Consider the following 57,671-nt stretch of genomic DNA (forward strand, 5'->3'; position numbering starts at 1 on the left):
TGCTTTTTTAAATTCTATTCGGGTTTTTTCACTGAGAAATGGATTCATGCAGAATTTAATACTCTAGAAACAATTCAAATGCAAGAAAAAAACAGATTTTTATAAAAATAAATGCTTTTTACTATACCACCTGACAATTGTCCTGTTTTTTTCATCAGATTAAAAAAAGTGTAAAAGAATGTCATCGTGCTAAAAAAGCTGCTCACCACCACTATACTACTATTTATTATCGCAGCCTTCGTGTTATTTGTAGCGAAATCACTTCAAAAAACGAGCGGATTCAGACTTATGGGAGGTAGGAGCAAAAGTAGTATAACGATAACAAAGGAAGAAATATATTTATGGGAAAATTATAAAAATGGCAAACTCTCCGGTGTAATTGGGAAAGCGCATCACGGGGAAAAAATTGTGTTTATCAATAGAATGGAAAAGGCGGCTTTTGTAAAAACCGCAAAAGGGCAGGTAGGCTGGGTGTATACACGCAATATTAAAGAGTCCCCTAATAGCGGTATCTTTACAATCTCCACAAAATAATCCAACCAGCATAAAAACATCTTTCCGGTCTATCATTGTGGTGGACATTCTCCCATAAGTGCAAGATAATAAATACACCTTTATTAATAGGAATTTTAAAAATTCCTCGTTAGGAAGAGGGACAAGGGGAATGATTCGTTGATTCATTTTTACATACTCCTTAACCATTTAACCACGTAACAAATATGTTGCAATATTATTTTAAACGGTAAATAAGAAATCCTCCTGGAACGGCAATGTCCTTTACCTGAGCCGTCATGTTGTAAAACGGTTGCTGTATAAAATGTGCCAGATAATCTTTGTCTGTGTTATAAAAAACAAAAAGGGCGGTTTTGGGCATTTGCCCTTTGTAGGTTATCTGCCCGTATAGCTTTTCTTTCTCCGGGGTATTTCCTCCGCCTCCCAATATGACGGGCCAAAGCAGTTTTATCCTGTGTCTTTGATCTTCCGGAGTTAAATAGTAGAAGGTAAATACGTTAATATTGGAAATAAAAATGTATTCTGCATCTGACTGAAGCAGTGCTTCTGTGATCTGGCGGTGATCGTAATAATCCCATGTATTGTCGGTTTTACCGCCCACATAAATAGAAGGTTCTATTACGCCGTTTGAACGGCTGTTTGGAATATAATAATTTGTAGCCAACAATATCAAATTTATTAAAATCACAATACCTCCCAAAACACGCCACATCCCTCTATTAGCGTTTGTCTTGCAAAACCCTAAGAAAACAGGTAATACCCATGCGATAATCAGCCATATGCGCGAACCGACAGAACCGAATGGCGTAATTTGCCATATACCGGCAAAGTTAATGGCAATAAAGGTAATGATACCCCAAAACATCTTCTTTTCTGTTTTATCATGTTTTGAAATAAGGAATATTGTTGCGAAGATCGCTAATATTGCCGGGATTCCCCATACGAAGGGAAGGATGCTCCCCCCTGAAAACCGCGCGTAAAGTCCGTCTCCCGATAGGGTATAGAGAAGATTTAAGAGAGCGGTTTTCAATGAAGCCGGCGGAATGGAAGGTTTTTGGGGAAATAAGTCCATTCCCAGCGCAAGCATTGAAACAAACCGTGGTATCAGCCCAATTGAAAACCCGATAAGGCAAAACATACCATGGATTAAAAAACACCGCAGTCCGGGCCACATGAATAGTGCATAGCAAATGACGAGAGAAACTGCGCTTGGGAGAAAAATTACGTGATTCCAGATTCCAAACGACAGAACAAAACCGGCGAGTATCCATCCTGTTATCCGGACGTATTTTTTTGCGTTATTACAGAGTTTTACGTATATCCAAATTGTTCCGAAAAAGAAAAAGGGATTAAGCACAAAGACTTCTCCGCAAAGCCGTGAAAGCATGACAACGGGCGGGAAGGTGAGAAGAAGTCCGGCTGTCCATCGCGCCCGGTTAATGCAATGTTGCCGTGTAATATCAAAAATTGCAATAATGGTTATGAGGGTAAAGACGGGACCCAGACACCGCAGACTCCATACAGAATTCCCAAAAAACCATACGCAAACAGCAAGCATGTATGAATGTACCGGAGATGTATAATTGTTGAAAATACCGGTGAGAGGCCGCACTCCTTCAAGAATCATTTCCGCTAAGAGGCCAAATATCGCTTCGTCTCTGTGGATACCGACAATGTCATCCAGTCCCCAGAACAGGATGGCGATTCCTCCAAAAAAGCCAATAAAATACCAATATATTTTTTTAGCAATCAAGGCTATTTGTATGCAGGTGTAAAATAGTTAAACGGTTCAATTATTGTAACTTCTCAACTTATTGATAGTACCTTATCTGTAATTTCTTTGCATTTTTTTGCAAAATATTTAATGGTGAAATCCGAAATGCTAAATACGAAACAAACTCTAATGACAAAGCATAAAATTCAAAACAAATCCCAAAATACCCAACAATACGAAGCACGAAATACGAAAGATGCGCTTGTTTAGCATTTCAAATCATTTTGTCATTAGAATTTGTTTCGGATTTCGTGCTTCGTACTTGTTTAGTTCTGGCTATGCCAGCTTAGGTGTGAACATGAGCATTCATCTGCTTATGTAATGAATGTGGGGATCACGCGAGGCCGTTAAGAATTTTTATGCCCTTTTCGATGGTTTCTTCTGTAGCGGCGTAAGAAATGCGGAAATGTGTGTGGCGTTCAGAAAATACGCTGCCCGGAATGATTAACAGATTGTTCTTGATGGCGGCCATAACAAATTCTTCATCGGTCCCCCAGGGAACCTGCGGGAAGAAGTAAAAAGCCCCTTCGGGTTTTATGATCCGGAACTTGTCTTTCAGCCCTTCGTACATCATGTCCCTCTTCTTCCTGTAATCCGCGATATATTTGCTCAGATCAAATCCCCATGACCGGAACACTGCGTATTGTGAAAAGGAAGGGGCGCACACAAAGGTGTATTGCTGAAGTTTTATCATTTCCTTTATGATCGTTTCCGGGCCTGCTGCGTAACCCAAACGCCAACCGGTCATGGCAAAGGATTTGGAGAATCCGTCAAGTATAAGCGTTTTATTATAATACTTTCCTATACTCTCAAATTCGTTGTTATAGTCGTAGTCATGATATATCTCGTCGGAAATTACCAGCAGGTCATGTTTTTTTGCCAGTTCTGCAATATCTTTTAGCTCCTGCGGCGTATTCATCACCCCCGTGGGATTAGCAGGACTGTTTATGACGATTATTTTGGTTTTTCTTGTGATATGCGGCTCAATACGTTCCGCTGATAATTTGAAGTCGGGATATGTATCGACAAACACTGATTTTCCGCTGCAAAAATTCACCATGTGTTTGTAAATAACAAAAGCGGGGTCAGGAATTATTACCTCGTCTTCCTGATCTACCAGCGTCATAATCGCTAAGGTTAATGCACCCGAAACGCCTGAAGTGACCATAATATCTTCCGTAGTCACCTCTCGGTCTTTTTTAAGGCGGTCCATCAGCACATTGCGAAGTTCTGGTATACCTTGCGTCAATGTGTATTTGTTTGCGCCTTCATTTATCGACTTAATCGCTACTTCTTTGATCTCTCCGGGAACATCAAAGTCCGGCTGGCCTATGCTGAGGTTTACCGGACTTTTCATTTTTTGCGCAAGGTCAAAGACCTTTCTGATGCCGGAGGAGTCTATATTAGACATCCTGCTGGCAATCATTTTTTCGCCTTTCCTGCCTTTCCTGCTTTTCCTGTTTCTTCCGGTTCAACTTTCTTTGGGGCCTTGCCTTTTCGCTTTAGTTTTTCCACTTTTACCTTAGGGAGACCAAAAACAGAGGTATCCTGATCCCAGCGATTCTCTGCCTTAAGTATTGCGATACGTTCCACCTTTCTATACACATTTCTTGGCCTCGAAAGTTTACCTTTTGGTTTTAAACTCTTATCAATGCTCATATTTCTCCTCCTTATTTTATCTCATACGTACGGGATAACATCCCGAAAACTGTTTTTTATTTTGATATTCGAAATTGCCGACGTCCCTTTGGGTTTTCGTTAAGTCCGCGCTGTTCAAATCGTCAAATTCTCCCACGCAAACAAAAAGCTCTTTTCCCGTGTTGACAACAAAAGAGCTATAACCTAATGATTCCTGCAACATACCTGCTATTTCTTTGGCGCGTTGCACATTTGCCTTTGAATTTTTATAGGAAATTACGCGTATCGTCCACCGATCCTTTATTATCGCATTATCCTGGATAACAAGTTTCGCATCGCTGCCTGAGTTCTTTTCAACTTTCGAAGCAGTATCCTTTGTCGTCTTCTCTTTCGGCGCGTCAATGGGCTTTAACTGTCCAATGCCTCCATGTTGAGTTTTCTTCGGCTCTATTGTTTCCAGCCACTCTTCCGCCTGGTTGGTTATTCCCTTATTGTACCCCGCTTTGTGTCCTACAAAGAAACAGGCAACGGAGAGAAAAGTAGCCGCAATGGCGCCAATGATGAGCGTTTCCTGCCGCAGTACCACCTCGTCTTTACGTAGCACTACTTCATCTCTCAAAGGAGCAGGCGGCGTAGCAATTGTTTGCTTTGAAGGAATGGGTTCTGGCGTAATCTGACCAGGCGTTGTATACCTTTTCTCCGTCTTTTTTTCAATCGAAAGCGTTTCCGTACTTGTGTTTTTAATCCATTGTAAAGGGTCAGATTGTCCTGATTTTCCCCTCATTTCTGAGGAAGCGGATGCAGGTGGTGGATTCGTGGGTAAGTCTTTAGACTCCGGCTTTTCATTCTTCGTAACCAGCGTTCCAACTTCTTGCGGCGGTGTTGTTCCTGCAGTCTCTGCACTTGGTTGCAATTCTTCTTTTTGAACACCGTCTTTTTCCTGAGGTTTTTTTAACAACTCAAAGAAAACTTTAGAATCACTTCCTTTAACCATAATTCATCACCCCTTTATGCGGGATCTATAAAAAAATATGTGGTTAATTACCACATCATTAAAATGAAAAAGTGATTCAATTATGCAGGTTTTCCCCGAACGGCCATCAACACAGCAAATAATTAAACGCTGCAAATCCTGACTTCCTTTATGAAAAACAACAGACATTTTTCAGCGGTAGCAATTCAGTTTTTTGAAAAATTCCAATATTAGTTACATACGTAACGCTAAAAACAAGCTTTTGCGAGTTTATAAAAAATGCAGAACAAAGTCAAGTGATTCTGCCATTATAACAGAATACGTTGACTCTTATATAAAGTTTGTTATACTGGCAGCTTAAAAATCCTTTCATCCTGAAAATTACATCAGGGAGAACCTGGTTTTCCATAAATTTTTCTCTAAATGGTTAAGACAAAAAAGTGTCGTCAACGGTAAAAGAAAAAATAGAACAACTCCGCTGCATTATACGGTATCACGACTATAAGTATTATGTGGAAAATAATCCTGAGATTTCTGATTATGAATATGATCAACTACTCAGGGAGTTACAGAACCTTGAGAGCGCACATCCTGAATTAATAACGCCGGATTCCCCCACCCAAAGAGTCGCAGACCAACCAATCAGTCAGTTTCCCACCGTGGAACATAAGAAACCAATGTTGAGCATAGATAACACCTATTCAAATGAGGAGTTGAAGGAGTTTGATCAAAGAATAAAACGCATGGCCGGCATCGATGCCAATACAGATATTGAATATGTCGTTGAATTAAAAATTGACGGAATAGCTATTACACTCTGGTATGAGAACGGATTGTTTGTACGGGGTGCCACCCGCGGTGATGGTTTCCGGGGGGACGACGTCACTGCAAACCTTAAAACAATCCGGCAAATCCCATTAAAACTTTCCGTATCGGGCGCACACTATAAAATACCGCCGGTTGTGGAAATAAGAGGAGAAATTTATTTGCCAAATAAAGAGTTCCAGCGGATAAATGAAGAAAGGGAAGAAAAAGGAGAGATTCAGTTCGCAAATCCCAGAAATGCGGCGGCAGGGTCATTAAAGCTTTTAGACCCCCGTATTACCGCGAAAAGGCGACTCAAAATGTTTGCCTATGTTATAGGATATGTTGAAGGAATGGAATTGGAGTCGCATGTACAGTGCCTTGATTTTATCAAGGCGATAGGGCTTCCGGTAAACTCGTACGCGCAATTATGCAAAAATATCGATGAGGTGGTACGGTATTGTAACGAATGGGATAAACGACGCGGAATCCTTGACTATATGGTGGACGGGATGGTCATAAAGGTGAATTCCCTTGCACTTCAGGAGCAATTGGGGGCGACAAGTAAGGCTCCCCGCTGGATGATATCATTTAAATTTCAGCCTGAGCAGGCAATAACAAGGATTGAGGAAATTGTTGTTCAGGTAGGGAAAACAGGCACGCTCACGCCTGTAGCCAATCTTGCGCCGGTATTGCTCGCGGGTACGACGGTAAGCCGCGCTTCACTTCATAATTTTGACGAAGTAAAGAGAAAAGACGTCAGGGTGGGGGATTATGTTGTTGTACAAAAAGCGGGAGAAATTATTCCGCAAGTCGTAAAAGTACTGGAAGAAAAGCGAAGCGGACGGGAAAAGGTTTTTGTTGAACCTGCCTGCTGTCCTGTATGCAAAGGCCCTGTACACCGGGATAACAGTGAAGTATATTTGCGCTGCCACAACCCGTTGTGCAAGGCGCAGACGAAAAGGCGCATCCAATACTTTGCGGGCAGAGACGCAATGGATATCGAAGGGCTTGGCCCCGCCATTATCGAACAATTGGTGGATAAAGGCCTCGTGGATGATTATTCGGACATTTTTTCCCTACAGTATGATGACCTTGTTAATCTTGAGCGCATGGGGAAAAAATCCTCATCCAATCTTATAAGTGCGATTGAAAATAGCCGTGGACGTGACCTTGACCGTCTGATTTGCGCTTTGGGTATACACAACGTTGGTTTGCACACCGCAGAAGTGTTATCGGAGCATTTTGATTCTCTCGGGAAACTGTTAAATGCAACCGCAGATGAACTGAAAAAGATACATGAGATAGGGCCCGTTGTAGCACAAAGCATTGTTGAATTTTTCCAAAACAAACATACACGGGAAATTATAAAAAAGCTTGTTGCAAAAGGAGTAAATACCGAAAAACTGACGTCAGATATACCACGGAAAAGCAGTAAAGTAGCGGGAAAATCTTTTGTAATAACCGGCAAACTACAAAAATATTCCCGCAGCGATGCGGAAAAACTTATCAAGCGCCTCGGGGGGAGGGTTTCGTCTGCCGTGAGCGGGAAGACAAATTATCTCATTGCCGGAGAAGACCCAGGCTCAAAGCTGGGCAAGGCGAAAGAGCTTGGCGTGGTTATTCTTGACGAAGAGGCATTTGATCTGTTGGTAGGGTAATTTGGCAGCCGGCAATCGGCAGTCGGCAGATTGAGGACGGAGGACTGAACAAATGGTTCAATGGTAATAAGGATTTGATAATCTTAATTTTAAAAGGGATAACCTAAATGGAAAAAATGATAAAAAACGCATTAAAACTGGCAAAAGCGGACTACGCTGAGGTTCGTGTCCATGAAGGGGTCAGTACGGGTATCACTTATGTGGGAAAAGAGCTTGAAGGTATCGGTGAAAAAAGCTCTTTTGGCGGATGCGTAAGGGCGTTGGTAAACGGCGGCTGGGGTTTTGTCGCCTTTAACGATATAGAACATCTTCCTAAATACATTGAAATGGCTTGTGAACAGGCAAAATTCGTTGGAAAGAATAAAAGCCAGCTTGCCCCCACACCCATAATAAACGATCATACAAAAACGACAGTTGTCAATGACCCGGCGGAAATATCCTTGAAAGAAAAACAGTCGCTTTGCGACAAATACAACACGATCATTCTTTCTTCAAAACAAATACAGACGTCCAATGTCCGGTATCTGGATTCACACGGCACAGTGTTTTTCGCCAATACCGAAGGGAGCTTTATAGTGCAGGAAACGATTTTTTGCGGCATCTCTCTGCTCGCTATGGCAAGGGACGGCATGAACGTCCAGCAGGCATATCATTCCGTAGGAGACTTGCGCGGGTATAATAATGTATTAAAGATGGAACAGGAATGTGAGAAGGTTGCAAAACGCGCGGTTGACCAGCTTTCGGCAAAACCGGTGAATGGCGGCAAATATACGGTCATCATCGATCCCAAGCTGTGCGGCGTATTTGTCCATGAAGCATTTGGACACCTCAGTGAGGCGGATTTTATTTATGAAAACGCTCAATTGCGGGAGATCATGGTTCTTGGGAAGCGTTTTGGCTCCGATGCCCTGTCGATTGTTGATGACGGTACATTAGTAGGTGAAGCCGGATACAACAAGTATGACAGCGAGGGGACTCCAACGCAAAAGACGTATCTTATTAAAAATGGTATCTTAGCCAACAGGCTTCATTCGCGGGAAACGGCAGCAAAGATGAATGAAAAGCCTACGGGCAATGCACGCGCCATCAGTTATGGCAATGAACCCATCGTCCGTATGACGAATACCTTTATGGAGCCGCGTAATGATACCTTCGAAAAAATGTTATCGGAAGTTGATGATGGTATTTACGCAATCGGCGCCTTAGGGGGACAAACCAACACGGAGATGTTTACCTTTAGTGCGGAAGAGGCGTACATTATACGCAACGGACAGTTGAAAGAAAGAGTACGCGATGTAGTTCTTACCGGAAACGTATTTGAGACACTCATGAATATTGATGCAATTGGAAACGATCTTGAAATTTATGGGGGTATGGGAGGGTGTGGCAAGGGCGGTCAATCGCCTTTACGCGTCAGCGACGGCGGGCCTCATGTGCGAATACGAAATGTCGTTATTGGAGGACGATAAATGGATATAATGGAACTCCTCGCTTTTGCAACTAAAGAAAGCGCGTCGGATGTGCATATAAGTTCCGGCGAACCACCCATGATCCGTATCCATGGTGATATGAGAAAAATTGACATGCCGCCATTGATGAGGGAAGATGTGCATACGGTTTTGTATAATATTCTTAATGACCAGCAACGCAAGGCATATGAGGAACACTATGAATTGGATTTTGCCATTGCAATAACCGGCGTCGGACGTTTCAGGGTGAACGCCTTTCTGCAGAACAGGGGCGAGTCTATTGTGTTCAGAACCATTCCGGAAAAAATCCCGCTTCTGGAACAACTTAATATGCCACCTATTGTGGCGGAATTGACGAAAAAGGAGAAGGGACTCATCCTCTTAACAGGGCCTACCGGCAGCGGAAAATCCACCACGCTGGCGGCTATGTTAGACCTCATTAACCGGGAATATAAATGTCATATCCTTACCATTGAAGACCCCATAGAATTTGTCCATAAGTCCAAAAACAGCCTCGTTAATCAAAGGGAACTGTGGTCAAATACCCATAGTTTCGCTAACGCCCTGAGATCGGCGCTTCGCGAAGACCCTGATGTTATTCTGGTGGGAGAAATGAGAGACCTTGAGACCATATCGCTGGCGCTCACCGCCGCAGAAACCGGTCATCTCGTACTTGCCACGTTGCATACTTCCAGTGCGCCGAAAACGGTTGACAGAATAATCGACGTATTTCCCGCGGAACAACAACAGCAAATCCGCACCATGCTGTCCGAATCGCTTCAGGCGGTAATTGCCCAGCAACTGATCAAGAGAAAGGAAGGGCTTGGGCGTATCGCAGCGTTAGAAATTATGATCGGCACCCCAGCCGTAAGAAATCTGATCAGGGAGAATAAGATTGCCCAAATTCCTTCGGCATTGCAAACCGGACGCCAGCATGGCATGCAGACAATGGATCAGGCGCTGTTGGATTTGTGCAGGAACAGTCTTGTTTCCAAAGAATCAATCAGGAATTTTGTGAGCACCCCCTCTGCCCTGGACGGCATAAAGTAAATTCTCAGGGAGATTTTCCATGGAAATTAAAGATTTATTACAAGAAATGGTGCGTTTGGATGCTTCTGATATTTACATTACCGTTGGGTTGCCCCCTGTGTTCAGGAAGGAAGGGAACAACATTCCCGCCGGTCAGGAAATAGTAACGGGCGATGACACCCGCACCCTTGCCGAATCAATAATGAGCGAAAAACAAAGGGCAGATTTTTACGAACAAATGGAAATGAATTTAGCCCTGTATTATCCGGAGCTTGGACGTTTCAGGGTAAACATTTTTTTTCAGCAAAGGAATGTCGGCCTTGTCGTCAGGCAGATAAAGATAAACATTCAGTCTATTGACGATTTACGGCTACCCCAGGTATTCAAAGACATTGCCATGGCAAAACGAGGGCTTGTGCTGGTAGTTGGCGCAACCGGTTCAGGGAAATCAACCACACTGGCGGCGATGATTGATCACCGGAATGAGAATAATTCAGGCCACATAATTACGGTAGAAGATCCCATTGAGTTTGTGCACAGACATAAAAAATCTGTTATCACACAAAGAGAAATCGGACTGGACAGCTTGTCGTATCACAATGCACTGAAAAATACCTTGCGCCAGGCGCCGGACGTCATCCTGGTGGGAGAAATCCGCGATACCGAAACAATGGAGTCGGCCATCACCTTTGCGGAAACGGGCCATCTTTGTTTGGGAACGCTCCACGCAAACAACGCAAACCAGGCGATTGAAAGGATTATAAACTTCTTCCCTCCGGAACGGCACGAACAAATATACATGCTACTCTCGCTGAATCTGCGGGCAATAATCTCGCAAAGATTAATCCCCGCAAAAGAGGGAAAGCGGGCAGGCGCCTTTGAAGTATTGCTGGACACCCCAAGGATAAAGGATCTTATCTTGAAAAAGGAAATAGGGTTATTGAAGGAAACAATGGCAAAAGGGAATCAGGAAGGGATGATGACCATGGACCAGTCCTTATTTCATCTTTTAAAAAAGGGGGAAATAACTTACGAAAACGCTATTGCCTACGCCGATAGCGCGAATGATCTGCGTCTGCGTATAAAGGTGGAAGGGATTGAAGGTGAGAAAGAAGAAGGGCAGGCAGCACGTTTTAAATTAAAGTAAAAAAAATTTACAACTTAATCGAGGTATATGCATGAAAATAAGCATTATTTATAAAGAAGAGAATGGGTGGTATGTCGGGCACATACAAGAGTATCCCGAATTTGAAAGCCAGGGAGAAAATTTAGATGAATTAAAAGAAAATTTATTGGATATATACGAACAAAAAGGGACACTTCCCTTATTTTTCCACCAAATCAAGCAAGAAATATGGGAGGTGTCCTTATAATTTCATTTCAAGATTTAATGCCCCATGAGGGGATTTTCCATTGTAGCCTAAAATCACTCCAACTAGACTTGTCAATTCTTCATTTAACAAAATTCCAGTCCATTGTGTTTTTGTTAAGTCAGTCGCCATTATTCTCTTTTTTATTTGTTTGTCTACCGTACCTACCGTACATAATGACAAAGCTCACTTGCCGCTATGGAGTGCCAGCGGAATAGCGGTCTGGTGGAGCGCCTTGTTAGCCCAATAATTTATCGTACTCATCATGAGTTCCAATCCAAAACCATTGCACACCATCTGGCACTGGTACACCAAGTGCCCGATAATACAATCCAATACGAACGCTCCAATAACGACCTTTACATACCGATTTAAAATGCAACGACGTATGCATCGGATCTTCTCGTAGTAATTTGTAGTTACGGCGTGCAAGTTCCCTTATTTGCTGTGGTAGTGCCTCAAGACTACGCCAGAATTTGGATGATGCGTAGTGTTTCAAATTTCTCGTACCCTGCCTGCCTTATATTCGGCAAGTGCTTCCTCGGCAAGCGCATCAAGTTTCCCGGCTGCAGCATCAGCTTCTATTTGTGCATCCCATGCATCTGCATCAAACTCTGCAAACCAGCGTCTGAAATCAGCTAATTCGGTTTGCGAGAGTCGTTTTATATCATTTTCAATTGCCTCGACTGTTGTCATTGCATTACCTCCTCTCCTTATTTCAGGAATAATATCATTGCTTCACTATCGGGCTAACGCCCACAATCACCTGACAGCGGAAGCCGCAGGCTGTAGCTGGTCAGGTGCATTGTGATGTTGGGTAATTCGATCATTTTGGAAATGACTTGAAGGCGTCTCGCATAAAGTCAATGAATGACTGTGACCTAACATCAAAATCTTCCTTAGCCCTAAGTCTAATTCTGTCAGATTTTTGATTCCGATTCTTGACGAAGACGGTACTCGGCATGCCAAGTTTCTCAGCTAAGGTTTCGTCCGTATCAAATTTTTCAACTCCGAGGCGCTTGGCAAGATCATCGGTCTTGAAAACCCCTGCCTTGACGAGGAGATCTATTACAAGAAACCGCGGTTTTGTGTGCACGCATAGCCAGTTATAGTTGTTTACCGGATAGGCCACATAATATTTCTGACCCCAGCGGGGTACCTCAATTTCAAATTCTTCTTGAACGATCTGATCAAGGAGCAAAAGCATTTCTTTGGTTTTAGGGCTACATCGTTTTTCAAGGTGTCAAGATTTACCATCGGTAGACCAAGGCTGAGATTCAGTTCCGCGCTTTCCGACGGAAACAAATCGGCTGACCGTCATTGGTACAATGGTGGTAGGTTCAATAAAAAGATTGTCTCCCTCCTTGTAAGCCTGAACCTCAATCAATTTAATATCAACTGAGTGTTCGCGTAGCCATAAAGCGACACTTCCAAGCTTCTCCCTTACAGATGATCCAACGATGATGATTCTTTGTTCCGTGTTAATGTCGGGGATATAGTCGACACCGGATTCTGCGCAAAAGGATTCGAACATATCATTGAAGTTAAATTCAGCATCACCATTTTTCCAAAAATAGTTCCTTGCGATATTTTCGAAATCTTCAAAACGCCACTTTGATACATAGCTCGCGTAACGCAGACACTGCACATCGACTGGATCTTTGAGTTGACCCCGTTTCAGTTCTATAACAGCAATTGATCCATTAGAATCAACAGCAAGAAGGTCAAGACGGTCTTTGGTATCAGGAATAATTACTTGTCGCCCGAAGACCAGCAATGGTTCACCCAACATTGAAGGATCGCTTGCTATCCAATCTTCAAGATGTTCTTCTAGCAGCTTCTCTTGCTTAAACCTTGTCTCCTTAACCTTGATAGGACCTTTGGAGTTGTCCACAAATAACTCATACAAATATAAAGGCAGATTTTCATGGTGAGTGGAATTATACAATCATGCCCAAAGTGAATTGTTAGTCAGGGTAAAATAATTATTTGTATGAGTTATTTATGGACAGAGCCTTTGTCGGTAATCTTCCACAGTGCCATGTATGTTTATCCTTTCACCCAACAATGATTATACAGTCTGTATAAACCGACCTACAACCTATCGACTGGACTTTGGACACGTGACCACCTTTGTTCAAGACATGGGTGTAGATCATCGTCATACTCAGATATGATAGTAAGATGATAGAAAATTGTTTTTCCCATAAAATCGAGCACTAATAAAACAAAAATGAAAAAGATTTCAAGCTTTTTAATTTTTTCAACACAATAGACAAACAAAAAGAAGGGGACACTTCCCTTATTTTTCCACCAAATCAAGCAAGAAATATGGGAGGTGTCCTTATAATTTCATTTCAAGATTTAATGCCCCATGAGGGGATTTTCCCTTGTAGCCTAAAATCACGCCAACTTGACTTGCAAATGCCTTATGCCCTTCAAATGAATAAAGGGTCCGGAAAATTGACAAGTCAAGCTCTGTTGTCAATTCTTCATTTAACAAAATTCCAGTCCATTGTGTTTTTGTTAAGTCAGTCGCCATTATTCTCTTTTTTATTTGTTTGTCTACCGTACCTAACAAGGCGCTCTACTTGCCGAGGTAGCTGGCATTGCCGCGCACCCATGCAAGATGAAGTGAAACACCAGACCGAGAACTAACCGAAACCATGTTGTTTTCTGTTGCGCCGCCGCCCATGAGCGCCACAAATGCCGCGTAGTCTTGGAACCACTCACTGGACGGGCTGAACGAGTGAACCAGCATGACGGCATGAGCCGCGTTGAAACGTTGCGCCTCAATTATGGCCGACGCTGTGCGGTGCAGTAGCTGGTAGCGCGTGGCGTCTGGAGCTGAGGATAAGCCCAGCAGAGAGAGTAGATACGCAAGGCGCTCTGCTTTGCCGGGGCTGGACTCTGCCTGCCACTCTTGCATGGTCGGGCCGAACGGCTCTGAAACCTTGCCCTCTACCGCGATAGAAACGAGTTGGCCTTGTGAACGGGCCAGAACCCAAATGTCGTTTTGCGAGGGACGCGAACCACCGGGTAATGGAACCTGATGCTCAGGCAGGGCCAGCAATAGTTCTACTGCTGGAAATGTGGAAGACAGAACCGAACCCACCTCAATCGGAAAACCGTTGGCCTCTTGCCACGAATACGCGAGGGTGCGAGCGGAATATCCTTTACGCCAGTGATTGACTGGCTCAGCAAGAAATTGAGCCCACTGCTCCGCGCTTGAAGTTGGAATGTAAATTTTGTTCAAAGCGTCGCTCTCCTGTTTTTCAAGGGCTAACACGAGGCTGAGTTGCGGCGGGCCTAAGGAAGCACTGCACCAGCTAATTTAAAATAAGATCTGAGAGGGCACCAAACCCAGCCAACAAGCCGGAGCCCGCGGTCAACTCCAGCCGATGTTATGTGGTCGGAACTGACCTCGCTTCTTGTGTCTCAATTTCAGAGTAAATATCTTACTATAATTACTATATCTTACAAAAATTCAAGATGATTTTCCATCTCATCTGATTCGAGTACTTGATAAATTAGCATGAGTCCTCTTACAATGTCGCCAATTGGAGTACGTTGGTGAGCATACACGATACCGCTGTGTTTAACACCTCTTGAATGTAGCTTCAGAAAATCCTCATCTTGCGTAAATATGACTCTTCTTTCTTTCATGGCAAAAGCTATATGTTCCTTATCATCTGCGCCCAACATCCCAGCTTCTTTTGTCGTCAAAGCATCCACGCCTCGAAGTCGCAATCCTTTCACAACAGAATTGGATACATGTTCGTCTGTATAAAACTTAAGCTTTTTACTCATTTAATTTTTGCAATACTTTTGAAGGCGTTTTTTGACGTAATGCTTCTACAAAAGATTCACTCTCCTCAATCGATTTGTCAATTTCAGCGCGATGATCGTAGTAATAGGCCAAAGCAGCGTAAACATCGGCTAAAGTCAGATCATATTCAGCAGCAATTTCGTCTGCGCTACGTCCCAACAGTTCGTGCCAAAGAACAATATTTTGAACGGTAATACGATGTCCAGCTATTCTCGGCTTACCACCGGTGATACCTTCGGTAATCTCGATGTGTCCATCTAAAGTTTTCGTAATCATTTACTCCACCTCTCAATTAAAAATCCAAGAATCAGCACACAGAAAAATTTAACTACTTTAGTAAAGAATGGCAAGAAAATGTTCGGCTGACTACTATTTTATTTAGATGATCGCTGAATACCTGCCACATAACAATGATTATACAGTCTGTATAAAACGGCAAAAACAGACTGTTTCGATATGTATGAATATAGTGAATATTGTATAGGGACACTTCTCTTATTTTTCCAACAAGATCAAGCAAGCAATATGGGAAGTGTCCTAATTATCCCATTCAGCGTATTTTCACCTACTGTCGTTACGAGTGAACAAAATCAGGTAATTCGCCGCGAAATAACATCTGTAATGCCTGGCTTAAATTTACCCCATGTTTTCGGCAGGTCGAGAGATATAGCCAAAAGCCTCTGATTTTCTAAAAATATAGTGAGAATCGCCTGTATTTGCTGGTTTAAGTTTCGAAAACCTGACTTGTTTGACTATAACTACGGATGCGGCAGAAAATCTTCGCTCCGTCCAGAGAACAGAAACAACCAGATATCTTCTGCTGAACCTTCGTCATCCTGATATCGTTTTCAGCCCGATTGTTCGTGGAGGGAACGTGTTTATTGTCCATAAACCTCAGTGCATCATTCTCATACCCCCGTAACCGTTCCAGAAGATTCCTGGCCTTTATCCTTTTCACCCGTCCCCGCCACTACCATTCTTGCTATTCGAGACATGTCTCTGTTTATAGCATCTCGCTATCTATCGTGCCATGAATAAATAGGATGTGTCCCTATTATTAGGGAATGCTCCCCTTTTCAGTTTAAGGTCTGTGTCTGAAAAGAGAACGTTTTCTTCTTAATGCTAACGGTGGAGCAATAATTTCAGAAAAGATTATGGCATCCTTGGGTCCCTCTTTTTGGTGAATCTTGTAAGGATGTATGCCGGCTTGTTTTGGGCTTGTTTTTTTCTTATATGCCTCTTTTGATTCAGAGAGTGTTGAATGGATGCGTTGACCTTGTATTGTTGATTTGAAAACATCTTTTTCCGGAGCAGACTTAAGATGCCGATCTTCAATTACCGCACGGAATTCTGGTGTTTTCCGGGCTTCTGATTTTACTGCCCTGCTTTCGGCAGATTCATTTGCCATTGTTTCTGAATAGGTGGCCTGCCTCTGCCCTCCCTTTACCTTCTTTTGGGTTTGAACCGGTAGATGTTCATTTCCATACATAGTATCCAGTAAGTCTTGCCATCCCGATTTGCCTTGCTGTTTTCCCGAATTGATATCCCTGCTTTCTTCTCGCCTTCGAACATTATTCCCTGAAAACCTTTCCTGGGATTTTCTGTTTAAGGAGCGTTTTATTATGCCCGCCAGTAATATCACTACTATAAAAACAAACCAGATTAGTTGAAGAATATCGATTTCCATATCGCTTTCTCTTTAAACAGTAACGCAGAAAAAAATCAACTGCAAACAAGCTTGCCCATTTTACACGGATTCACCTATTCCGTTTTTGGTGAATCTTTCCCTGACTGAGAAATAGAATTTCTCATTTCAGTGTCTGATTGAATGTTTCGTAAATTGTAGTAGTCCAGAACACCAAAGTTGCCATCTCTAAATGCCTGAGAAATCGCCTTTGGTATTTCTGCCTCAGCCAGAATAACCTTTGCCCTGTTTTCTACATTGAGAGCGGACATTTCCTGCTCTCTGGCAACGGCCATTGCACGGCGTTTTTCCGCTTCTGCCTGTGCTACACGTTTATCTGCTTCAGCTTGGTCTGCCTGAAGTTTTGCACCGATGTTATCACCTACATCTATATCAGCAATATCAATAGATAATATCTCGAAGGCTGTTCCTGAATCAAGTCCCTTCCCTAGTACGGTTTTTGATATATCGTCAGGGCTTTCTAAAACTTTCTTGTAGGTTGCGGCAGAACCGATTGTACTTACAATTCCTTCACCTACACGGGCAATAATGGTTTCTTCTGTTGCGCCACCAACTAGCCTTTCAAGGTTGGCCCTTACGGTTACCCTGGCTTTTGCCTTAAGCTGTATACCATCTTTTGCAACAGCGTCTATAGTCCCTTTGCCTTTCTTAGGGTCAGGAACATCAATTACCTTCGGATTTACACTGGTTTTTACTGCATCGAGCACGTCTCTGCCAGCAAGATCTATGGCGCAGGCACGATTGAAATTCAATTCGATATTTGCCTTATTTGCGGCAATTAACGCCTGAACTACATTTAACACATGTCCTTTTGCTAAATAGTGTGCTTCCAGTGTGGGGGTATCAATATCAATTCCTGCCTTTTTTGCCATGATTCTACCGTCAACAATTATTTTTGCATTTACCCGTCTTAATGTCATACCGATAAGTTGTATAAGTGGCACAGGCGCTCCGGAAGCCAATGCCTGGATATAAATCCAGCCATACTTGAAAATAAAAAGCATGAGAATAAATATGATTATTCCGCCGACAATTATTCCCAGAAGGGCTAATTGCGCCTGAACTGCAAGAAGTGGAAAAGGTATCAATGGATATCTCCTTTATGGGTTAATGGGTTAAAAAAATGAGCACTATCTATAATATATTCTTTGTTACTTTTTTTATGAAAATGGCAAGAATTGAAAGTTATTACCTTAAATTATTGGTTACGGCTTTGCCGTGTTATGATCGAACCGCTTTTACCACAACCCTGTTTCCCCCGACTTCAATGACCGTAACTTTTTTGTTTTTCTCTATCATATCACCAACGGTCAGCACATCAACTCTTTCCCCGTTGATCAGGGCAATGCCGGATGGCCGGAGAGGGGTAAGTGTTATACCTTCTGCGAATAGTAAGTTTTTGAGAGATTCATTGGCTGAGGAAAATCCCTCCTCTGATTCATGTATTGAAAACATTTTAGAAAATATTTTGTACCAAAGTATCAGTAAAACGGGGGTGGAAAAAAGGCCGCATCCCAAGAGGAGATGACCTAAGATAGTATGGTTATTATGATACGACAGGACAATACTGGTAATTATGCAGATAACACCACAGATGCCAATAATCATACCGGGAACAAACATTTCTGCAATGACAGCGCCCATACCTATAATAAACAAAATTATTAAACCAATAGCTTCCATTTTAGTCTAAAACCCGGTTAAAAGTTAAAAGAAAGAGCACGTTATACTCCAAACGGGTTAAAATTTAACTTTTATTTTTGGCATAATTCAGGCTGCAAAGCTTTGTGTATGTGAAATTTAAGTCTTTTGGAAAAAGTTAAAATCTCAACCGTTTAGAGTATAGTATCTTCAGGTGGCGCTTAATGCGTTCGGGTTTTGAAACAACCGTATCAAACAGTTTTTACCACAATGCGATTTCCTTCTACTTTTACGATTTCCACTCTTTGTCCTTTGTCAATAAAATCTCCCTGTGTTACAACATCAAGAACCTTTTCACCTACTTCTATACGGCCAGACGGATGCAATGGTGTTATTGCTATGCCTTTCGTACCAATGAGGTCAGCATACGCTGGGGTTGTAACGTTCTTAAATCCGTACTCTGGTGTTTCGGCTGTTGTTAATATTAATCTCCTGAATATTGGAATCCCGGGCATATGTTTTAATAGCAACACAATTGCCAATGCGCTGGTAAGGAAACTGCCGATTATCATCAAAAGATTTTTGCGTAACTCTCCAGAATCAAATGGGGTGCGTGGGAAGGTAAAATCCTGAAAAGACAGTATAAGCCCTATGAATACGAGTATAATACCGGCAATTCCCGTTATACCAAAACCGGGTATTAAGAATATTTCAGCGGCTATAAGAGCGATTCCCAAAAAAAAGATAATTATTTCAGGCGCTTCTGCCAAACCCACCAGATATTTACTTAAAAAAATTGTTGCGAAACATACGATACCGATTAAACCTGGAATACCAAATCCGGGTGAATTAAATTCTAAATAGAGGGCAATAATGCCAATTGTCAGCAAAACAGGAGCAATCTTTTCCAGAAACCGTACCATCTCTTCCGACCAATTGGTTTCCAGTTCTGTTACGTCATTTTTGTTTACACCATACAAAGCAAAGAGGGCGTCACGGTCTTCAACTATGTGTCTTGCAAATCCGAATTCAAATGCCTCGCGAGTATGCATGGTAAGAAGTTTCCCCTCTTCAACGATAAGTTTCTTTTTTTTTATCTTCTTTTGATCCTCTTCACCCATCTCTTTCAATTCCCTGGAGCTTATATAGAAACCCTCGGGATTTTCCTCGGTTTCAATCCGGTAAACTTCAATCTCACTTGTGACCATAGCTTCTGCTAAGAGGACTGGATATCCGTTTTTTTCTGCAAATTTTCTGAATTTTGTCCTTAAAACAGTCTGTATCTTTTCTCCGGCAGATTTATACCCGCCTTCGGTCGTCGGTAAAATTGGTTCACAGTCACCGAGTTCCGCCTCAGGAGCCATAATGATGTCATTGCATGATAGTGCTATTAATGCACCGGCAGAAATTGCTTTATGGGAAATAAACGCTACTGTTTTTGCCTCTTTAAGGTCTGATATAAACTCAGATATTTCCATAGCTGCGTCCAGCCGTCCCCCAAAGGTATCAATATCAAAAATGATCAGGCCTGCATTTTTGTCTTTTGCGCTATCGACACGACGTTGAATAGAACTGTTTAATCCACCATCAATCATTCGATGAATTGTAATAACATATGTTGGTCTGTGTGTGGTATCTTCAACATTGGGAAGCTTATCATGGAATTGCTTCTCCTTTGTTGCTAATCCCTCCGGAGAAGAGAGAGTTTGATCGTAATAGATGGTGGTGTCATGATGCACAGTATTTTGCTGTACGTCATTCCTTTCCTGCGCGGGAATACTGCGTATGCAAAGGAGGAGAAATAGAACAGGCATGAATGCCTGGCAAACACTTTTACAATTTATCATATAAAGCTCTGGGTGAATTAATAGGAAAATTGCTTTTTTTACCAAGGGCGATATGAGAGCAAAAATTATTTATAAATTGTATCGTATTTTACCTTTCTTTATCCAGTGTTTTTATCTTTCTGCTGTATTTATAACCATTTTTTACTTTAAAAGTATACAATAGCGTCAAAAGGAAGTTTTTAAGAGAAGATTTTGCGGATACTGATAGGGAAACCGTAAAAAATAATTGCCTCTTACTAAAAAAAATATAGGATATTAAATTTTTAAATTCTGCCCGTAATGCCTCGGGAAAATAAAAGAGAAGTTGACACTTCCCTTATTTTTCCACAAAATCAAACAAGAAATATGGAAGCCATCCCTAATTTCTCTAATTTCTTCATTTATTCCTAATATGCTCCCATCTTAATATTAGGAAAAATAATTGATCCCATGTCTACTTTTTATATAGGAAAATGGAATGCATTTGTCATAAGCTCAAATAAGTACTGCATTTGATGTGCAATATCAAGGAAATTTTGAGGGAATGGGGCTGATGGCAGGAAAAAACCTCTTTTATCGTGATGAAGCGTTTTCTGAAATGAATTTTTTCAAAAAACCGCAAACGCTCTTTCCTGGGATGTGGTTTGTTCAGATATCGCCATCCGTACAATTTTTCATTTGACCAAGCCTGCGGAGATTGGGGACGACCTGTATTCCTGGTGGATCGTTACATATAAACCGCACCTTCAACCCTTACACGTTTGAAACACCATGTGAAACAGTATTATTAACCCTGTCAGGGGTTTTTCATAAAATTAAAGTGTCACAAAAACTTTTGATTGAGTTTTACTTACGCTTTTGTTTAAACTTGACACGAAAGCCTCTTTTGTTATAATCACCCGCTTCTTTTTATTTAATGAAAACATACCTTTTTTTTATTATATGAATGATCAAATATCCATGGAAACTGCTATTCAAAAAGCCGGTATACTTTTAGAGGCGCTCCCATATATTAAAAGATTCAAAGACAAGATTGTCATTATCAAATTTGGCGGAAGCGCTATGTCAGACGACAAGGTTCTCACAAACGTACTGCAGGACACGGTATTTATGAAAACGGTAGGCATGATGCCAATCCTGGTACATGGCGGGGGGCCACATATTAGCAGGGAAATGGAAAGAAGAGGCTTACGTCCGAAATTCGTCGATGGACATCGCATTACCGACCGCGAGACCCTTGAAATTGCAAAAACCGTACTTGTTGACCAGATAGGGGCTTCTATGGTTAAAAAAATCTCTGAAATGGGTAATGATGCTGTATGTGTATGGGAAGACGGATATTGCCCGATTACTGCTGAAAAACATTATATAGAAGTGAAGGAAGATGACGGCACCACAAATCAGCTTGATATTGGTTATGTGGGCAAGGTGACCTCTATCATCAGAGAAAGATTTTTAAGCTTATGCAGTGAATGTACAATACCTATTGTACCGCCTCTGGCAAAAGGAAACGACGGGGAAATATATAACATTAACGCAGATAGCGTTGCGGCATTTCTCGCAAAGGCGTTGGGGGCGGAAAAACTCGTGTTTTTGTCGAATACCCATGGTATTATGACAAGACCAAACGACGAAACTTCTTTTGTTTCCACTCTGCATGAGGACGAGGCACATTCGCTTATTGATAAAAAAATTATTAACGGAGGAATGCTTCCCAAGGTATTCGCCTGTATTGCTGCCGTAAAAGCAGGTGTTAAAAAGGCGCATATCATTAACGGACAAATACCCCATGCACTTTTGCTGGAGATTTTTACCGATAAAGGGGTGGGAACTCAGATTATTGTTTAACCACCGGTATTGCAGTTTTGTAACAACTTGTTTTTTAGAAAAAGCGAAACAGTTGCGTAGTTTTTTTATTTCCCATTTATCTGTATTTTTGAAATAATTCACTGTAATGAATACGCAAGAAATCCAAAAAATTTATGAACGCTACGTTATTCCCAATTACATAAGAAATCCGATATTGCTGGTAAAGGGGAATGGTGTGGAAATATGGGACGCTGAAGGCAAACGCTACCTTGATCTTTTTTCAGGTTGGGCTGTCAGTCTCCTTGGGCATTGCCATCCCGCGACGGTAAAAGCCATTCAAAACCAGGCGGCAAAGCTGCAGCATGCCCCGAACATTTATTACACTGAGCCGCAGGGCATGCTGGCAAAATATATCTCTGAAAAATCGTTTGGAGGGCAATGCTTTTTTTGTAACAGCGGTGCAGAGGCAAATGAAGCGGCTATTAAACTTGCACGTATTCATAACTCTGCGAGGGGAAAATACAAAATCATTACCTTCTCCGACTCATTCCACGGCAGGACGATTGCCACGGTAACAGCAACTGCACAACCAAAATATCACAAGGGGTTTGCGCCGCTTGTTGAAGGGTTCTCCTATGTTCCTTTTAATGACATGGAGGCATTGCGAAATGCTATTGACGACAAGACCTGTGCAATCATGCTGGAAACAATTCAGGGAGAGGGCGGCATTAATATCGCAACAAATGAATTTCTGAGGGATATAAGAAATATCTGCAATGAAAAAGGATTGCTGTTAATCCTCGATGAAGTACAATGCGGAATGGGAAGAACGGGCAAATACTTTGCTTATCAACATTATGGCATTGAGCCGGACATTATGACATTGGCAAAGGCGCTGGGCGGCGGAGTCGCAATCGGGGCTATGACGGCAAAAAAAGAAGTAGCCAAAGACCTCGTTCCGGGTAGCCATGCTTCCACCTTTGGAGGAAACCCCCTCGCATGTGCAGCAGGAGTCGCTGTGTTTGAAACCATTGAGAAAGAAAACCTGCTGGATAATACAAAAGAGATGGGGGAGTACGCCATGGAACAATTGCGCTTGCTAAAAACACAATGCAATATTATTAAAGAAATACGCGGTGTAGGTCTCATGATAGGAATTGAACTTGCTATAAACGGAAGTACTATCATTAAAGAGTGTATTCAGGCGGGTCTGTTTCTAAACTGTACCCATGACACGGTTATCCGGTTTATGCCCCCTCTTAACGTAAAAAAAGAACACATCGATGAGGGGTTGGGTATTTTAAAATCAGTCCTCTCAAACTATTAATGTGTCAAAATATTTTATGAAAAACAAAGATTTAATTTCTATTGCCGACCTGTCGCGACCTGAGATAGAAGAGATTTTTCAGGTTACTAAAGAGTTGAAAGACCTGCACATAAAGGGAGTTGAAGAAAAATGCCTGAGCGGAAGAATTCTCGGCCTAATCTTTGAGAAAAGTTCCATGCGCACACGGGTGTCCCTGGAAGTGGCAATTGTTCAATTGGGCGGTTATGCCATCTATCAAACACAAACTGAAATTAATCTTGGCAAAAGAGAGGCAATTAAAGATGTAGCAAAAGTGTTGTCACGTTATTTAAACGGGATAGCGATCCGCACATTTGGACATGACACGGTGCTGGAATTAGCAAAATACGCAACTATTCCCGTCATAAATGCCTTAACGGATCTTTACCATCCATGCCAGGCGCTCACTGATGTATATACGATTCTGGAAAAATTCAAGACACTGGAGAATATAAAGATAGTTTTTATTGGAGACGGAAACAACGTTGCAAAATCTCTTGCACAAACCTGCATAAAATTAGGTATAGATTTCCACATTGCCTCGCCAAAAGGCTACGAATTCGATGCGGATTTCATTTCGGAACTGAAACACATGGCGAACGGAAAAAACCTGCTTCACCTTTACCGGAATCCTGAAGAAGCGGCAGAGAATGCAAACGTTATTTATACAGACACATGGACCAGCATGGGACAGGAAGCTGAAGCAGAAATACGCAGACAGGCTTTTGAAAATTATCAGGTCAATGCTGCGCTTTTGAAAAAATGCGCAGACAATGTCAAGGTAATGCACTGCCTGCCTGCCCATAGGGGTGAAGAAATTACCGATGAGGTGATTGATGGCAAATGTTCGGTCGTATATGATCAGGCTGAAAACAGACTCCACGTTGAAAAGGCAATTTTAAAACTTTTATTAGTCAGATAAAACCATGAGAGTTGACAACCGCAAATACGATGAATTACGCCCTGTTACCATCACAAGAAATTTTACCAAATATTCTGCAGGGTCTGTACTTGTGGAATCGGGCAATACAAAAGTTATTTGTACTGCTTCAATAGAAGAATACGTACCGCCACACATTAAAAATACCGGCACGGGATGGATTACCGCTGAATATTCGCTATTGCCTGGCGCGACGCCTTCCAGGGTGCCAAGAGAATCCACAAAAGGAAAGATATCCGGAAGAACGCACGAAATTCAACGCCTTATAGGCCGCTCTTTACGGGCAATTTGTGATCTTACACTGTTAAAAGAACGAACTATCTGGATCGATTGCGACGTAATTCAGGCTGACGGAGGTACCCGCACTGCCGCAATTACAGGGAGCTATATCGCATTGGCAGACGCTGTTCAATGGTTACTCGATAAAAATGTTATCAAGGAAAATCCCCTCATCAATAGTGTCGCAGCCATAAGCGCAGGAATTGTAAATAATATCGCATTGCTGGATCTGTGCTATGCAGAGGATGCCTCTGCGCAGGTAGACATGAACTTTGTAATGACCGGCAGTGGAAAATATATTGAAGTACAGGGCACAGGCGAAGAATACGCCTTTGATGAAGATCAATTAGCAAAAATGCTCACATTAGCCCGTAAAGGAATTTGTGAGATAACTGAAATTCAAAAAAAGGCATTGGGAACGTAATAAACACGTTATAATTCATTGGAAAAGAAATGTGGTGCTTTTACGGTTGGTTACCATTTAATAATACGAAGAAGCGCAGGAGGTTGAAATGGGTTCATATGTAAACGAGATTCATTCAAAGACAATTGTTATTGCCACGCAAAATAAGAAGAAAAAAGAGGAAATATTAGCTATCGCAGGAAACATTCCGGGCATTATTTTTCGCGGTACCGAAGATTTCCCTTTTATTCCCGTGGTGGAAGAAGACGGTAGAACCTTTAGGGACAATGCGATTAAAAAAGCAACCACCCTGGCAAAGGCATGTAATACATGGGCAATGGCTGATGATTCGGGACTTGAAATACGGGCGTTAAATGGACGTCCTGGCGTTCTTTCAAACAGGTATGCAGGCCCTGGCGCCACAGACGAAGCAAATATCCAAAAAGTACTCTCTGAATTATATAACTTTACCGAAGAAAAACGTGCTGCCCGATTTGTCTGTTCCATTGCACTGGCAAGTCCGCACGAATTACTATTTGTGGTAGAAGATTACTGCGAAGGATTCATCGCAAAAGAACCAAGAGGTTCCGGGGGTTTTGGGTACGATCCTGTTTTTTTCGTACCATATTACAATCAGACACTTGCAGAGCTTTCCCAATTTTCAACATCGGTTAAGAATAAAATCAGCCATCGGGCAAAGGCATTGCAACAATTTAATGAACGCATAATCCCCCTTTTGCGCAGTAGATAATATAAGGGACTTGGAATTTATTATTCCGTAGCAGTCAACAGTCAACGGTCGGCAATCGGCAAATTGCAGACTGTTGACTGTTGATTGAGAACAAAAACAAAGAAATTACCTATAAGGGACTAACAACCTGATTTCAACCCTGAATTCCTTTCCAATACCGGTCCACAAATGACTGGATTTGACTGATCACCCCTTCCTGCCTTACCGGTTGAAAGAGATGTGCAAATCTTCCCTGTTCCCTCAAATATTCTTCAACCGGTTTAAATTTTTGGGGGATAATCGTATGGCTTATTTCGCCATAAACAGCCTCTTTCAATGCCCAAACGCCAGTATCAACCGCAAGCTTCGCAAGTTTTGCTGAATGTGACGGGTCGGTATGCCAGCCCGGAGGACATGGAGAAAGATTAATAAACAATTTTGGCCCTTTATAGTGTTTTGCCTTTTCAAATTTATTTATCAAATCCACCGGATGGGCGGGAGAAATAGTTGCAAGATACGGAGGTTTATGGCTTCTCCATATCTCAAAAAGATCCTTCTTATAAAATAACTCTCCCAACGGATTCATTTTCCCTGCCGGGGTAGTGCGCGTATTGGAAGCAAATGGCGTTGCTCCCGAAGATTGAAAACCGGTGTTGCCATATGCCTCATTATCGGAACACAGGTAATAAAAATCTACATTCCTATAAAGAGCGCCGGAAGTAGATGCGAGTCCAATATCATACGCAACACCATCTCCTGTTAATACGACTACCTTCAAATCTTCATCGGGATTTAACCTTCCCTTTTTTATCAAAATATCAAGGGCGTCCCTTATCCCTTGTGCCCCGGCAGGGGCGCATGCCATTGCCGTATAAAGCCACGAACTCCTGAACGGCGTGTAAGGATAGACAGACAAAAGGTATCTATTCAGCGTATTTTCACCCACTGTCGCTACGAGCTAGCAAAATCAGGCAATTCGCCACGGAATAGCATCTGTAATGCCCGGCTCAAATTTACACCTTGTTTTCGACAGGTCGAGAGATAACTCCGAATGCGGCAGAAAATTTTCGCTCCCTCCAAAGAACGAAAACAGCCAGATATCTTCTGCTGAACCTTCGTCATCCTGATATCGTTTTCTGCCAAATTGTTCGTAAAGGGAACATTTTTATTGTCCATAAACCTCAACACATCACCCTCATACGTCCTCAATCGTTCCAGAAGATTCCGTGCCTTTGTCCTTTTTACCCTCCCCCTTTTTCCCTTACGGTTCGTTTCATCAGGAGGAGGGCTTTCGGCTTCTGCGTTTTGGAGTATCTTCCTATACCTTTGCCGGTATTTTTCTGACTCATCAGTTCCCAGCATTCCCCCGGCATCACTCGTCGCACGGTTTATCTCTTTAAGTAATGCTTTCATCTCTTTCGCCCACTCCTGCTTATTATCATCTTCCCACACACCATCCAATTCCCTCAAGTGGTGTGCATTACACAACGCATGCGTACAGTTGCTATAGGTGTAATACGACTTCAAATGGTCGTGGCAAAGAATCCCCTTAAATTCAGGTAATATCCCGATACTATTTATCGCTTCTGTTCCACGTCTTTCATGCGGGAAAAAGTACGTCCACAAACTATTGGATGCACTGTGCAACCAATACCTGTCTCCATTCTTGTTGATACTAGTTTCATCCACATGCATCACCTCTGATTTTGCAAGTTCTTCCCTGGCTCTCACTTCGAAGGGTTCCAATGACTCGTAGGCTTCCCTGTTAAAGTTGTAAACAGAACCTTCACTCAGCGGTATCCCAATCTGTCCTTCAAAATACTCCTGTATCCTCTTGTAGGGTATCAATTGATACTGCGACATATAGACTGCATGCGCTTTCAAATCCGGACCATACTGCACCGCCTTTGTTACCCCTTCCGGAAATGACGCTACAATCCGGTTCCCTTTCGCATCCTCTACTACCTCTGCACGATACTCCGTTACTACACGCGAAATCTTTATATCAAACACCTGGCGTGCTTCGTAACCTACCACCTTGTATTTGCTGCGCGGATACTTCCTCCGGTCTACTTTTATTACTTCCACCTCATCAGGATTGTCTACCTTTTTGAGCGTTACTCCATCACGGCCCTTTTGCCCGCCTGCCTTCCTTTCACCCTTCGCCTTGCTTTCTTTCTTGCGATTCGGATCGCTTGAGGGAGGCTTGCTGCTGTTGCGGCTGTTCCGGTTCAGACGTCCTACCAGCAGTGTTATCAATAATACCAACAACTCTATCATTGACCTCACCGCCGGTGACAGCCCTTTCTCTTCTGAAAGCAGCTTCTCTACTTTTTGGAGTGTTGCGTCTACGTCTATATTCTCTATCGTCAATGGATGATACCTGTATATATAATTAGCCTGAAATTATCTACTGCATCTATTATACTGCAGGTTTTTTCACCCTTTTCTTTCGCTCTATAACACACCACAAGGGCTCGAAATTCTATAACTGAACAGACCCCACACACGTCTCTATGCACGGCATCTTGCTGCCTGGTTTTAACGCATTTACAAACATATACATACACTACCAGGTAAATTGCTTGTTTGTAACATTTCTGCTGTCAAGCAAATTCTAAATTATTTTCGCTGAATAGTTACTATTTTTAACTGCGGCGGTAAATAACAATTGTACATGCGCCTTAAGTTTTGGAATATTTATAATAGCATCAACATCTAACGCCTTTCCGGAAACCGTTAAGTTAAAGGTCTTTGTCCCGCATTGCGCTTTTACCCTGCGTGCGTTATCAAGCTCGACAATGTCGATTCCATGTTTTTCCGCAAATGTATCAAGCTTCAGACGTCTGACAATCTTTGACACTGCCCCAAAAGCAGGACTGTCTCCAATTATTGGCGTTGCTCCAAATTCTAATAGTTTTTCCGCTATTCCCTCGATAACAAGCGGGTGGGTGACCGTACAATCGCCATAGTTACTTTCTTTCAAAAAGTTCGGTTTCAGGAGCACTTTTGCCCCTTTATTTATTACATTGCCAAGGCCGCCAAAAAAGTCAAACGTTTGCGCAAGAGCAATAGAAATCTTTTCCTTGTCATAGACCTCGCATCGAACAACTGAAACCTTTGTTATCTTTAACATGAAATAAAGATTAGATAGTTTATGGGGACATTTTTACCGGTTACCATGCGGCTATTTACGGAAGGATAGGTAATAAAATACCTCATAAATTAAGAACTCTCAATAGGTTGAGGTAAACACCTCCCCTGCTCCCTTTATTAATGTGGAATACTGTACAGTCGGCAAATTGCAGATTATGGACGGTGGAAGGTAGAAATTATTATAAAAAACACAACTTATTGAGAAGTTACATAAATTACTCTTATTGTGATGAATTATCCTATACTATACTCAAGGGGTTCACAAAATGTGATTTAAGAAATGCTATAACTATTTATGTCAACAAAAGTTGAATCTAATTTTAGAAATCCCTATTTGTGAGCTCTTACAGTATAATTCCCTATGGATTTCCCATGTAGTTTATTATTTTTTTGCTTGCAATAGTATATTATTTTATCGCTATTCTCAGGGTATTCAAGTCATTCTTCTTTTTATTCCTTTTGATAGTTTTTTGAGTAACTATTCAACGTAATATATTAAATTGCAGAAACACGACTCGTTACCAAAAACCCCTGTTTGGGAATGCCTGCATTTGCGTTGCGCTCAGACAGCTTGATGGGTAGCACTGATAATCTTGTTTGTCAGTAAAATTGCTTCAACTCATAACAACACGGACAAACAGAGTTTGTCCGTGCCACCTATTACGATGAATTTTATTGTTCTTCTTTCGAGAACCTTATTTGTTGTAACACTTTAGTTTTTTGAAACCGTAGGGGCGAAGCATTTGCATGTTTGGGCATGAACGCATGTATGCCAGTTATTGCAAATGCTTCGCCCCTATATCGTGCGGCAAGACAATGTTATTATTGGAATTTTTCAAAAAATTAAAATGTTAGTATTTGTTTGACCATATTTATGGACAAGTTCCTAGGCGAAAACGTCAACATTTTTACCAACACCATCAGGATTAGTTGCTCCCTTATCTGTCCGCACACTTTCAGAATCCCCAATAAGCTTTAAAATTGTAGCGCCTTCCGTTTTCATTGACTCCATGGCTTGTTTTGCCATAACCACGTTATTCGACATGCTTTGCGCAAGATTTGTCAACGTATTATCCATAATAATCTCCTTTTCACCTCCTAAGTGATATCAAATTTTGACCAAACTATCTTATCGGCAGCAGCTTTTATTACTAATCAACCCTTTTTAATAGTCTGCAACATTCCCAAAAGGAAAAGCCTCCCAACCTCTCTTTCAAGAGGTTGGGAAAGGTTTTTTCCTTTCTCTACGATACCTCTAACCGAATAAAATCTTTGATTAACCATTCAAATTTAATCTCAATCCTACGATTGTTCATTAGCGTCGATTTTTCCCTTTTCCCTTGTCCTTGCCTTTATCGCCATCATCATCGTCTTCGTCTTCATCGTCGTTGTCATCGTTTTTTCCCTTCTTACTTCCCTTCACCTTAACGGTATCGCTTCCCTCGAATTTTGTACCATCTGATAATTCCCCTGTAATGGTAAATTCAACACTTTGTGATTCACTTGTTTTTAAATCTAAACCAACTTCTAAATCACTTATATTAAACTTGACCTTAAGTTTATTCTTTTTTTCATCACAATCAATTGCAACAGCACCTTCACACACTACTGTTTCACATACTATATCTTCGATATTATGCGTGGAAGGTAGTTTTATATTGGCAATAAACTTACCGTTACTATTAAGATTTATCGTCTTTGACTGGAAGCTCACATATGCCTCTATTACAGAAGGCGTCTCGACTGGTGTTGATGTGGGAGTTGCAGAAGGTTCTGTTGGCGTTGCCGCAGGCGTGGCAAATGACGTTGGTGTAGGCGTTATTTCGGCATCAGTAATCAAACCTCCCGGAACCAGCAATTCAACATCATCCCCGGATATCTCTGCCGAAACTTCCAAAACAGAGGTTGAGTATGGCGCAACAGTTGCGGTAGGCGTCACAACGGGCGAGGTGGTTGCAATTGGAGATGCCGTTGCAACAGGAGTTGGAGAACCTGCCGGCAAAGGAGAAGCAACGGCAATGGGAGAAGGCGTTGGGGTTCCTGTAGGGGAAGCCTTTTCGTTAATAACGACGCTTACAATCTCCACTTTATCGCCTGATTGAAGAACAAGGGCCATATCCTCCAACGCAATTCCCTCTTCAATCTCAAATGGAAATTCATATGGCTTTGCGATATCGTTCACTTCTGTTTCAATTACCAAGGCACATGTTTTATTGGCATACAGTAGTGTATCAAGATGTATTAAATTGGATATTGATAATTTTACTTTTCCATTTTTGTTTATTTCAACACTTGCATCTAATTTGTCTCCATCAAAAGCGCTTGAATCACTGACGGTAAGGCTGGTTTTATAAAGGGTATCCGCTCCAGCCCCCTCCACTACAAACGACAAATAAATACCTGTAAATACAATCGTCCATACACTTAAAACTAATTTCCTTTTCATCATTTTACTCCTTTCCAAAAAAAATTTCTCTAACAAAAACAACAATTTTATACCCATTGTAAAATAAAAAAACCCAAGACAATATGCCACATATGCCTTGGGTTTTGGGTTATCTTAAAAGCCTATTGAAATCTTGAACCTAATCAATAAAGCATCACATTTTATAAAAGGGATTCAACCGTAAGTTTATAGCTAAACCTTTTACAAACAAAATACTTACCGGCTCAGCGCCTGATCAATAAACAGCTTTTACACCATTATAGGTGGCAACCTGGCATTCTTTCCAAAAAATAAGACCCATGGCTTTGCGTCCCAACCTCACGATTGGTTTGCCTTTGTATGCACACTTTTACCAAAATACATTAATTAGTCAAGAAAATTATCGCGGTTTGGCAAAAAAAATATTTTAAAATATTTGTAACTCTTTAGTCTTTTTAAAAAGACTTTAACTTTTATGTTTACAACACACATTCCGACACCGAGGGAGGATGTGTGCAGTAAGCATAGCAACAGTTCAGCCGGTTTGAAATGTATGTGGAATACAACTTGGTTAAGAAATATTTACGGTCTCACTCGAAACCACTGGCTGGCTAATAGTACCGGTTTGATCTCTGTAACCACAAAAAAGTCACACTGCTTAACTCCTTATTGTAAACCTCTATCATCCCCCTTTTCTCATGAATGCTCAATCTGTGTAGATTTTTTTTAAGCCATTCGTTCTCCACCTTCAATTTCCTTATTTGCCGATACAACTCATCTATTACTTTCTCCTTCTCTCCGACTAACTTCGCCTCCTTCTCCTGAAATATCCCACCTAATCCTTCTATCGCTCGTTTACGCCATTTTGCTATTTGCGTCCTATGCATTTCGTACTGTGATGACAACTCTGCTAGCGTTTTTTCATCCCTGATCGCTTCTAATGCCACTTTTGCCATAAATTCTGTATTAGAACTCTTTCTCATTTTTCAGACCTCCATTGTTATTCTATCCTACCCAAAATGCATCTTAACTACTGGTCTGAAAATGCCAGTCAATTATAGTTCGCAAAGATATCTGCAGCGGTTGATGAACTCTTAACGAAAACAATACGGCGCAATGGCAACCAGCTTGTTGAAAACCAAACAGCGTTTACTCCCCATAGCCTTGATTGAAATGTTATGCACTTGTTTTATTAAATGAGTGGACTTTATTTTCAATTCTGTTTTTTCCGCTCGCTTTTATTGTGTACATGAGATTATCAGCTTCTTTTATTAATTCATTCAATTTGCAAGATTCGGAGCATGTGACAAGGCCTATGCTAAAAGTCACCGGCCAATTATTTTCATGCACCATATCTAAAAGAGCATGTCGTAATTTATTTAAAGCTGTAATAGCACTTTGAGCATTTGTTTCTGGCATTAGAAGTGCAAATTCATCACCTCCGAGTCTCGATACTGTATCAATTGATCGAATGTTTTCTTTTATTGTGCCAGCAACTACTTGCAAGAGTTTATCACCGGCACTGTGACCAAGGGTATCATTTACCTGCTTAAAATTATCGATATCAATATAAGCAAGTGACAATGTGTGAATAAATCTTGCAATTCGTTCTATTTCTTTTGTAGCTATTTCATAAAAAAAACGCCTATTAGCCACTCCCGTTAAAAAATCGTTTCGCGCCATAGATTTTTCCTTATTTAACAGATTTCTGACTTTGTCAATGGAGGAGGTAACAATTAAGAAGAACCCTAACCGCATAATCGAGTTCCAGACAGGAATTATATAATGCGAATATGCATGACCAGAATTGATGTCTGCCAGATACCATGTTATTGCACTGAAAACAGAGATTACGACTCCATATCTTCGCTTGGCGAACCACGTTGCCATTAGCACAGGCAACAGATAAAAAATTGAAAACGATATCTCGGAACCTGAGGCATAGTCTATAATGCCAAGAAAAACAACCAATAAAGAGCTGCTTGCTGCGATTATTATTTTAGGCATTCTATCCATATATTTCAACAGTAGTTTCATCTTATGGCTCACCTAATTGGCAGTTTGTTTTTTGCATAACAATGACGTAAAAAGAGAAGTAGAGTGTCGGGAGGTGAAGGGTATTATAAGTTTTTTTTATACACTTCACATATTGATTTAATAGTAAAGAATCCAACCGCAGGTAATTCAGGAGACACCATACATAATTCCTGCGCTAAACTGTCCACTTTGCGCATGGATTTAGCCCAGGAATTAAAGTCCCCCTCTTTTCCGTAAAAAGTTGTAGCACGAAGCGATTGCTTCGTGAGTTATTTAATAGAAGCGATACGCTTTAAAGTCCCAATAATGCGTCAACCTTATTGCATAGCTGTTTTACTTCATTAGCAGATTTTTGTAAAGCAACGGACTCTTTTTCGTTGAGCTTGATTTCAAAAATATCTTCAACCCCATTGGATCCAAGTATTACCGGCACACCAACAAAAAGATTATTTATTCCATATTCTCCTTCACACAAAGCGGTGCATGGCGCTATCTTTCGTTTGTCTTTTAAAACAGCCTCAACCATTTCCACAACGGCTGCCGAAGGGGCGTAAAACGCGCTACCGGTTTTCAGCAAATTAACAATTTCCGCGCCGCCATTTCTCGTTCGCTCAACAATTTCATTCAATCGTTCCTGTGGAATTAATTCTTCAACAGGAACGCCGGCAATAGTGGTATACCGGGTGGAGGGCACCATAGTATCCCCATGCCCTCCAAGGACAAATGCATGGATATTTTCAACGGACACACCAAGCTCCATTGAAATAAAAGCGCTAAAACGCGCAGCATCAAGAATGCCTGCCATTCCGATAATGCGACGCCTGGGAAATTTGCTGATTTTGTAAGCCACATATGTCATGGCATCCAGTGGGTTAGACACTATGATAAGAATGGCATTCGGCGAGGTCTTTGCTATGTTTTCAGTAACTCCTTTTACGATACCCGTATTTATTTGTAGCAGGTCATCCCTGCTCATTCCTGGTTTTCTCGACACACCAGAGGTGATAACTACTATATCCGAATCCTTTGTTTCTTCATACCCGTTCGCACCGGTGATTTTCGTATTATATCCATAAACAGGACCTGCCTCCAGGATGTCCAAGGCCTTTCCTTGCGGCATATCCTGCACTATGTCTAAAAGTACCAAGTCTCCGAGTTCCTTTTCTGCAAGGCGTTGTGACAATGTGGCTCCGACATTCCCTGCGCCAATAATGGTTATTTTTTTTCTGGCCATAAATATACTCCATTGATTTTCATGGTGTGTGAATAAGTGTAATTACGAATCCCGCATTTCGTGTTTGTTTGATTTCGGCTGTGCCGGCTTAGATGAAATCCGAAATACGAAACACGAAATACGAGACAATTTCTAATGACAAAATAATTTGAAATTCTAAACAAGTACACCTTTCGTATCCCGCATTTCGTGCTTCATATTATTGTAAGTTTTGGATTTGTTTTGAATTTTATGCTTTGTTATTCGGATTTGTTTCGTATTTCGTACTTCGAATTTCGTATTTTTTATATATTGCTTGTTTGATTCCGGCTGTGCCAGCCTAAGGGACAGGTTGACTATAATGCCTCTGGGCTAAACACCAGAAAATACTGGTAAGGAAGGAGTAGGTCATATTTCTTTTGTAATGTAAACCCCGCCTGTTTTAATTCGTTGATAACCAATTCTTCCGGCAAGCGGATATTGATCGGTGGGCCAATGGGACTCTCTTTGCTAAATTCTATAATTGCTAGCCGGCCTTCGGGTTTCAGTGATGCTTTCACTTTCTTCATGAAATCGACAGGATGCGCTATTTCATGGTATATGCTTAGCAAGATTGCCGTGTCAATACTATTTGCAGGCAATAAGGGGTCGTCCATGCCGCCCAGCACGAGACGAACTGTTTTTTCATCTTCCGCATTTAATCTGTTTTTAATGTAATCAAGCATTTCTTGTTGTATATCGACGGCATAAACAGTCCCGGTTGGTCCGGTACGTTTTAAGAGTCTCATAACAAGGTATCCGGAACCGGCTCCAATGTCAGCAACAACGCTCCCTTTTTTGATTTCCAGCGCATCCAGCAGTAATTCCGGTTTTTGCCAGACATCACGTTCCGGATTCTCAAGCAGCGGGATTTTTGCAGGACTGAACAGTTTGCCGGGACGCTCAAGTTGTATGGTATATTGGGCGTGCATTTCACGGCAAAAAAACACTATTCCCAAAATAGCAATGAGAGAGAGTAGTTTGGTTCTTTTTTCACACATAAACTAGTTTTCCTCCTTTTCGTTTTTTTCTTTCTGTTCCTGTTTATCTAACCGCAAGATGAGCCAGATCGATGCGCCAATGGCGAATGGCAGCAATATGTATTGAATAATCTCTAGTTTTGACCGTGGATATGGCGTTATTTCCGGGAGGGGAGAGGAAGTTTGAAATTGTTGCGGTTGTTTGGCTTCCTCTGTTTGATTACTTCCCTGTGTTGTTTGGGCGTAAATGAAACTGCCGGAAAACAAACTGCCCGTTAGCAGAAAAAAGCACATTAAAATCAAAACTTTTTTCATAATGAAACATCCATAAACTTTAGTCACAAATTGGGATAAAAATAAATAATCCACAATCAGGACGCAACGCGTGGTAATAAGCAAAATAATCGTAACACTTTAGTTTTTTGAAAAATTAGGGGCGAAGTATTTGCTGCAAATTGTCATAAAAGCATTCATACCCAAACGGGCAAATGCTTCGCCACTACACTATGCGGTAAACATCGCTATTATTAGAATTTTTCAAAAAACTAAAGTGTTACAAATAATTTCATTTCTTAAATACAAGTTCTTTGTAAATATCAAATTCTCTTTTCGCCTCTTCGTGTTTGCCGAGTTTATTATATGAATCTCCCATCAACAAGCGCACATTGGTGTTTGCAGGGTTTAATTCCGTCAGTCTTTTGCAAATTTCTAAAGATTCACCGTATAATCCACTTTTATTATATGCAAATCCAAGATTGTACAGCGCATCATGATTTTCAGGGTCAAGGTTTAAAACTTTTTTAAACGCTTCAATGGCTTCATCAAATCTCTCCATCATATTATATGCTACGCCGATATTGTAATACGTTGGGACATGATTCGGATTAATGGTTAATGCCATAAGGTATGCTTTTACTGCTTTGTCAAACCTGTTTTTTTCTCCATAAATACATCCCATATTATAGTAAACATTGGCATTGCCTTGATCAAGCGAGACATATTTTTCAAAGGTAGCAATGGCGTCATCGGCCATGCGGTTCTTGTAGTAAAGAGTTCCAAGTTCAAGGAGTGCTTTTGCGTCGCGAGGATCTAATTCTATCACTTTTTTGAAGTTTGCAATCGCTTCGTTTGCTTTGCCCGATTTAGTATATGATAAAGCAAGCATCCTGAATGCTTCTTTCATCGTCGGATCTAAACTGACCGCCAGACTAAATGCTTCTGTCGATTCGTTTATCCACCCCTGCTGAAAGAGTTCACATCCTTTGTTGTAATAATCATTTGCCGTGAGTGGTTTTCCCTGAATAGGTTGTTCGGCTTGTTGCTTTTCTGGAGGAATTGATTTTTCTGTTGTTTCCGGCGCTTGAACGCCTGCAATGGCATTTATGTCCAAAGGAGGCCTTGTGTCCATTGTAACCGCGTAAGGAACTGGCGTTACTGCAACTGGTTCTATTCGTTCTATTTCAATTATTTCCGTTAAAGGGCTTTCTTTTTTCCCGCAGCCCGCATTGACCAAGACAAAACAACAGGCAAAAAAAAACGCAGAACTGAAGATTGGTTTTAACCACGAAAGAAATTCAAAATGGCAATTTGTTTTTTTCATGTTATTTTCCCCGAATTCCTTTTCAAATAATTAATAATGCCGCCGTTCTTATGGCATTTTAGTTTGACAAGTTGAATTGTCAAGAAAATTAGCGCTTATTATGAGGCGATTATACTGTAACTGTCATTCATTAGTCATTGGTCAACAGCCGATTGCCGACTGCAGAAGCAAGCATTAAATATTTTGCCAAAAAGCACGCACTGACGAATGGAAGTGTGCAAAGAAATTACTGGATTTGTTCGGTGCAGTCTATGCTATTCTATGATTTCTTTTCTATAAAGGCAACCGCTGTTAAGGTCGAGTTAAGAACCGCACCCTTCACTGCCGTAACACCTAATACTTTAATTCTGAGATTGTCAATAAAAAGTGTTTTGTCGTTATCATATTCGATATCATAGAGAAAATTCCGCAATTCTTCCGTACTTGCGATATCGCTTATTTCAATATTAATTGATAATGCTATGAGATACGGATTCTTATTGATGATATTTCTCTTTAGTGCAGTGCTTCTCGATACCACCAAACCGTTTTTTTTCGCAATATTATTTACTATCTCCTGCAATTTTGCAGATGCAAGTTCTTCCGTCTCCTCATAAAAAAACTTCTTCTTCATTTTTTCATAATATTGTTCCAACTCACTCAATCGTTCTTCGTATCGTTTTTTATTTGCAATAAACGAGTAACTCTTCTCCAGCAGTTTTTCTTTCGTTTCTAAACTCTGCTTCGTTTCATTGATTGATGTAAAGAAGGGGGTAATTATTGCCCTATCGATGACAATATAAAAGAGAACGAGTATTGCACCAATCAGCAGAACTCTTTCTCGTACTTTAAATCTTCTCAATACAGCAATCAGTTTTTCCATCACTACTGCCTTTCAACCTTACCCTTTATCCGGAATTTCTCCCTCCCGCTCTGCGTTTTGGTAACAGGAGATGCTAAACCAATCGCTGATAAAAGAGGTGAATTTTCCAGAATGGGTATTAAATGGGTGGAAGATACCGCATCACCCTCTATCTCAAACAGATTATTATCTATTTTAATGGTTTTAGCCCAGGCGTCGTTCGGCAAAATTCTCGCTAATTCCAGGATAATATCAATTCTTGGAATGTATTTTTCGCTGATTTTGTCAACATTAATCACCGTATTCTCCAACAACTCCATCCTCTCTTTTGTATTTTCAACAATCTTTATCTCTTTTTTTAATGATTTAATTATTGAATCCACGGTTTTTATTCTTGTAAGGTTATTCATTTTCTGAATATAGGGTATCAAAAAAATAAACAATATTAAGAAGCCTGTCAAAAAACACATTGCCGATATTTGAGGATTGCGTTGTTTTCTCTTTAACTTAATTAAGCTTATATTACACGGATAACCAGAAACGCCATAAAGCGCTGCGCCATATGATTCTGCATTCTCATCCATCCGTTTTGTTTGAACAGAATAGTCTTCCGGCAAAATTGTATCACCGTTATTTATATAAAAAACTGCTCCGGGAGCATTCGCCTTTACCTGTTTTGTCAACTCATCCAGATTCTTCACAATCGACGATGACCTCAGGAAACTATTTTTATACAGGCTGTAGCAGTAATCCTTTTTATTTTTATTAACAACGGCAACAGCGCCTCGTTTGTCTGCTATGAGAGGAATAAATGCGAAGGGTGTGATAATAACCCGAGATGGCATTATTTCGAGAGCTTTCAAACGCAACAATATATCATCCAATGCCTCTTTTTTTACCGCAACAATGAGTACCTTTGAATTGTGCCGGTTGCGGGAAAGCAAGTGAATATCAAAATAAACATCTTCGTTATTAAAAGGAATAAAACTATCTAACTGATATGATAACGCTTCCCGTAATTCTTTAATATTTGCATAGGGAAATTCTATTTCTCTGATAATACATAATTCTCTGGGCACGGAGAGGATTATCTCTCCGGCAAATTTCTTTTGTTGCACTAAAATGGGTTTTAATTGCTGGCTATCTTTAATTAAAAAATCTTTTACTACAAACGTTTCATACGATAATTTGATTAGTTTCCTGGAAACAAACGTAATAACAAGATCATCCCCGTGCAAAGATAAACCAGTGCCACTGGGGGAAAAGACACCAACAAACGGAATCCTACTCATAGCATTAGTCCTTAGGCGATTTTCTGAATGTAGGGCGAAGTGCAACTTCGCTCATAACGAAGCAGGCGCTTCGTTCTACAATTTTAAAATTTTTATATACCAAAAATCCACCAATAGTGTTTACAGGAAAGGTGGATTCGCAATCGCTTAATCCACCCTATATCTGTGGTTTAAATATCTTTTTATCGGTCGGAGGCTTCGCCAGACACTTATTAATCAGGATATACCGCAATAATAGTAAAATCACCGCTGCCTTTCCGCACAATCATCTTGTAAGAGCCATAAGAGTTTTCTGATTTTTCAGGGTGCGAAAGAGCATTAATTGTCAAAAAACTTGAATCGTACACGGTTAAATATTTCGTCACTTCCTGAAAGGATTTGCCTATGACCCCATACCCTCTGAATAATTCCTTTAAATCTCTGAATTTTTCTATTTTCCCGTTTTCATCTCTATATTGAATAATCGCATCAACTATTTCCGGTGAAATGTCGGGCACGGAAAGCAACACTTCCTTAGAAGCAAAATTAACATTAATTTTGCCGGCTCCATAGATGGTTACATGCTCCCGTAATAATTCAAATACTTGCGGGGTAACGCCCTTTACTAATGTTAACTCTTCAATTATCTCAAATGCCCCATTTTTCGGTTCGTAAGGTTCAGGTAATGAGCTGTAGTAATTTTTTTCTGCTCCGTTTACATGGTGCAAATCATCCTCATCCACCCAATCCAAAATAGAATCCGTTATAATTTCTGCTGCATGTTCTTCGATCTTCAGGGCTAAAAGGAATTTAATAAAACCCTGTTTCGTCTCATCAGTAATCTTATTTATGTTTATTTTGCCGCTTTCATCGTGAATATGCACATCACAATTCCTATCCCCTATCAATACAGAATACGGTTTATTGCTTGGTACCCATTGGCGTACACTTTGTCCCTTCTTCTCTTTCCCGCGCGGCTTTTTTTTATTATCCTCTGTTTTTTTAACCTGTTTTTCCGGGAGCAATAGCATTTTTATCGCATAAATACATGCCCCTCTGGCAGCATAAACATTTTTTATACGCTCAGTAAACGCCAATTCGGTTTTTATCGCAATACCGGTATTACGGGTAAAACTTAATGCGATAAATCCTATAACTACTATTGTCCATAGGCTAAAAACGAGTACATAGCCATAATTGGAGTTATAAGCGTTTGTTCTTCCCCATTTTTTGTTACCGTTAGTTTTATTGCCTTCGGGATTTTCCCTATAATTTTTCCCTTCCATACTGCTTTCACGCCTTCTTTACTATTATCACTCTGTTGAGAAGGAGACACTTCCCCTCCTGCAATATCCACGTCATCGTCCATTGCGTCCTCATCAGATACTAAATATTCAAATGCAACGGATGTACAGTCATTAAAAAATACCGTATACTCTTCATACAAAACGGCGTTAGATTCCATACGAAAATTCGTTTTAAATCCTTCCGCCAAATCCATTAACAATTTTGGATTCAATCGTGTTTCAACATAAATCAAATCCAACCTGCCCTCATCATTCATTTTCACCTTATAATTTGCAATTACCAATCCCTGTGAATAATGTTTTTTTAAAGAAAGCGGCGAGACAAAAGCAAGAAAATCTTCTTCACCAACAAACATTTTATCCTTCTTTTTTTTCACATTATCATTTAGAAGTCTGTTTTCTTTCGGGAGTTTTTGATTATACAGGGCAGACGCTTGCTGCCAAAGGAAATCAAAGGCCGCTTTTTCCCTTGTGGAATCACTGAACCAAACGCCCTCTTTTTCCATAGAAAACAAGCCAATTCTGATCGCATACACCCCTGACATAACAAGCACCATACCAACAAAAAGCGCTATTAGTAACTCGAATAAGGTGAAGCCTTTTTTGTCATGTATGCCAACCGCATCATCATATACGCTACAATAATTACTATTCATTCCCCTTCTTCTTTTTCTTTATAGTATCATTTCTCTTCTGTTCGATAAATGTTACCGTATCAATCGTTATCCCTTCTACTTGCGTATTTAATGCCATATAACCTTCCGGGGGTAATTCTCGCTCCTCATCCTCCTCCCCCATCATAACTCTCATACGTGCTTCTTTATATTTATCAATTTCCATGATTTTCCATTTAACACCCTTTTCGGTAACCCCCTCATATATTGTTTTTTCATCCAGCCTGGTGTATATCCCATCAAGTATTCCCAAAAAGGATTCTTCTGCTTTTGTCCTTGCCAGCAACAACGAATTTGTATGATCGTCGATTTTCCCTCTAATTCTGGAAGAATTACCCACCATGCTGAAAAAAATACCAATGGAAACGCCGATAATTGCCATCGCAACCATAACCTCAAGCAGGGTAAATCCTTTTCTTTTTTGAGACAAAATGAATTTCATCACCTCACCTGCCTACTGGTTTACCAGAAAATCAATTTCCTGCAATTTTTTCTCGAATGCCTGCGTTAACGAATCGGCATCTTCTGCGTTATTTGCAATATATGGTGTAATTAACATTATTAACTCAGTCCTCTTATCAATAAGCGATGTCGCCTTAAACAAATTTCCCAGATAGGGAATATCACCCAAAAGAGGGATTTTTTTCACCTCTTTCTCATTTTTTTGTTCAATAATACCACCAAGACCTATCGTATGGCCGCTTTTTATCACCAGCGAAGTTTGCACCTGACGAGTGGAAAACGTCGGGGATTTCTCAACGCCTGTGTCTGTTAGTTTAGCATTGCTTACTTCCTGATTTACCTCCAGTGTAATAAGGCCATTTTCGGCAATATGTGGTGTAACGGTAAGGATAATACCAGTATCACGATACTGTACCTGTTCAAAAGTAATCGTAGTGCCCGTCTGTTGGCCGGAACTGGTAAGAATCGGCACCTCTTCTCCCACCTGAATACTTGCCGGTTGTTCGTCCCGTACTAATATATGCGGCGCAGAAAGTATTTTTGCATTAGAACTTGTGGCGAGAATATCAATAAGAATTTCAAAGCTCCCTTTCGCAAATGTGTTGGTAAACTGCACCGCTGCATTACCGGCAGCCCTTGCAATATCACCTACCCCATATACTTGCAAATTACTTCCCGACCACAACCACTCCGTTCCGTAGTCTAATGTATCGTTACGAGTGACTTCTACAATCAATACTTCTATAAACACCTGTTGCGGGGTTGCATCAATTGCTTCTATAATAGCTTTAATGCTCTTGTAATCACTGGGAAAGGTCTTCATAATGACCGAATTGGTTTCAGTGTCCGCAAGCACCTTCATTGATTCTACTATATCTCTTCCAAGCTTCTTCGGCTGCGCCGCCATCTTTTCGCTATACATCTGAGTGATAATCGGCACAATTGTCTCTGCTTTCTGGTGCTGAACTTTATATATATACACTCTCATTTCCTCGTCTAACTGCGTGGGAGGAACATCGATATTTTTTATCCACATGTCTATTTTAGGCAAGAGTTCCGGGAGTTTCGTAATCACTATCAATTTATTTGTATCTGAGAATGGCACAAAATCAAATTCCCCGTCCCCTCCGACCTTTGCCCCTAAAGATTTTGCCAAACTCCCAAGATCCTTCGACATATTCCGTGCATCAACATATTTAAACTCATAAAATCTCATGGCTTTCCCTGCTAAAAAAGGCACATCAAATATTTTTATTATGGTAAGCAGTTTTTCCATTACAGAGGCATTATCGATAATCATTAAATAGGGAAAGTCTTCGTGGGTAACAATATTTCCAATACTAGACATGAATTGCTTCACGGTTGAACTCAATTTTTTCGGGTCGGCATATTTCAATGGCACAATTTGAATAATAATATCTTTACTCCATTCGGGAATTTTATCTCCGTGTATAATGATACTTGTTTCCCGTCTGGCTTCCGCCTGCGGCAGCACATTGTATAGATTCCCGTCTTTCAGTATCGTAAAATTATACACATAAAGGAGTGAATTAAGCATAGAGATCAATTCTTCTTTATAGACTTCTCCGCTGGCATGAAGGTTTACTTTTCCCCCAACTCTTTTATCCAACACATAATTCACATTTAAAATTTCCCCCAATATTACCTGTACCACATCCTTGATTTCTGCATCATCAAAGTTGAGTGCAATATCAATTTTTTCCCCGGTATACGCTGGTTTATAGAGCGCCGGTTCAGGCCTTCTGTACTCAGAAGGATATATAATTTCATCCGGTACTCCCTCTTTCTTTCCTCCTAAAACCTCCTTCTCCGGCATCACTTCATATTCCCACGATTTTTTTTCTACTTTTTCCGTGGTAGTTGAAAGCGAAATGGGTTTTCTAAAAGGCGTAAAATCTGTTTGCTTTATCTGCGTTTCTTTACACCCGGATAAAAGTGCAAAAACAATCATGATAAAAACACGTGTGCATTTATTCATTCCCACGCTGCCTCTCCAAAAAGAGAAAAATATCCAAACATTACTTTCTGCCCTTTATTTATGTTTGTAGATGTGTCATCAATTGCATTGTCATACCAAATTTAACTGGCGGGGGAATATCGAATGGTGCGGAAGGGGGGATTTGAACCCCCACCCCGGTTAAGGGACTAGCCCCTCAAGCTAGCGTGTCTGCCGATTCCACCACTTCCGCATTTTGTTGATGTGCTTTTACTGTGGCAACTTCTGTCTATTTTTATAACAACTTCCGGCTTTCTCAACTTCAATGATACTTTTAATACTTTATTATATTATTCCATTTATACTATTAAACAACCCTTTTCTTTCGATATATTCATTACCTTCGCAAAACGGGCAATCAAAATCAATACCACTTCAAGAGGTGTGCACATTTTTCTTAACTTATATCTATCTAATCACTTAAAAAAACCTAGTAAATTTTATCACCATAGCATGAAATGTCAAATAATTTTACCCCCCCTTGTGCCTTTTAGTTTCCCCATCTTTTGCCGACAGGTTTGCTCCATCTCACGTCAACGTACTCCATTTGTTTCAAGCTCGTACCCTCAATCTTTGCAATACTCAAGAGATTTTGAAGTTTCTCTTCGTCGGTGAGCTCATCCGGAGACTTGAATAATGAAGAGCAGCCCCAACGAATCTGGGTATTGTTTTCCGTCCACAAAATAATATCACTTCCCCGGGAATATTTCTCTCTATGCACATTTGTTACATCCACAGTTACAATTCCAAAGAGGTTGTGTATGTTATTTATCCTGAGAAATTTCACCAATGCTACTCCTGCCTTTATCTTCTTATCATTCCACTCTTTTCCCGGCAATGGCAGCCTGGATAACCTTCTGCTTTGAATGTAAGGGCTTATATAATCGACATCAGAGAATTTATAATATTCTTTTGGCAACAATACCCCTTCTTCATCAACAAGATAAGAATTCTCCCCTTTTTTTATCAAAGCAAACGGCCTGCGCATCGTAAACCTGATGTTGAGTTTATTGGGAAATACACGCTTTACCACATCGACTTTTTTAATCACTACCATATCGCCATATATCGTTGCTATCCTATTCGCTATGTCCCTTTCATATAAACTATAATGGCGATGCAATGCCTCTACTTGTTTTATATCTTCGGAAAAACGATTATCCATCCATGGCGGTACATTAAATGTCAAAGTAGCAGGATTCACTTTAAATATACTTAAATCGGTGAGTGTATTCCATACTTCCTTTAGTCCCCAAATGGTAAAAATTACAATACAAACCACTCCCGCAAATTTTAATAAAAAGGGGTATAGCTGCCGGTGGAACCAATGAAGTTTTTCAAAAATAGACGGCACAAGAGATTTGAATGTAAATGTGTGGTTCAGAGATTTTTTAATTTTTAATCGACCCATCTATACTTACAAAACTCTTTTGTGAAGTAAGATCGACAATTTTTTCACATAATAATGTGAAAGAAATATCTGCTGCCCTTGCCGCCATCGGCAATAAGCTTTTTTCTGTAAAACCAGGGATTGTATTGACTTCCAATATGTAAAAATCATTCTTATTATCCAGCAATATATCCACTCTGGAAAACCCTCTGCAACCTATAGCATTGTGCGCCTCAATAGCCAATTCCTGAGCTTTATCGTACAACGCAGCATCCAGAAAACCAACATCGCAATCAAGGGTATTCAATTTGTTTGTTTTGCTTCCAAAGGTTTTATTTATTACAAAATATCTTGTATTACCGCTATTGTATTTCGCATTATAATCAAAAAAATCATCTGATACACAAATCTCTATAATTGGCAATGCCCTGTTATCCAGTATCCCAATCGTAAACTCCCTGCCAGATACATATCTTTCAACAAACGCTTCATCACCACACTTTAATGCTTCTCTTACATAATAATGTATATTGCGGCTATCCTTAATTATGGATATCCCTATGCTAGAGCCGCCGTTCGTTGGTTTTATTACTACTGGCAAACCAAACCCTTGAATCTCTTGCTCTATCTCTGCCAGATTTACGGGTTTCTTTAGCAAGAAATACTCCGGCGTCTTGAGTCCGGCATACAAAAAACATCGTTTCGATTCCACCTTATCCATGGCAATCCTGCTGGCGTTAACCCCTGAACCTGTATAGGGAATGCCTTTTACTTCCAAAAGCTGCTGAACCCCCCCGTCTTCTCCAAAGTAACCGTGTAATGCAATGAATGCGACATCAATCTCCTCATGATCGAGTTCTTTTATGTCTTCATCCTTTACATCAATACAAATAACATTGTTTCCCGCATCTTTTAGCGCCTTTGCTACGGCATTACCCGATCTTAAAGATATTTCACGCTCAGGAGAAACGCCCCCCATCAGTACTGCAATATTTCGTGTTCTCATTTTATGCCTGCTTTATAGTATTCCCGGTAGGGGCGTATTGCAATACGCCCCCTGATTCTTTTTTTCTGCACTATATGTTGTTCCTATTCTTTCCGCAAGTTCATGCGCCACTTTCCAAATATCGCCCGCACCCATCGTAATAATAACATCTCCAGGCTTCGCATTCAAACAAAGCATGTCTGTAATGTATTCCATTTGCGGATAATATTGTATATCGACGCCTGTTTTGCGAATTTCTTCATACAATTTTAATGAACTAATTGAAGTTTTTTCAAAATCATTGTCGCGTGACTCATAAATATCTGCCAGCGCTACTTTATCTGCAAGATAAAACGATTCCGAGAGTTTTTTCAATAAATGCCTGGTTCTGCTATACTGATGCGGTTGATACACACACCATATTTTTCTTGCAGGATATAGCTCGCGCGCCGCTTTCAGGGTAACGTCTATTTCCGTGGGATGATGAGCATAATCATCAATTATTGTAATATTATTCTTTATGGCAACAATTTGAAAACGCCTTTTTGCACCTTTAAAAGACTCAAACGAAGTTTTTATAACTTCTTTATCAACGCCAATAGATGTACAAACGGCAATAGCGGCAAGTGCATTCAATATGTTATGCGACCCTGGAATCTTTAACCAAAAATCGCCGAAGATTTTGCCTCTATTGTAAACCCTGAATTTATTTATACCCTGAATAGCAGGAGGAATCTTTTTTGCATACCAATGAGAAGTATGCCGTAGTGAGTAAGTTTCTCTCTTACAAACGGATCTTTTCGCAGCAACTGCAACATTTCTGTCATCATCATTCACTACTAACAAACCATTTTTTGCTATCCGGTTTGCAAAATGCCCAAAAGCATTTACTATTTCTTCAAGATTGCCATAATAGTCTAAATGGTCTTCCTCTATATTTGTAATCACTCCTATGGAAGGAACCAGGTCTAGGAATGAACTATTATACTCACAGGCCTCTGCCACAAACAAATTCCCCTTGCCTAAATGAGCATTTCCTCCGATATCAGTGACTTCTCCACCAATAACATAGGTAGGATCCAATTCCGCTTTTTTTAAAATAGTGGAAATCATTGCGCTGGTGGTTGTTTTTCCATGTGTGCCGCTAATTGCAATGCCTCTCTTTTCCTGCATTAAAGAGCCAAGTATTTGAGAGTATTTTACCACCTTAATGCCCAATTGTCTTGCGACTTTCAGTTCCGGATTGCCCTCCTGAATCGCGGCAGAAACTATTACCATATCAGTTTCCAATGACATCATACTTCCATCTTGTTTTGAGTTAACCATCACTCCTATTTTTTCCAGTGAAGAAATAAGCGGCGATAGCAGAATATCAGAACCGGCAACAATACACCCTTCACTCACAAGAATACGTGCAAGCGCACTCATCCCATTACCGCCAATCCCGATAAAATAAACACGGTTTCCGCGCAAAGGCTTGTAATTAAAAAATCTGTTATTAACTGATGATGTTGTATGCGCTAAGGATATATCCATTGTTTTTGTTGTATGTTGTATACACGTTTCTCCACTTTAAAACTATTTTTTGAAACATGTGTTTTGCTTATTTTAACAGCAAAAATCACGTACCAGGATTTTGTTCTTCTTTCACAAAAAAAGTAGGGGCGAAGCATTTGTCCGTTTGAGCATGAACGCATTTATAACTAACGGCAAACATCGCTATTATTGGAATTTTTCAAAAAGCTAAAGTGTTACCAAAAAGGAGTTATCTGGCGAGCAATGCTACTCGCGTCTCCCTGTAACTAATTAGTCTGCTTATCGTATCTACAACACAAACAGAGGCATTCGGACGCCCCATTTCTTTACTAAACATCTTCATTCTCTCGTATTTTTCCTTGTTTCTGATAAGGTCAATAATAATTTCAACAATCTTTTCAGGCGTTAAATCAATCTGTGGCAATAAATATCCACCGCCGTTTTTCTCCACTTCAACTGCATTCCAGTATTGGTGATTATCGGCGGCGTAAGGGTAGGGTATAAGAATAGCTGGAATACCAATTGCGGTAATTTCAGCAATTGTTGTTGCACCTGCCCTGCATATAACAATATCTGCTATATTAAGCGCCGCATCCATTTCATTTAGAAAACTACATACAAAAGAATTAATCTTTGTTTGCCTGTATCCTTTTTTTACGCATTCATATCCATGCTCGCCCGCACAGTGAATTATTTGTATCTTCTCTGAAAACGGTTCCAGTTTATGTAGACTTTTCACCATAACCTCATTAATTGCCTGTGCGCCCTGGCTTCCACCAGTGACTACAATGGTATATTTTGCGCTATCGAAACCAAATTTTTCATAATAGTTCTTCTTCCTGCCAGACACTATTCCCTTACGGATAGGCGTCCCGGTAACATTTACCTTCTTTGCCTTTGCAAACCATTTGAGAGAAGAACGCCAATGGCAACACACCTCATCCGCCCATCTTGCCAAAAACAAATTCGCCTTACCTGGCACCACATTTTGTTCAAGCAATACGGAAGGGATGCACAGTAATTTTGCCGCAATAATTGGCGCAAAAGAAGCATATCCCCCCAACCCTACTACAATATCAGGCTTGAATTTTCGCTGCAGGAAAAGAGATTCAATCACCCCTAAAATTGCCATTCTAAGGAATACAAAAATCCCCTTAAATGATCTTTCCCATTTTTTTGCATGTATTTTCTGAAACCGAAACCCTTGTTGTACAACATATTCCTCTTCAAACTTTTTCTCCGTGCCGCAAAACATAATTTCTGCATTATGGAATCTCATGCGAATCTCTTCTGCAGCGCTAATTCCAGCAATAAGGTGGCCGCCTGTACCGCCACCCGCAAATATTATTCTCATTTCTCAACCTCTATTTTCAATAATTGCCATCAATAATTAAACATTTAAAAACGCTCGTCCCAAGCCGGAACCTTGAAACGAGAGCGAAAGAATATCTTTTATTTCTGTTTTCGTCATTGGTAATTGTAAGCTTGTGACGAATTTTTTAATCTGTGTAATCTGTGGTTCCCCTTTTTTAACAACTACCATGAAAATGCGGATATCTTAGAAATTATTTTACCGGTAATTCTCACGGGGAAAAACCTTTCATTAACGGATAGTTTTTCTTTCGCTTCACCGTTCAATAGTTTGTCTGCATCACACCTTAAAGATTGTTTCGCAATATTAACCAAAATCCCTATGCCAAGCATTGAAAATAACAAAGAAGAACCCCCTGTACTTAGAAACGGCAAGGGAATACCTTTTGTCGGTATAATACCGGAAACAACTGCAATATTCATAATTGACTGCAAACCAAACATCATGGTAATGCCAAGTCCTAAAAAGAAACCAAACACATCCTTAGTCCTGCTGACAATTCTCAACCCCTGCCATAGCAGTAATGAAAAAAGAACAATAATTGTCATTCCCCCAATAAAACCAAATTCTTCCCCGATAACGGTAAATATAAAGTCACTGCTGCTTTCCGGTAAGAAAAACAGTTTTTGTTTGCTATTGCCGAGTCCCAGGCCTGTCAGCCCCCCGGAACCAAGGGCAATCCACGATTGTATTACATGATAGCCCGTTCCCTGCGGGTCCTGCCATGGATCGAGAAATGAGGTAAATCGTATTTTTCTATACGTAACACTAAAAATCAATTCGTAGATAAACGGCGCCGACGCAAGTAAAGTAAAAAAGATAAAAATAATCCGCGTCCCCCCCACCATGCACATCAATATTGACAGTATAACGATAAACGCCGCTGTACCAAAGTCGGGTTCCATGAGTATTAGCCCGCCCATCATCGCTATGAACCCCAGAGGTATTAAAAACCCACTTTTAAAGCTATGCATGTGATTATGATTTTTGGCTATATAATTCGATATAAATATAATCGTCGCCAATTTTGCAAATTCAGACGGCTGAATACCCGCAATACCTCCCAATCTGATCCATCTTCTCGCGCCGTTGGCTACCGTTCCAACACCTGGCAACAGCACAAGTATAAGGCTAATCACTGATACCGCAATAATCGGATACGTTAATTTCTGTAAATGCCGGTAATCGACATATGACATAGCAATTAACACCACCAAACTTAATACTATCCATAAAAGATGTTTGGCAAATTGATAACCATTGCTATCTGCCGCAAACATTGTAGTGTCAGTACTATAAACAGTGACAATACTAAAACCCAGTAGCGCAACGACAATATATACGAGACAGTGCCATGATTTCAAAATATCTCTCCCGATTAAATTGAATCACAAAAGCATAAAACTACATACTGACAGCAACGCTGCAATTATCCAAAACCTAAGGGTAATTTTCGATTCAGGCCATTTCGCAAATTGAAAGTGATGATGCAAAGGGGCGCACAGGAAGATTCTTTTCTTCGTAATTTTAAAAAAATATCTCTGCATAAGTACCGATACTGCCTCCGCAACAAAAACACCCCCTATAACAATCATCAATATTTCCTGTTTTACGATAATACTTACCAAGGCAAGCATCCCACCTAGCGCCAGAGAACCTGTATCTCCCATAAAAATTTGTGCGGGATAACTGTTGTACCATAAAAACCCCATACCGCCCCCTACCAGTGCGGCGCAGAAAATACTCAATTCACCGGCGCCGGGAATGTAAGGAACTCTTAAATATTCACTAAAATCAACCCTGCCGGAAATATACGCAATAATGGCAAGGGAGATGCCTGCAATTATACTGCATCCTATTGCCAATCCATCCAGGCCATCCGTTATATTCACGGCATTTGACATACCTACAATAAAAAAAGTGATTATTATTACATAAAAAGGTCCCAGTTCCGGCCTCAAATCCTTAATTAACGGAATCATCAACTGAGTGCCCCATGTAAACTTGCTGGAATAAAAATATAATATCAACCCAAGGATAAGCCCCAAGGCAGACTGGAATAATAATTTTGATATATCTGTCAGGCCGGACGAGTTCTTTTGTGTAAGCTTGATGTAATCATCAATAAAACCGATTACGCCAAACCAGATCAATGTAAACATCAATAACAAAACGTAAATATTGTAAATATTACACCAAAATAGCGTAGCAACTAATATTGAAACCAAAACAACAATACCGCCCATTGTTGGTGTATTTTTTTTTGAAAAGTGCAATTTTTTCAATTCTTCAGAATCCGTCTTCGTAGTGTCTTCTCCATAATTCAAGGCGCGAAATTTCCTGATAAACCAGTGGCCGAAAATAATGCTTATTAAAAATGCCGTAAATGCCGCCAGGCAGGAACGAAAGGAGATGAACCTGAATATTTCAAACGAAAACATTGAATACAATAAACCGTATAACAATCCATGCCCTCTTAAATAAAATCAGTTATGAGTAAGTACACGCGGAGAGAAATATTCCCGATATTTATCAATGATAGTTTCCATGTGCATACCCCTGGAACCTTTAATAAGTATTACATCATTTTCCCTGAATTCACCCATGTCATATTCCGTGATGTCATCCAGACTCCGAAAACTTAACACCTTTTCCACGTCCATGCCGCCATCTTTTGCCGCGCCTGCAATATCAGATGCATATTTGCCTACCGTCCATAATAAATCCAGATTAAGCGTTGACGCCTTTTCCCCCAATTCTTTATGCAGGGCATGTGATTCTTTCCCAAGTTCCAACATATCTCCGCAAATGAATATCTTCCTCCCTGCAGCATCAATTTCTTCAAAATATTTCAAGGCGGCAAAAACGGATTCCGGGTTTGCATTGTAAGCATCATTAATAAAGGTAACATTGCCTATCTGCTGAGAATCGATTCTCATATCGGGCATTTTAAATGAGAGAAAGGCATTATAAAGTCCACTTATATCGAGGCCAAGCGCATGGCAGACCGCAAACGAAGCCAGACAATTGCTAATATTATGATGACCTGGAACCTGAAGTTGTATTTCAAATTGCCTGCGTCCTCCCCCCTTGACCCCACAGAGGCGAAAGGTATTGTAATCAATATCAATTGTAAACACAGAACCGTTGCCTTTTTTCTTTGCATCAGTACCCCTTATTTGCGCATTCTGACCTAAGCCGAAACTTATCTTATTGCCCCCGAATTTATCCGCAATTTCACAGCACAACGGGTTATCGGCGTTATATACAAAAACTCCGTTTTCTTTCAGATTTTTTACTATATCCCCCTTTTCCAATGCGACGCCTTCAATACTCCCTAATCCTTCCAGGTGTGTTTTGGAAATATTCAGGATTACCGCTATATCGGGTAAACCAATCTCCGAAAGACGCAATATCTCTCCCGGAGCATTTGTACCCATTTCGAGTATTCCGTATTTATGTTTTGACTCAATTTCAAATATAGTCAGAGGAACACCGATAAAATTATTAAAACTCTTTTGTGGTTTTACTACCGGGGCAAAATGAGAAAGCAGGTGATATAACATCTCTTTGGTGGTGGTTTTGCCATTACTTCCTGTGATACCTATGATCTTTGCATTTAATTTCCGGCGGTAATGTCTTGCTAAATCGCCCAATGCGGTTTTAACATCATCTACCAAAATCAGAGGAAGGCACTTGCCGCTAATATCAATTCCACCTTGTTTTGATACCACCACACCAATTGCACCCGCATCAAAGGCTTGCTCAATAAACTGACGCCCGTCGTAGTGGTCGCCTTTTATAGCAAAAAACACATTGCCCTTATGGACGTTTCTACTGTCAACAGAAACGCCATTCACCATTAAACCACTGACATTCGATATCGCTTTCCCGTTAACGGCTTGTATCACTTCTTCAAGAGAAATTGCGTCCATTTTCATTCATCGTCTAATTTTGAGATACCATAGTGCCGGATAATACCTGCTTTACCACTTCACAGTCATCAAAAGGAATACTCTTGTCTTTCAATATCTGGCAACGTTCGTGACCCTTTCCTGCAATAACGACGACATCGCCCTTTTTCGCCTCAAGGAGTGCTTCTTCTATTGCAACTTTTCTATCCAGTTGAACTTTATAGCATGAATCCCGTTTTATTCCCCTCTGTATTTCACGTATTATATTAAGCGGGTCTTCAGAACGGGGATTATCATTTGTTATCCAAAATAAATCTGAATATTTTTCTGCGATATGCCCCATCTTTGCCCTTTTCCCTTTATCCCTGTCTCCGCCACAGCCAAATACTAAAATAATCCTCCTGGCTGCAATGCCTCTAAGAGTCTCTAAAACTACCTGTAACGCATCGTGCGTATGTGCATAATCAATAAGGACATGAAAATCCTGACCGTAGTCCAGTTTTTCCAGCCTGCCAGGAACGTTATTTAAAGATTCAAGGCCTTTTCTTATTATTTCCATATCAAAACCGAGACAAAACCCCGTCGTTGCGGCTGCCAGTGCATTATAAACATTATGATTGCCTGTTAATTTTAAGTGAATAACTTCCTTTCCCCAGGGAGAAATCAATAAAAACCTTGTTCCGTTAACCCCCATATTTATTATCTCTGCTCTCACGTGTGCAGACGTATCTTTTATCCCATACCACACTATTTGTGCGACAGTACTCTTTGCAAAATATTTGCTTGAAGTATGGTCGGCATTTAAAACCGCAGACGCATTTTCATCTAATCCCCTCATCAATTTAATTTTTTCTTCTCTGTAATTTTTAATATTTTCATGATAATCGAGATGTTCCGCAGACAAATTGGTAAAAACAGCAGAACGGAAATGCACTCCGTCCAGCCTGTGCTGCGAAAGTGCGTGAGAACTTGCCTCAATTACCGCATATCGTATATTGTTGTTAAGCATATCTGAAAGATGTGATTGTATATCAACGGATTCAGGGGTAGTTTCATTCGCAGGGATAATCCTGCTCCCTAATTGGTAATATATCGTTCCTATTAACCCTGCCTTATTGCCGGAAGATTCTATGATAGACTTCGTAAAAAACGAAGTAGTTGTCTTGCCATTCGTTCCGGTAATACCTACTATTGTCATTTTTGAAGAAGGATAGCCATAAAAATATTCACTCAGAAGAGAAAGCGCCCGTCGGGCATTCGGCACAACAATTTGCGGAACATTTATAACATAGTCAACACCTTTCTCCGCAACTACGGCAATAGCTCCTTTCTCTATTGCCATTGAAATAAAATCGTGACCATCAGATTTATAGCCCTTTATAGCAACAAAAATATACCCCTCTTTAACTTTACGGGAATCGTGTGTTAGCCCTAAAACGACTTTCTCCGTAAAGGAATTGCACTTATATTTTTCTAAAACAGCACAAATCTCACTTAATTTCATTTTGCGACCTTCAAAAACCCATCAAACTAAATGTTTTTTTCATTACCTGAAAAACAATCAATTCTCAGTACGCCATCGAAACCTTGTGTACTCAGACTCTGCGGCTGAACAATCCGTTCGTATAAACGCTTGGTACTGTCTACCCTGTCAACCTCCTCTGCATATTCCTTTAAAAGCCTATGCAGCGCTTCTCTATTACTCGACCTCGCAATTTCTAATTCTTTTTGAGAAGCATACAAACTATACCATAAAATAAAATTTTTCTTGTTTAAATCCTTCGGTCCCATCATTGCTCCTCCTCCCCTCTCTCCTAAGCGCTATAATTATAACAAATATATTTACCATTATTTTAGATATAACATCATATAACTACCACCTCCTTCCTTTTTTCGTAGTGCCAATAGTCAGTGCATAGCCATTTTTAATTTTAATGGCTCTACCTCAAGATACTGCAGCGTTTTTTTGATAATTTCCCGCACTGACGGAGCCGCAACAGTGCCGCCATAATAAGCACCTTTTGGTTCGTCAGCCATTATTAATACACAAATACGGGGATTATCCGCCGGAGCATATGCGACAAAGGAAGCGATATATTTATTGCGCGAATAACGTCCGTCGCTCTTGTTAACCTTTTGGGACGTTCCTGTTTTTCCGGCAACCTCATATTCCGCTAAAAAAGCCCTCTTTCCTGTGCCATTTCTCACGACATCAACTAATATAGGATTTAATAAATCACGGGCAACTTCTTCACTCATTACACGCCTGACAACCTGAGGTACAGGATATTCTTCTTTAACCTTGCCGTCATTGCCGGTAATCGACTTTATTATTACTGGTTTTAACAGCAGGCCGCCATTTGCAATACTGCTAAATATAGTGACAAACTGAAGCGGTGTTGCAGCAATTTCATGGCCAATCGAAACCGATACTAAAGAAAATTGTTTCGACCAGCTTTTCATGGGACGAAAAATCCCCCCCTGTTCTCCGGATAACTCAATACCAGACTTATTCCCAAAATTAAACTGTTCAAGGTGACGATACATCCTTTCGATTCCCATGCGCATACCCAACTTTGCCATCCCAATATTACTGGAATGGGTAACAATTTCTGCAACAGTAAGGGTGTCGTAGCGGTGCGAATCGTGCAATATTCTTTTCCCCATTACATATCTTCCATTTTCACAGTTAATCATATCATTCGGCCTGGCAAGTTTATTTTCAAATATGCCGGCCAGCACAATCGGTTTTATTATTGAACCCGGTTCATAATAATCAGTGACTGCCAGATTTTTCCTTGCTCTCGCAGGATATTTACCAACATTATTTAAATCATATGCCGGCAGATTCGCCATGGCAAGTATTTCTCCGGTGCTTATATCCATCACAATCGCCGTAGCAGAGGCAGGCGACCATGTTTTGTCAAGATTCTCCAATTCCTCTTCGGCAAAACGCTGAATATTCGCATCAATTGTCAGCATAACATTGTTTCCATGCCTTGGACGCCGCATCTCTGTGTCTGCCGTTAAAATATTGCTTTGCTGGGCATCGCGGTACATCCTTTTATAACCAGGCTCACCTTGCAACGCTTGATTGCATGACAATTCAATACCTTCAAGACCATTTTCATCGATATCCGTGAACCCGATAACATGGCTTCCTAACGGGCCATTTTGATAAAAACGCTGATACTCATGCTCAATATACACACCTTGCAAGGAGAGCTTCCGAATCTCTTTCAATTCCTCATCGCTGACCCTTCTCTTTATCCAGACAAATTTTTTATCTTTTTCGAGTTTTGCTGATACTTTTGAGGGATTAAGGTGTAAGACCTTGCTTAAGTGGCTGGCGACTAAAGAAACGTCTTTAATTGCAGAAGGGTTTGCATAAACAGAGCCGACACGTAAAGATTCCGCAAGCTTCCTGCCATTTCTATCCAATATCAAACCCCTTCTTGCAGATAAGGCTACCTTCTTGCTTTGTTGTGCTTTGGCCAGTTTCAAATATTTATCATGCTCAAGTACCTGTATACGGCATAAATTTACTGCCAACCCTATGAAAACCAAAATAAGCATAAAGCCTATCGTATTCGTCCAAAACCTGTGCATGTTTTTAAAATACATAACCGGCTTTCCTTAGAATAGAAAAAAATACCTTTAGAAATTTACGAACGCTTTCGAGAAAAAAAACTTTCCCCGAAAGCGTTCGGGAGGAAGGCAATAAAATAAGTTCAAATATCAATCCTCAGTCCTCAATCCTCAATCCTCAATCCTCAGGCGGCAATGGTCACTTTTGCCGATTACCGATTGTAGACTGCCAACTGCTGAACAGACAAATACTAATAACATCTTACCGTTTTACTATCTCCTGAAAAATTCTCACCTTTAACCATCTCTAGTTATGGAGCGCACGACCTCTCAATATTTGGTCTTTTTGTGTATATAAATTGCCCGCCATAATTGTTTTTAAAGAAACCGCCACACTCCCCTTTGTATTCCTGGCAACCACACTATTGGAGGAGTCTTCCTGAGGTAAAAGCGCCAGTTGATAGGTTTTTACCTTATCTACAATCACATCATGTGATTTTAATTTCTGCACATAATAATTGAGGTTTTTGTTTCTTTCAGACATCTCATTAAAATCTTTTTGCAGTTGTGCAATCTGATACCCTGTTTCAATGGTTTTATTTCTCTCCCATACAACCAACACCGCCATCGTTATTATAATAGCAAACATTACCAACCATCTGAACATTCCCATGTTAAATCCTTTCTGCAACTCTGAGTTTTGCGCTTCTGCTCCTCGCATTTATTTCTATTTCAGAAGCACCCGGCCTTAAAGGTTTTTTGGTTATTATGTGAAAAATATTTTTATCTTCCATCTCTATAAAACTGTTTTTCACAATTCTATCTTCCAGTGAATGAAAGCTTATGACGGCAATACGCGCACCTTTTACCATCGAAAAATGAATCTTATTCAAAAATTTTTCCAAACTTTCCAGTTCTCTGTTAACTGCTATTCTCAACGCCTGAAAGACCCTTGTTGCAGGATGAATTCTGTGTCTCATCGATGGCACAGCACGTTCTATGATCCTTGCTAACTGTGTTGTTGACTTTAATCCGGAAACACTTCTTTCTTTTATTATCCGCCTTGCAATTCTTTTTGACCAACGTTCTTCCCCATATTTTTTTAACAATCCCTGCAAATCCCGTT

General features: G+C 40.6%; 57 protein-coding genes, 1 tRNA gene, 1 pseudogene and 1 riboswitch (1 of these 60 running past the window's edge). Of the genes and pseudogenes, 11 read left to right on the forward strand and 48 right to left on the reverse strand.

The annotated features are described in order from the left end of the window. Positions 1–186: 186 nt before the first annotated feature. The gene (locus QZT26_RS00955; RefSeq protein WP_295100059.1) at positions 187–534 is read left to right on the forward strand and encodes a hypothetical protein; all 348 of its coding nucleotides are present in this window, start codon (positions 187–189) and stop codon (positions 532–534) included. A 196-nt stretch (positions 535–730) separates the two neighbouring features. Here the strand turns inward: QZT26_RS00955 and QZT26_RS00960 are convergent, their stop codons facing one another. The 4 genes from QZT26_RS00960 to QZT26_RS00975 all read right to left on the reverse strand — a co-directional run bounded on the left by QZT26_RS00960 (position 731) and on the right by QZT26_RS00975 (position 4,919). Continuing rightward, the gene (locus QZT26_RS00960; RefSeq protein ID WP_099325927.1) at positions 731–2,266 is read right to left on the reverse strand and encodes a glycosyltransferase family 39 protein; all 1,536 of its coding nucleotides are present in this window, start codon (positions 2,264–2,266) and stop codon (positions 731–733) included. A 355-nt stretch (positions 2,267–2,621) separates the two neighbouring features. Further along, complete coding sequence (locus QZT26_RS00965; RefSeq protein WP_295100063.1) at positions 2,622–3,713, reverse strand: aminotransferase class I/II-fold pyridoxal phosphate-dependent enzyme; 1,092 nt, start codon at positions 3,711–3,713, stop codon at positions 2,622–2,624. Beyond that, positions 3,710–3,946, reverse strand: a complete 237-nt coding sequence (locus tag QZT26_RS00970) for a small basic protein (protein WP_295100065.1) — start codon at positions 3,944–3,946, stop codon at positions 3,710–3,712. The genes QZT26_RS00965 and QZT26_RS00970 overlap by 4 nt, the downstream gene beginning before the upstream one ends. Positions 3,947–3,962: 16 nt before the next feature. After that, positions 3,963–4,919: a hypothetical protein gene (locus QZT26_RS00975; RefSeq protein WP_164995459.1), complete on the reverse strand. Its 957-nt coding sequence runs from the start codon at positions 4,917–4,919 to the stop codon at positions 3,963–3,965. Positions 4,920–5,338: 419 nt separating this feature from the next. Between QZT26_RS00975 and ligA the strand changes: the two genes are divergently transcribed. From ligA to QZT26_RS01000, 5 genes are all read left to right on the forward strand, one after another. Continuing rightward, positions 5,339–7,363: an NAD-dependent DNA ligase LigA gene (gene ligA / locus QZT26_RS00980; RefSeq protein ID WP_295100067.1), complete on the forward strand. Its 2,025-nt coding sequence runs from the start codon at positions 5,339–5,341 to the stop codon at positions 7,361–7,363. A 107-nt stretch (positions 7,364–7,470) separates the two neighbouring features. After that, positions 7,471–8,832 (forward strand): TldD/PmbA family protein, encoded by a 1,362-nt coding sequence (locus tag QZT26_RS00985; RefSeq protein WP_295100069.1) that lies wholly within the window; start codon positions 7,471–7,473, stop codon positions 8,830–8,832. After that, positions 8,833–9,882: a type IV pilus twitching motility protein PilT gene (locus QZT26_RS00990; RefSeq protein WP_295100070.1), complete on the forward strand. Its 1,050-nt coding sequence runs from the start codon at positions 8,833–8,835 to the stop codon at positions 9,880–9,882. It abuts the gene before it with no gap. Between the two features lie 19 nt (positions 9,883–9,901). Beyond that, positions 9,902–11,008 (forward strand): PilT/PilU family type 4a pilus ATPase, encoded by a 1,107-nt coding sequence (locus QZT26_RS00995; protein WP_164995455.1) that lies wholly within the window; start codon positions 9,902–9,904, stop codon positions 11,006–11,008. Positions 11,009–11,039: 31 nt separating this feature from the next. Next, a complete protein-coding gene (locus QZT26_RS01000) occupies positions 11,040–11,234 on the forward strand; it encodes a hypothetical protein (RefSeq protein WP_295100074.1) in 195 nt (64 codons plus the stop codon). Here the strand turns inward: QZT26_RS01000 and QZT26_RS01005 are convergent. From QZT26_RS01005 to QZT26_RS01070, 14 genes and pseudogenes are all read right to left on the reverse strand, one after another. Next, positions 11,229–11,363: a hypothetical protein gene (locus QZT26_RS01005; protein ID WP_295100076.1), complete on the reverse strand. Its 135-nt coding sequence runs from the start codon at positions 11,361–11,363 to the stop codon at positions 11,229–11,231. The two genes, QZT26_RS01000 and QZT26_RS01005, sit on opposite strands and share 6 nt — an antisense overlap. 54 nt (positions 11,364–11,417) lie before the next feature. Further along, positions 11,418–11,567 carry a hypothetical protein gene (locus QZT26_RS01010; protein WP_295100078.1) on the reverse strand — a complete coding sequence of 50 codons (150 nt, stop codon included), beginning with the start codon at positions 11,565–11,567 and terminating at the stop codon, positions 11,418–11,420. Between the two features lie 159 nt (positions 11,568–11,726). Then, positions 11,727–11,927, reverse strand: coding sequence for a hypothetical protein (locus tag QZT26_RS01015; protein WP_295100080.1), 201 nt, complete (start codon positions 11,925–11,927; stop codon positions 11,727–11,729). A gap of 130 nt (positions 11,928–12,057) precedes the next feature. Further along, positions 12,058–12,432: a hypothetical protein gene (locus QZT26_RS01020; protein WP_295100082.1), complete on the reverse strand. Its 375-nt coding sequence runs from the start codon at positions 12,430–12,432 to the stop codon at positions 12,058–12,060. A 42-nt stretch (positions 12,433–12,474) separates the two neighbouring features. Next, complete coding sequence (locus QZT26_RS01025) at positions 12,475–13,125, reverse strand: hypothetical protein (protein ID WP_295100084.1); 651 nt, start codon at positions 13,123–13,125, stop codon at positions 12,475–12,477. A 450-nt stretch (positions 13,126–13,575) separates the two neighbouring features. Further along, positions 13,576–13,773: a hypothetical protein gene (locus QZT26_RS01030; protein ID WP_295100085.1), complete on the reverse strand. Its 198-nt coding sequence runs from the start codon at positions 13,771–13,773 to the stop codon at positions 13,576–13,578. A 45-nt stretch (positions 13,774–13,818) separates the two neighbouring features. Beyond that, positions 13,819–14,487: a hypothetical protein gene (locus tag QZT26_RS01035; RefSeq protein WP_295100087.1), complete on the reverse strand. Its 669-nt coding sequence runs from the start codon at positions 14,485–14,487 to the stop codon at positions 13,819–13,821. Between the two features lie 221 nt (positions 14,488–14,708). Next, on the reverse strand, positions 14,709–15,041 hold the full coding sequence (locus tag QZT26_RS01040; RefSeq protein WP_295100089.1) for a DUF5615 family PIN-like protein: 333 nt from the start codon (positions 15,039–15,041) through the stop codon (positions 14,709–14,711). Beyond that, positions 15,034–15,336: a DUF433 domain-containing protein gene (locus tag QZT26_RS01045; RefSeq protein ID WP_099325946.1), complete on the reverse strand. Its 303-nt coding sequence runs from the start codon at positions 15,334–15,336 to the stop codon at positions 15,034–15,036. Before QZT26_RS01045 ends, QZT26_RS01040 begins: the two co-directional genes overlap by 8 nt. A 298-nt stretch (positions 15,337–15,634) precedes the next feature. Further along, positions 15,635–16,027, reverse strand: a pseudogene (locus QZT26_RS01050) (transposase); the annotation flags it as partial. Positions 16,028–16,141: 114 nt separating this feature from the next. Beyond that, positions 16,142–16,747 carry a hypothetical protein gene (locus QZT26_RS01055; RefSeq protein WP_164995450.1) on the reverse strand — a complete coding sequence of 202 codons (606 nt, stop codon included), beginning with the start codon at positions 16,745–16,747 and terminating at the stop codon, positions 16,142–16,144. A gap of 74 nt (positions 16,748–16,821) precedes the next feature. Next, entirely contained in the window at positions 16,822–17,853 is a 1,032-nt protein-coding gene (floA, locus tag QZT26_RS01060) for a flotillin-like protein FloA (RefSeq protein ID WP_261345343.1), read from the reverse strand. A gap of 133 nt (positions 17,854–17,986) precedes the next feature. Further along, entirely contained in the window at positions 17,987–18,448 is a 462-nt protein-coding gene (locus QZT26_RS01065) for an NfeD family protein (protein ID WP_164995449.1), read from the reverse strand. 209 nt (positions 18,449–18,657) lie between these two features. Further along, positions 18,658–20,253, reverse strand: a complete 1,596-nt coding sequence (locus QZT26_RS01070) for an NfeD family protein (protein ID WP_164995448.1) — start codon at positions 20,251–20,253, stop codon at positions 18,658–18,660. Between the two features lie 939 nt (positions 20,254–21,192). Here QZT26_RS01070 and argB point away from each other — a divergent pair. The 5 genes from argB to rdgB all read left to right on the forward strand — a co-directional run bounded on the left by argB (position 21,193) and on the right by rdgB (position 25,759). Next, entirely contained in the window at positions 21,193–22,080 is an 888-nt protein-coding gene (gene argB, locus QZT26_RS01075) for an acetylglutamate kinase (RefSeq protein ID WP_157820623.1), read from the forward strand. A gap of 106 nt (positions 22,081–22,186) precedes the next feature. Beyond that, a complete protein-coding gene (locus QZT26_RS01080; protein ID WP_164995447.1) occupies positions 22,187–23,368 on the forward strand; it encodes an aspartate aminotransferase family protein in 1,182 nt (393 codons plus the stop codon). 16 nt (positions 23,369–23,384) lie between these two features. Further along, the gene (gene argF / locus QZT26_RS01085) at positions 23,385–24,308 is read left to right on the forward strand and encodes an ornithine carbamoyltransferase (protein WP_164995446.1); all 924 of its coding nucleotides are present in this window, start codon (positions 23,385–23,387) and stop codon (positions 24,306–24,308) included. 4 nt (positions 24,309–24,312) lie between these two features. Next, complete coding sequence (gene rph, locus QZT26_RS01090; protein WP_164995445.1) at positions 24,313–25,029, forward strand: ribonuclease PH; 717 nt, start codon at positions 24,313–24,315, stop codon at positions 25,027–25,029. Positions 25,030–25,117: 88 nt separating this feature from the next. Continuing rightward, on the forward strand, positions 25,118–25,759 hold the full coding sequence (gene rdgB, locus QZT26_RS01095) for an RdgB/HAM1 family non-canonical purine NTP pyrophosphatase (RefSeq protein ID WP_099325953.1): 642 nt from the start codon (positions 25,118–25,120) through the stop codon (positions 25,757–25,759). A 133-nt stretch (positions 25,760–25,892) separates the two neighbouring features. Here rdgB and QZT26_RS01100 read toward each other — a convergent pair whose 3' ends face one another. The 30 genes from QZT26_RS01100 to rsmH form a co-directional block, all read right to left on the reverse strand. Beyond that, positions 25,893–26,684 carry a thiamine pyrophosphate-dependent enzyme gene (locus QZT26_RS01100; RefSeq protein WP_099325954.1) on the reverse strand — a complete coding sequence of 264 codons (792 nt, stop codon included), beginning with the start codon at positions 26,682–26,684 and terminating at the stop codon, positions 25,893–25,895. A gap of 5 nt (positions 26,685–26,689) precedes the next feature. Then, the gene (locus tag QZT26_RS01105; protein ID WP_099323701.1) at positions 26,690–28,111 is read right to left on the reverse strand and encodes an IS66 family transposase; all 1,422 of its coding nucleotides are present in this window, start codon (positions 28,109–28,111) and stop codon (positions 26,690–26,692) included. 244 nt (positions 28,112–28,355) lie between these two features. Then, entirely contained in the window at positions 28,356–28,874 is a 519-nt protein-coding gene (locus QZT26_RS01110) for a DUF362 domain-containing protein (RefSeq protein WP_295100099.1), read from the reverse strand. 906 nt (positions 28,875–29,780) lie between these two features. After that, positions 29,781–29,972 (reverse strand): hypothetical protein, encoded by a 192-nt coding sequence (locus QZT26_RS01115; protein WP_099326385.1) that lies wholly within the window; start codon positions 29,970–29,972, stop codon positions 29,781–29,783. A 237-nt stretch (positions 29,973–30,209) separates the two neighbouring features. Beyond that, entirely contained in the window at positions 30,210–31,343 is a 1,134-nt protein-coding gene (locus QZT26_RS01120; protein ID WP_295100100.1) for a hypothetical protein, read from the reverse strand. 259 nt (positions 31,344–31,602) lie between these two features. Then, positions 31,603–31,684, reverse strand: a riboswitch (cyclic di-GMP riboswitch). 246 nt (positions 31,685–31,930) lie between these two features. Then, entirely contained in the window at positions 31,931–32,302 is a 372-nt protein-coding gene (locus tag QZT26_RS01125) for a hypothetical protein (RefSeq protein ID WP_099326383.1), read from the reverse strand. 193 nt (positions 32,303–32,495) lie between these two features. Then, the gene (locus QZT26_RS01130; RefSeq protein WP_295100102.1) at positions 32,496–33,002 is read right to left on the reverse strand and encodes a GGDEF domain-containing protein; all 507 of its coding nucleotides are present in this window, start codon (positions 33,000–33,002) and stop codon (positions 32,496–32,498) included. A 646-nt stretch (positions 33,003–33,648) separates the two neighbouring features. After that, a complete protein-coding gene (mdh, locus tag QZT26_RS01135) occupies positions 33,649–34,590 on the reverse strand; it encodes a malate dehydrogenase (RefSeq protein WP_099326381.1) in 942 nt (313 codons plus the stop codon). A 335-nt stretch (positions 34,591–34,925) separates the two neighbouring features. Then, complete coding sequence (locus QZT26_RS01140) at positions 34,926–35,609, reverse strand: class I SAM-dependent methyltransferase (protein WP_099326380.1); 684 nt, start codon at positions 35,607–35,609, stop codon at positions 34,926–34,928. 3 nt (positions 35,610–35,612) lie between these two features. Beyond that, entirely contained in the window at positions 35,613–35,903 is a 291-nt protein-coding gene (locus tag QZT26_RS01145; protein WP_157820684.1) for a hypothetical protein, read from the reverse strand. A gap of 250 nt (positions 35,904–36,153) precedes the next feature. Continuing rightward, entirely contained in the window at positions 36,154–37,188 is a 1,035-nt protein-coding gene (locus QZT26_RS01150) for a tetratricopeptide repeat protein (protein ID WP_099326378.1), read from the reverse strand. 259 nt (positions 37,189–37,447) lie between these two features. Then, the gene (gspM, locus tag QZT26_RS01155) at positions 37,448–38,050 is read right to left on the reverse strand and encodes a type II secretion system protein GspM (protein WP_099326377.1); all 603 of its coding nucleotides are present in this window, start codon (positions 38,048–38,050) and stop codon (positions 37,448–37,450) included. A gap of 2 nt (positions 38,051–38,052) precedes the next feature. After that, positions 38,053–39,321 carry a PilN domain-containing protein gene (locus QZT26_RS01160; RefSeq protein WP_295100106.1) on the reverse strand — a complete coding sequence of 423 codons (1,269 nt, stop codon included), beginning with the start codon at positions 39,319–39,321 and terminating at the stop codon, positions 38,053–38,055. 212 nt (positions 39,322–39,533) lie between these two features. Further along, positions 39,534–40,331 (reverse strand): general secretion pathway protein GspK, encoded by a 798-nt coding sequence (locus QZT26_RS01165; RefSeq protein ID WP_295100123.1) that lies wholly within the window; start codon positions 40,329–40,331, stop codon positions 39,534–39,536. A 128-nt stretch (positions 40,332–40,459) separates the two neighbouring features. Next, the gene (locus QZT26_RS01170; RefSeq protein WP_099326374.1) at positions 40,460–41,263 is read right to left on the reverse strand and encodes a prepilin-type N-terminal cleavage/methylation domain-containing protein; all 804 of its coding nucleotides are present in this window, start codon (positions 41,261–41,263) and stop codon (positions 40,460–40,462) included. Then, positions 41,256–41,723 carry a prepilin-type N-terminal cleavage/methylation domain-containing protein gene (locus QZT26_RS01175; protein WP_099326373.1) on the reverse strand — a complete coding sequence of 156 codons (468 nt, stop codon included), beginning with the start codon at positions 41,721–41,723 and terminating at the stop codon, positions 41,256–41,258. The genes QZT26_RS01170 and QZT26_RS01175 overlap by 8 nt, the downstream gene beginning before the upstream one ends. 12 nt (positions 41,724–41,735) lie before the next feature. Continuing rightward, positions 41,736–43,742, reverse strand: a complete 2,007-nt coding sequence (gene gspD, locus QZT26_RS01180) for a type II secretion system secretin GspD (protein WP_099326372.1) — start codon at positions 43,740–43,742, stop codon at positions 41,736–41,738. 124 nt (positions 43,743–43,866) lie between these two features. Then, positions 43,867–43,953, reverse strand: a tRNA-Leu gene (locus tag QZT26_RS01185). Positions 43,954–44,250: 297 nt separating this feature from the next. Beyond that, positions 44,251–45,171: a hypothetical protein gene (locus QZT26_RS01190; RefSeq protein WP_099326371.1), complete on the reverse strand. Its 921-nt coding sequence runs from the start codon at positions 45,169–45,171 to the stop codon at positions 44,251–44,253. After that, positions 45,152–46,156 carry a D-alanine--D-alanine ligase gene (locus QZT26_RS01195; protein WP_295100110.1) on the reverse strand — a complete coding sequence of 335 codons (1,005 nt, stop codon included), beginning with the start codon at positions 46,154–46,156 and terminating at the stop codon, positions 45,152–45,154. The genes QZT26_RS01190 and QZT26_RS01195 overlap by 20 nt, the downstream gene beginning before the upstream one ends. Positions 46,157–46,168: 12 nt before the next feature. Then, positions 46,169–47,671, reverse strand: coding sequence for a UDP-N-acetylmuramate--L-alanine ligase (murC, locus tag QZT26_RS01200; RefSeq protein WP_295100111.1), 1,503 nt, complete (start codon positions 47,669–47,671; stop codon positions 46,169–46,171). Positions 47,672–47,900: 229 nt separating this feature from the next. Next, positions 47,901–49,025, reverse strand: a complete 1,125-nt coding sequence (gene murG / locus QZT26_RS01205) for an undecaprenyldiphospho-muramoylpentapeptide beta-N-acetylglucosaminyltransferase (RefSeq protein ID WP_099326368.1) — start codon at positions 49,023–49,025, stop codon at positions 47,901–47,903. Positions 49,026–49,207: 182 nt separating this feature from the next. Then, positions 49,208–50,407, reverse strand: coding sequence for a putative lipid II flippase FtsW (gene ftsW / locus QZT26_RS01210; protein WP_157820683.1), 1,200 nt, complete (start codon positions 50,405–50,407; stop codon positions 49,208–49,210). 24 nt (positions 50,408–50,431) lie between these two features. Next, complete coding sequence (gene mraY / locus QZT26_RS01215) at positions 50,432–51,508, reverse strand: phospho-N-acetylmuramoyl-pentapeptide-transferase (protein ID WP_230405680.1); 1,077 nt, start codon at positions 51,506–51,508, stop codon at positions 50,432–50,434. A 21-nt stretch (positions 51,509–51,529) separates the two neighbouring features. Further along, a complete protein-coding gene (murF, locus tag QZT26_RS01220; protein ID WP_172953492.1) occupies positions 51,530–52,978 on the reverse strand; it encodes a UDP-N-acetylmuramoyl-tripeptide--D-alanyl-D-alanine ligase in 1,449 nt (482 codons plus the stop codon). Positions 52,979–52,991: 13 nt separating this feature from the next. After that, positions 52,992–54,461, reverse strand: a complete 1,470-nt coding sequence (locus tag QZT26_RS01225) for a UDP-N-acetylmuramoyl-L-alanyl-D-glutamate--2,6-diaminopimelate ligase (protein ID WP_099326364.1) — start codon at positions 54,459–54,461, stop codon at positions 52,992–52,994. Positions 54,462–54,487: 26 nt separating this feature from the next. Next, positions 54,488–54,751: a hypothetical protein gene (locus QZT26_RS01230; RefSeq protein ID WP_230405681.1), complete on the reverse strand. Its 264-nt coding sequence runs from the start codon at positions 54,749–54,751 to the stop codon at positions 54,488–54,490. A gap of 114 nt (positions 54,752–54,865) precedes the next feature. Continuing rightward, positions 54,866–56,581: a penicillin-binding protein 2 gene (locus tag QZT26_RS01235; RefSeq protein WP_099326362.1), complete on the reverse strand. Its 1,716-nt coding sequence runs from the start codon at positions 56,579–56,581 to the stop codon at positions 54,866–54,868. A gap of 271 nt (positions 56,582–56,852) precedes the next feature. After that, a complete protein-coding gene (locus QZT26_RS01240; protein ID WP_295100113.1) occupies positions 56,853–57,218 on the reverse strand; it encodes a hypothetical protein in 366 nt (121 codons plus the stop codon). A 1-nt stretch (position 57,219) separates the two neighbouring features. Continuing rightward, positions 57,220–57,671, reverse strand: the 3' portion of a protein-coding gene (gene rsmH / locus QZT26_RS01245; RefSeq protein WP_295100115.1) for a 16S rRNA (cytosine(1402)-N(4))-methyltransferase RsmH. 448 nt of this gene lie beyond the right edge of the window; the window shows 452 of its 900 coding nt (coding positions 449–900); the start codon falls outside the window, past its right edge — the gene reads right to left on this strand; the stop codon is at positions 57,220–57,222.

Origin of the sequence: uncultured Candidatus Kuenenia sp. (genome assembly GCF_900696675.1) — a bacterium.
Classification (GTDB): domain Bacteria; phylum Planctomycetota; class Brocadiia; order Brocadiales; family Brocadiaceae; genus Kuenenia; species Kuenenia stuttgartiensis_A.

Excerpts from the sequence above, each read along its gene's own strand:
- QZT26_RS00965 (WP_295100063.1), bottom strand. The coding sequence starts at position 3,713 with ATGATTGCCAGCAGGATGTCTAATATAGACTCCTCCGGCATCAGAAAG.
- QZT26_RS00970 (WP_295100065.1), bottom strand. The coding sequence starts at position 3,946 with ATGAGCATTGATAAGAGTTTAAAACCAAAAGGTAAACTTTCGAGGCCA.
- QZT26_RS00975 (WP_164995459.1), bottom strand. The coding sequence starts at position 4,919 with ATGGTTAAAGGAAGTGATTCTAAAGTTTTCTTTGAGTTGTTAAAAAAA.
- QZT26_RS00985 (WP_295100069.1), top strand. The coding sequence starts at position 7,471 with ATGGAAAAAATGATAAAAAACGCATTAAAACTGGCAAAAGCGGACTAC.
- QZT26_RS00990 (WP_295100070.1), top strand. The coding sequence starts at position 8,833 with ATGGATATAATGGAACTCCTCGCTTTTGCAACTAAAGAAAGCGCGTCG.
- QZT26_RS00995 (WP_164995455.1), top strand. The coding sequence starts at position 9,902 with ATGGAAATTAAAGATTTATTACAAGAAATGGTGCGTTTGGATGCTTCT.
- QZT26_RS01000 (WP_295100074.1), top strand. The coding sequence starts at position 11,040 with ATGAAAATAAGCATTATTTATAAAGAAGAGAATGGGTGGTATGTCGGG.
- QZT26_RS01005 (WP_295100076.1), bottom strand. The coding sequence starts at position 11,363 with ATGGCGACTGACTTAACAAAAACACAATGGACTGGAATTTTGTTAAAT.
- QZT26_RS01015 (WP_295100080.1), bottom strand. The coding sequence starts at position 11,927 with ATGACAACAGTCGAGGCAATTGAAAATGATATAAAACGACTCTCGCAA.
- QZT26_RS01030 (WP_295100085.1), bottom strand. The coding sequence starts at position 13,773 with ATGGCGACTGACTTAACAAAAACACAATGGACTGGAATTTTGTTAAAT.
- QZT26_RS01040 (WP_295100089.1), bottom strand. The coding sequence starts at position 15,041 with ATGAGTAAAAAGCTTAAGTTTTATACAGACGAACATGTATCCAATTCT.
- QZT26_RS01045 (WP_099325946.1), bottom strand. The coding sequence starts at position 15,336 with ATGATTACGAAAACTTTAGATGGACACATCGAGATTACCGAAGGTATC.
- QZT26_RS01055 (WP_164995450.1), bottom strand. The coding sequence starts at position 16,747 with ATGGAAATCGATATTCTTCAACTAATCTGGTTTGTTTTTATAGTAGTG.
- QZT26_RS01065 (WP_164995449.1), bottom strand. The coding sequence starts at position 18,448 with ATGGAAGCTATTGGTTTAATAATTTTGTTTATTATAGGTATGGGCGCT.
- QZT26_RS01070 (WP_164995448.1), bottom strand. The coding sequence starts at position 20,253 with ATGATAAATTGTAAAAGTGTTTGCCAGGCATTCATGCCTGTTCTATTT.
- argB (WP_157820623.1), top strand. The coding sequence starts at position 21,193 with ATGGAAACTGCTATTCAAAAAGCCGGTATACTTTTAGAGGCGCTCCCA.
- QZT26_RS01080 (WP_164995447.1), top strand. The coding sequence starts at position 22,187 with ATGAATACGCAAGAAATCCAAAAAATTTATGAACGCTACGTTATTCCC.
- argF (WP_164995446.1), top strand. The coding sequence starts at position 23,385 with ATGAAAAACAAAGATTTAATTTCTATTGCCGACCTGTCGCGACCTGAG.
- rph (WP_164995445.1), top strand. The coding sequence starts at position 24,313 with ATGAGAGTTGACAACCGCAAATACGATGAATTACGCCCTGTTACCATC.
- rdgB (WP_099325953.1), top strand. The coding sequence starts at position 25,118 with ATGGGTTCATATGTAAACGAGATTCATTCAAAGACAATTGTTATTGCC.
- QZT26_RS01110 (WP_295100099.1), bottom strand. The coding sequence starts at position 28,874 with ATGTTAAAGATAACAAAGGTTTCAGTTGTTCGATGCGAGGTCTATGAC.
- QZT26_RS01115 (WP_099326385.1), bottom strand. The coding sequence starts at position 29,972 with ATGGATAATACGTTGACAAATCTTGCGCAAAGCATGTCGAATAACGTG.
- QZT26_RS01120 (WP_295100100.1), bottom strand. The coding sequence starts at position 31,343 with ATGATGAAAAGGAAATTAGTTTTAAGTGTATGGACGATTGTATTTACA.
- QZT26_RS01125 (WP_099326383.1), bottom strand. The coding sequence starts at position 32,302 with ATGAGAAAGAGTTCTAATACAGAATTTATGGCAAAAGTGGCATTAGAA.
- QZT26_RS01130 (WP_295100102.1), bottom strand. The coding sequence starts at position 33,002 with ATGGCGCGAAACGATTTTTTAACGGGAGTGGCTAATAGGCGTTTTTTT.
- mdh (WP_099326381.1), bottom strand. The coding sequence starts at position 34,590 with ATGGCCAGAAAAAAAATAACCATTATTGGCGCAGGGAATGTCGGAGCC.
- QZT26_RS01140 (WP_099326380.1), bottom strand. The coding sequence starts at position 35,609 with ATGTGTGAAAAAAGAACCAAACTACTCTCTCTCATTGCTATTTTGGGA.
- QZT26_RS01145 (WP_157820684.1), bottom strand. The coding sequence starts at position 35,903 with ATGAAAAAAGTTTTGATTTTAATGTGCTTTTTTCTGCTAACGGGCAGT.
- QZT26_RS01150 (WP_099326378.1), bottom strand. The coding sequence starts at position 37,188 with ATGAAAAAAACAAATTGCCATTTTGAATTTCTTTCGTGGTTAAAACCA.
- gspM (WP_099326377.1), bottom strand. The coding sequence starts at position 38,050 with ATGGAAAAACTGATTGCTGTATTGAGAAGATTTAAAGTACGAGAAAGA.
- QZT26_RS01160 (WP_295100106.1), bottom strand. The coding sequence starts at position 39,321 with ATGAGTAGGATTCCGTTTGTTGGTGTCTTTTCCCCCAGTGGCACTGGT.
- QZT26_RS01165 (WP_295100123.1), bottom strand. The coding sequence starts at position 40,331 with ATGCTATTGCTCCCGGAAAAACAGGTTAAAAAAACAGAGGATAATAAA.
- QZT26_RS01170 (WP_099326374.1), bottom strand. The coding sequence starts at position 41,263 with ATGAATAGTAATTATTGTAGCGTATATGATGATGCGGTTGGCATACAT.
- QZT26_RS01175 (WP_099326373.1), bottom strand. The coding sequence starts at position 41,723 with ATGAAATTCATTTTGTCTCAAAAAAGAAAAGGATTTACCCTGCTTGAG.
- gspD (WP_099326372.1), bottom strand. The coding sequence starts at position 43,742 with ATGAATAAATGCACACGTGTTTTTATCATGATTGTTTTTGCACTTTTA.
- QZT26_RS01190 (WP_099326371.1), bottom strand. The coding sequence starts at position 45,171 with ATGGGTCGATTAAAAATTAAAAAATCTCTGAACCACACATTTACATTC.
- QZT26_RS01195 (WP_295100110.1), bottom strand. The coding sequence starts at position 46,156 with ATGAGAACACGAAATATTGCAGTACTGATGGGGGGCGTTTCTCCTGAG.
- murC (WP_295100111.1), bottom strand. The coding sequence starts at position 47,671 with ATGGATATATCCTTAGCGCATACAACATCATCAGTTAATAACAGATTT.
- murG (WP_099326368.1), bottom strand. The coding sequence starts at position 49,025 with ATGAGAATAATATTTGCGGGTGGCGGTACAGGCGGCCACCTTATTGCT.
- murF (WP_172953492.1), bottom strand. The coding sequence starts at position 52,978 with ATGGACGCAATTTCTCTTGAAGAAGTGATACAAGCCGTTAACGGGAAA.
- QZT26_RS01225 (WP_099326364.1), bottom strand. The coding sequence starts at position 54,461 with ATGAAATTAAGTGAGATTTGTGCTGTTTTAGAAAAATATAAGTGCAAT.
- QZT26_RS01230 (WP_230405681.1), bottom strand. The coding sequence starts at position 54,751 with ATGATGGGACCGAAGGATTTAAACAAGAAAAATTTTATTTTATGGTAT.
- QZT26_RS01235 (WP_099326362.1), bottom strand. The coding sequence starts at position 56,581 with ATGTATTTTAAAAACATGCACAGGTTTTGGACGAATACGATAGGCTTT.
- QZT26_RS01240 (WP_295100113.1), bottom strand. The coding sequence starts at position 57,218 with ATGGGAATGTTCAGATGGTTGGTAATGTTTGCTATTATAATAACGATG.